The sequence below is a fragment of the Rothia sp. HMSC071C12 genome (genome assembly GCF_001813895.1).
GTDB lineage: Bacteria > Actinomycetota > Actinomycetes > Actinomycetales > Micrococcaceae > Rothia > Rothia mucilaginosa.
The window spans coordinates 359964-416889 of the sequence record NZ_KV814374.1 but is presented as its reverse complement, the minus strand read 5'-3'; the positions used below and the strand labels follow the sequence as shown (position 1 = coordinate 416889).

At 60.1% G+C, this 56926-nt stretch carries 51 protein-coding genes, 2 tRNA genes and 1 pseudogene (2 of these 54 only partly in view); 29 read left to right on the top strand and 25 right to left on the bottom strand.

Annotated features, from left to right (window positions below; translation table 11 throughout):
• Positions 1–570, top strand: partial view of a succinyldiaminopimelate transaminase gene (gene dapC, locus HMPREF2942_RS06715; RefSeq protein WP_070688699.1) — the end only. 570 nt of this gene lie to the left of the window's left edge; 570 of the gene's 1140 nt are visible here — the last part of the coding sequence; its start codon lies off the left edge, out of view; its stop codon occupies positions 568–570.
• Between the two features lie 119 nt (positions 571–689).
• On the opposite strand, the gene HMPREF2942_RS06710 is transcribed toward dapC, so the two are convergent.
• The 7 genes from HMPREF2942_RS06710 to dapD all read right to left on the bottom strand — a co-directional run bounded on the left by HMPREF2942_RS06710 (position 690) and on the right by dapD (position 7631).
• On the bottom strand, positions 690–1628 hold the full coding sequence (locus HMPREF2942_RS06710; RefSeq protein ID WP_070688698.1) for an amino acid ABC transporter permease: 939 nt from the start codon (positions 1626–1628) through the stop codon (positions 690–692).
• Positions 1625–2308 (bottom strand): amino acid ABC transporter permease, encoded by a 684-nt coding sequence (locus HMPREF2942_RS06705; RefSeq protein WP_049327621.1) that lies wholly within the window; start codon positions 2306–2308, stop codon positions 1625–1627. The genes HMPREF2942_RS06710 and HMPREF2942_RS06705 overlap by 4 nt, the downstream gene beginning before the upstream one ends.
• Positions 2309–2328: 20 nt before the next feature.
• A complete protein-coding gene (locus HMPREF2942_RS06700) occupies positions 2329–3159 on the bottom strand; it encodes a glutamate ABC transporter substrate-binding protein (protein ID WP_070688697.1) in 831 nt (276 codons plus the stop codon).
• A gap of 15 nt (positions 3160–3174) precedes the next feature.
• Positions 3175–3939, bottom strand: coding sequence for an amino acid ABC transporter ATP-binding protein (locus tag HMPREF2942_RS06695; RefSeq protein ID WP_070688696.1), 765 nt, complete (start codon positions 3937–3939; stop codon positions 3175–3177).
• A gap of 375 nt (positions 3940–4314) precedes the next feature.
• Positions 4315–5328: a UDP-glucose 4-epimerase GalE gene (gene galE / locus HMPREF2942_RS06690; protein WP_070688695.1), complete on the bottom strand. Its 1014-nt coding sequence runs from the start codon at positions 5326–5328 to the stop codon at positions 4315–4317.
• A 225-nt stretch (positions 5329–5553) separates the two neighbouring features.
• On the bottom strand, positions 5554–6438 hold the full coding sequence (locus HMPREF2942_RS06685) for a DUF4253 domain-containing protein (RefSeq protein WP_049354218.1): 885 nt from the start codon (positions 6436–6438) through the stop codon (positions 5554–5556).
• 227 nt (positions 6439–6665) lie between these two features.
• On the bottom strand, positions 6666–7631 hold the full coding sequence (gene dapD / locus HMPREF2942_RS06680) for a 2,3,4,5-tetrahydropyridine-2,6-dicarboxylate N-succinyltransferase (RefSeq protein ID WP_070688694.1): 966 nt from the start codon (positions 7629–7631) through the stop codon (positions 6666–6668).
• Positions 7632–7732: 101 nt separating this feature from the next.
• Between dapD and dapE the strand changes: the two genes are divergently transcribed.
• From dapE to HMPREF2942_RS06660, 4 genes are all read left to right on the top strand, one after another.
• Positions 7733–8914: a succinyl-diaminopimelate desuccinylase gene (gene dapE, locus HMPREF2942_RS06675; RefSeq protein WP_070688693.1), complete on the top strand. Its 1182-nt coding sequence runs from the start codon at positions 7733–7735 to the stop codon at positions 8912–8914.
• 106 nt (positions 8915–9020) lie between these two features.
• On the top strand, positions 9021–9401 hold the full coding sequence (locus HMPREF2942_RS06670) for a taurine ABC transporter substrate-binding protein (protein ID WP_070688692.1): 381 nt from the start codon (positions 9021–9023) through the stop codon (positions 9399–9401).
• A 5-nt stretch (positions 9402–9406) separates the two neighbouring features.
• Positions 9407–10765, top strand: a complete 1359-nt coding sequence (locus tag HMPREF2942_RS06665) for a hypothetical protein (protein ID WP_070688691.1) — start codon at positions 9407–9409, stop codon at positions 10763–10765.
• Between the two features lie 391 nt (positions 10766–11156).
• Positions 11157–11534: a twin-arginine translocase TatA/TatE family subunit gene (locus HMPREF2942_RS06660; protein ID WP_012903155.1), complete on the top strand. Its 378-nt coding sequence runs from the start codon at positions 11157–11159 to the stop codon at positions 11532–11534.
• 74 nt (positions 11535–11608) lie between these two features.
• Here HMPREF2942_RS06660 and HMPREF2942_RS06655 read toward each other — a convergent pair whose 3' ends face one another.
• Genes HMPREF2942_RS06655 through HMPREF2942_RS06645 form a run of 3 tightly spaced genes read right to left on the bottom strand, consistent with a single transcriptional unit; the run spans position 11609 to position 15054 of the window.
• A complete protein-coding gene (locus HMPREF2942_RS06655) occupies positions 11609–12811 on the bottom strand; it encodes a P-loop NTPase (protein WP_070688690.1) in 1203 nt (400 codons plus the stop codon).
• The gene (locus tag HMPREF2942_RS06650) at positions 12801–13733 is read right to left on the bottom strand and encodes a DUF1003 domain-containing protein (RefSeq protein ID WP_070604120.1); all 933 of its coding nucleotides are present in this window, start codon (positions 13731–13733) and stop codon (positions 12801–12803) included. The genes HMPREF2942_RS06655 and HMPREF2942_RS06650 overlap by 11 nt, the downstream gene beginning before the upstream one ends.
• Entirely contained in the window at positions 13726–15054 is a 1329-nt protein-coding gene (locus tag HMPREF2942_RS06645; protein ID WP_070688689.1) for a magnesium transporter MgtE N-terminal domain-containing protein, read from the bottom strand. The genes HMPREF2942_RS06650 and HMPREF2942_RS06645 overlap by 8 nt, the downstream gene beginning before the upstream one ends.
• A gap of 130 nt (positions 15055–15184) precedes the next feature.
• Between HMPREF2942_RS06645 and HMPREF2942_RS06640 the strand changes: the two genes are divergently transcribed.
• The gene (locus HMPREF2942_RS06640; RefSeq protein WP_070688688.1) at positions 15185–16171 is read left to right on the top strand and encodes a hypothetical protein; all 987 of its coding nucleotides are present in this window, start codon (positions 15185–15187) and stop codon (positions 16169–16171) included.
• 121 nt (positions 16172–16292) lie between these two features.
• Here HMPREF2942_RS06640 and HMPREF2942_RS06635 read toward each other — a convergent pair whose 3' ends face one another.
• Positions 16293–17153: an IS3 family transposase gene (locus HMPREF2942_RS06635; protein ID WP_070688020.1), complete on the bottom strand. Its 861-nt coding sequence runs from the start codon at positions 17151–17153 to the stop codon at positions 16293–16295.
• Complete coding sequence (locus HMPREF2942_RS06630; RefSeq protein WP_070688022.1) at positions 17153–17665, bottom strand: helix-turn-helix domain-containing protein; 513 nt, start codon at positions 17663–17665, stop codon at positions 17153–17155. Before HMPREF2942_RS06630 ends, HMPREF2942_RS06635 begins: the two co-directional genes overlap by 1 nt.
• Positions 17666–17842: 177 nt before the next feature.
• Between HMPREF2942_RS06630 and HMPREF2942_RS06625 the strand changes: the two genes are divergently transcribed.
• Together HMPREF2942_RS06625 and HMPREF2942_RS06620 are read left to right on the top strand one after the other, a co-directional pair.
• Positions 17843–18280 (top strand): hypothetical protein, encoded by a 438-nt coding sequence (locus HMPREF2942_RS06625; protein ID WP_049340393.1) that lies wholly within the window; start codon positions 17843–17845, stop codon positions 18278–18280.
• 188 nt (positions 18281–18468) lie between these two features.
• Positions 18469–18912: a hypothetical protein gene (locus HMPREF2942_RS06620; protein ID WP_049353995.1), complete on the top strand. Its 444-nt coding sequence runs from the start codon at positions 18469–18471 to the stop codon at positions 18910–18912.
• A 103-nt stretch (positions 18913–19015) separates the two neighbouring features.
• Here HMPREF2942_RS06620 and HMPREF2942_RS06615 read toward each other — a convergent pair.
• Positions 19016–19103: transfer RNA gene (locus HMPREF2942_RS06615), tRNA-Ser, on the bottom strand.
• A gap of 125 nt (positions 19104–19228) precedes the next feature.
• On the opposite strand from HMPREF2942_RS06615, the gene HMPREF2942_RS06610 reads away from it, so the two are divergent.
• From HMPREF2942_RS06610 to HMPREF2942_RS06600, 3 genes are all read left to right on the top strand, one after another.
• Positions 19229–20239, top strand: coding sequence for an NAD(P)H-quinone oxidoreductase (locus HMPREF2942_RS06610; protein WP_070685959.1), 1011 nt, complete (start codon positions 19229–19231; stop codon positions 20237–20239).
• 248 nt (positions 20240–20487) lie between these two features.
• Complete coding sequence (locus tag HMPREF2942_RS06605; RefSeq protein ID WP_049349921.1) at positions 20488–21027, top strand: hypothetical protein; 540 nt, start codon at positions 20488–20490, stop codon at positions 21025–21027.
• Between the two features lie 235 nt (positions 21028–21262).
• On the top strand, positions 21263–22138 hold the full coding sequence (locus HMPREF2942_RS06600; RefSeq protein WP_044150069.1) for an HpcH/HpaI aldolase/citrate lyase family protein: 876 nt from the start codon (positions 21263–21265) through the stop codon (positions 22136–22138).
• Positions 22139–22264: 126 nt separating this feature from the next.
• On the opposite strand, the gene HMPREF2942_RS06595 is transcribed toward HMPREF2942_RS06600, so the two are convergent.
• Entirely contained in the window at positions 22265–22531 is a 267-nt protein-coding gene (locus HMPREF2942_RS06595) for a hypothetical protein (RefSeq protein ID WP_005504446.1), read from the bottom strand.
• 105 nt (positions 22532–22636) lie between these two features.
• A tRNA-Thr gene (locus HMPREF2942_RS06590) sits at positions 22637–22711 on the bottom strand.
• A 322-nt stretch (positions 22712–23033) separates the two neighbouring features.
• Here HMPREF2942_RS06590 and HMPREF2942_RS06585 point away from each other — a divergent pair.
• Both HMPREF2942_RS06585 and HMPREF2942_RS06580 read left to right on the top strand, forming a co-directional pair.
• On the top strand, positions 23034–23798 hold the full coding sequence (locus tag HMPREF2942_RS06585) for a DsbA family protein (RefSeq protein WP_049346158.1): 765 nt from the start codon (positions 23034–23036) through the stop codon (positions 23796–23798).
• The gene (locus HMPREF2942_RS06580; RefSeq protein ID WP_049346157.1) at positions 23798–24586 is read left to right on the top strand and encodes a spermidine synthase; all 789 of its coding nucleotides are present in this window, start codon (positions 23798–23800) and stop codon (positions 24584–24586) included. The genes HMPREF2942_RS06585 and HMPREF2942_RS06580 overlap by 1 nt, the downstream gene beginning before the upstream one ends.
• A gap of 102 nt (positions 24587–24688) precedes the next feature.
• Here HMPREF2942_RS06580 and HMPREF2942_RS06575 read toward each other — a convergent pair whose 3' ends face one another.
• Both HMPREF2942_RS06575 and HMPREF2942_RS06570 read right to left on the bottom strand, forming a co-directional pair.
• On the bottom strand, positions 24689–25663 hold the full coding sequence (locus tag HMPREF2942_RS06575; RefSeq protein ID WP_070688687.1) for an EamA family transporter: 975 nt from the start codon (positions 25661–25663) through the stop codon (positions 24689–24691).
• A gap of 185 nt (positions 25664–25848) precedes the next feature.
• Positions 25849–26910, bottom strand: a complete 1062-nt coding sequence (locus HMPREF2942_RS06570) for an EamA family transporter (protein ID WP_012902817.1) — start codon at positions 26908–26910, stop codon at positions 25849–25851.
• A 272-nt stretch (positions 26911–27182) separates the two neighbouring features.
• On the opposite strand from HMPREF2942_RS06570, the gene HMPREF2942_RS06565 reads away from it, so the two are divergent.
• Positions 27183–28064 carry a di- and tripeptidase gene (locus HMPREF2942_RS06565; RefSeq protein WP_070688686.1) on the top strand — a complete coding sequence of 294 codons (882 nt, stop codon included), beginning with the start codon at positions 27183–27185 and terminating at the stop codon, positions 28062–28064.
• A 109-nt stretch (positions 28065–28173) separates the two neighbouring features.
• Here the strand turns inward: HMPREF2942_RS06565 and purB are convergent, their stop codons facing one another.
• A complete protein-coding gene (gene purB, locus HMPREF2942_RS06560) occupies positions 28174–29607 on the bottom strand; it encodes an adenylosuccinate lyase (RefSeq protein ID WP_070507255.1) in 1434 nt (477 codons plus the stop codon).
• A 291-nt stretch (positions 29608–29898) separates the two neighbouring features.
• Here purB and HMPREF2942_RS06555 point away from each other — a divergent pair, with 291 nt between their 5' ends.
• The 6 genes from HMPREF2942_RS06555 (at position 29899) to HMPREF2942_RS06530 (ending at position 38425) form a co-directional block, all read left to right on the top strand.
• Positions 29899–30492, top strand: a complete 594-nt coding sequence (locus HMPREF2942_RS06555; RefSeq protein WP_070688685.1) for an ABC transporter substrate-binding protein — start codon at positions 29899–29901, stop codon at positions 30490–30492.
• Between the two features lie 19 nt (positions 30493–30511).
• Positions 30512–32887, top strand: coding sequence for an extensin (locus HMPREF2942_RS06550; protein ID WP_070688684.1), 2376 nt, complete (start codon positions 30512–30514; stop codon positions 32885–32887).
• Between the two features lie 277 nt (positions 32888–33164).
• The gene (locus tag HMPREF2942_RS06545; protein WP_070688683.1) at positions 33165–34292 is read left to right on the top strand and encodes a histidinol-phosphate transaminase; all 1128 of its coding nucleotides are present in this window, start codon (positions 33165–33167) and stop codon (positions 34290–34292) included.
• Between the two features lie 402 nt (positions 34293–34694).
• Positions 34695–35861, top strand: coding sequence for a thiamine pyrophosphate-dependent enzyme (locus HMPREF2942_RS06540; RefSeq protein WP_070688682.1), 1167 nt, complete (start codon positions 34695–34697; stop codon positions 35859–35861).
• A gap of 2 nt (positions 35862–35863) precedes the next feature.
• Positions 35864–36850 (top strand): alpha-ketoacid dehydrogenase subunit beta, encoded by a 987-nt coding sequence (locus HMPREF2942_RS06535; RefSeq protein WP_070688681.1) that lies wholly within the window; start codon positions 35864–35866, stop codon positions 36848–36850.
• 99 nt (positions 36851–36949) lie between these two features.
• A complete protein-coding gene (locus HMPREF2942_RS06530) occupies positions 36950–38425 on the top strand; it encodes a dihydrolipoamide acetyltransferase family protein (RefSeq protein ID WP_012902826.1) in 1476 nt (491 codons plus the stop codon).
• Positions 38426–38584: 159 nt separating this feature from the next.
• Here the strand turns inward: HMPREF2942_RS06530 and HMPREF2942_RS06525 are convergent, their stop codons facing one another.
• Genes HMPREF2942_RS06525 through HMPREF2942_RS09440 form a run of 3 tightly spaced genes read right to left on the bottom strand, consistent with a single transcriptional unit; the run spans position 38585 to position 40542 of the window.
• Positions 38585–39697: a hypothetical protein gene (locus HMPREF2942_RS06525; RefSeq protein WP_070688680.1), complete on the bottom strand. Its 1113-nt coding sequence runs from the start codon at positions 39695–39697 to the stop codon at positions 38585–38587.
• Positions 39698–39730: 33 nt separating this feature from the next.
• Positions 39731–40393, bottom strand: a complete 663-nt coding sequence (locus tag HMPREF2942_RS06520) for a sugar O-acetyltransferase (RefSeq protein WP_070615318.1) — start codon at positions 40391–40393, stop codon at positions 39731–39733.
• On the bottom strand, positions 40393–40542 hold the full coding sequence (locus HMPREF2942_RS09440) for a hypothetical protein (RefSeq protein ID WP_005504480.1): 150 nt from the start codon (positions 40540–40542) through the stop codon (positions 40393–40395). The genes HMPREF2942_RS06520 and HMPREF2942_RS09440 overlap by 1 nt, the downstream gene beginning before the upstream one ends.
• A 147-nt stretch (positions 40543–40689) precedes the next feature.
• Here HMPREF2942_RS09440 and HMPREF2942_RS06515 point away from each other — a divergent pair, with 147 nt between their 5' ends.
• The 4 genes from HMPREF2942_RS06515 (at position 40690) to HMPREF2942_RS06500 (ending at position 45565) form a co-directional block, all read left to right on the top strand.
• Entirely contained in the window at positions 40690–42456 is a 1767-nt protein-coding gene (locus tag HMPREF2942_RS06515) for a long-chain-fatty-acid--CoA ligase (protein ID WP_070688679.1), read from the top strand.
• Positions 42457–42782: 326 nt separating this feature from the next.
• The gene (locus HMPREF2942_RS06510; protein WP_049338396.1) at positions 42783–43667 is read left to right on the top strand and encodes a MetQ/NlpA family ABC transporter substrate-binding protein; all 885 of its coding nucleotides are present in this window, start codon (positions 42783–42785) and stop codon (positions 43665–43667) included.
• 146 nt (positions 43668–43813) lie between these two features.
• Positions 43814–44869 carry a methionine ABC transporter ATP-binding protein gene (locus tag HMPREF2942_RS06505; RefSeq protein ID WP_070688678.1) on the top strand — a complete coding sequence of 352 codons (1056 nt, stop codon included), beginning with the start codon at positions 43814–43816 and terminating at the stop codon, positions 44867–44869.
• Positions 44870–45565, top strand: a complete 696-nt coding sequence (locus HMPREF2942_RS06500) for a methionine ABC transporter permease (protein ID WP_012902834.1) — start codon at positions 44870–44872, stop codon at positions 45563–45565. It begins immediately after the preceding gene.
• A 153-nt stretch (positions 45566–45718) separates the two neighbouring features.
• On the opposite strand, the pseudogene HMPREF2942_RS09370 reads toward HMPREF2942_RS06500, so the two are convergent.
• From HMPREF2942_RS09370 to HMPREF2942_RS06485, 4 genes and pseudogenes are all read right to left on the bottom strand, one after another.
• Positions 45719–45871, bottom strand: a pseudogene (locus tag HMPREF2942_RS09370) (HAD family phosphatase); the annotation flags it as partial.
• Positions 45872–47467: 1596 nt separating this feature from the next.
• Complete coding sequence (locus HMPREF2942_RS06495; protein WP_070688677.1) at positions 47468–48229, bottom strand: HAD family hydrolase; 762 nt, start codon at positions 48227–48229, stop codon at positions 47468–47470.
• A gap of 160 nt (positions 48230–48389) precedes the next feature.
• On the bottom strand, positions 48390–49808 hold the full coding sequence (locus tag HMPREF2942_RS06490; protein WP_049340885.1) for an FtsX-like permease family protein: 1419 nt from the start codon (positions 49806–49808) through the stop codon (positions 48390–48392).
• Positions 49808–50776: an ABC transporter ATP-binding protein gene (locus HMPREF2942_RS06485; RefSeq protein ID WP_044150924.1), complete on the bottom strand. Its 969-nt coding sequence runs from the start codon at positions 50774–50776 to the stop codon at positions 49808–49810. The genes HMPREF2942_RS06490 and HMPREF2942_RS06485 overlap by 1 nt, the downstream gene beginning before the upstream one ends.
• Positions 50777–51004: 228 nt before the next feature.
• Here HMPREF2942_RS06485 and HMPREF2942_RS06480 point away from each other — a divergent pair, with 228 nt between their 5' ends.
• From HMPREF2942_RS06480 to HMPREF2942_RS06460, 5 genes are all read left to right on the top strand, one after another.
• Entirely contained in the window at positions 51005–52294 is a 1290-nt protein-coding gene (locus HMPREF2942_RS06480) for a histidine phosphatase family protein (RefSeq protein WP_070688676.1), read from the top strand.
• The gene (locus HMPREF2942_RS06475) at positions 52284–52748 is read left to right on the top strand and encodes a VanZ family protein (RefSeq protein ID WP_070604178.1); all 465 of its coding nucleotides are present in this window, start codon (positions 52284–52286) and stop codon (positions 52746–52748) included. The genes HMPREF2942_RS06480 and HMPREF2942_RS06475 overlap by 11 nt, the downstream gene beginning before the upstream one ends.
• Before the next feature lie 400 nt (positions 52749–53148).
• A complete protein-coding gene (locus HMPREF2942_RS06470) occupies positions 53149–53940 on the top strand; it encodes a DeoR/GlpR family DNA-binding transcription regulator (protein ID WP_049353963.1) in 792 nt (263 codons plus the stop codon).
• The gene (locus HMPREF2942_RS06465; protein WP_005508167.1) at positions 53940–54890 is read left to right on the top strand and encodes a 1-phosphofructokinase family hexose kinase; all 951 of its coding nucleotides are present in this window, start codon (positions 53940–53942) and stop codon (positions 54888–54890) included. The genes HMPREF2942_RS06470 and HMPREF2942_RS06465 overlap by 1 nt, the downstream gene beginning before the upstream one ends.
• 191 nt (positions 54891–55081) lie before the next feature.
• Positions 55082–56926 carry the 5' portion of a PTS fructose transporter subunit IIABC gene (locus tag HMPREF2942_RS06460; protein ID WP_070604176.1) on the top strand. Its footprint extends 159 nt past the window's final position, so the window shows 1845 of its 2004 coding nt (coding positions 1–1845); its start codon is at positions 55082–55084; the stop codon falls past the right edge of the window.

The window sequence follows — 56926 nt, the reverse complement described above, 5'->3', positions numbered from 1 at the left end:
GAATGCTACGCGGAGCTCGGTTGGGGTGCCTGGGATGAGGCGCGCGGCGGTCAGCCGGTGCCGTCCATCCTGGATCCGCGCGTGTGTGACGGCGACTTCACCGGCCTGTTCGCGGTGTACTCGCTGTCGAAGCAGTCGAACCTCGCCGGTTACCGTGCCGCGTTCATTGCCGGTGCCCCCGAGCTGATGCCGAACCTGATTAATAGCCGCAAGCACGCCGGCATGATTGTGCCCGCACCCGTGCAGGCTGCGATGATGGTTGCGTTGGCTGATGAGGCGCACGTGGCGGCGCAGAAGGACCTGTACCGTGCCCGCCGCGAGGTGCTGGAGGAGGCGATTACCGCCGCCGGTGGCCGCATTGAGGACTCTGAGGCTGGCCTGTACCTGTGGACCACTTTCGGTGAGTCAACCTGGGATTCCATTGGTCGCCTGGCGGAGCTGGGTATTATTGCTGGCCCCGGCGTGTTCTACGGCGAGGACGGCGAAGGCTACGTGCGTATCGCTCTGACCGCTTCTGATGAGGCGGTGGCGAAGGCTGCTGAGCGTCTGAAGGCATCGGCCGCTAAGTAGCCCCGACGGGTCTAACTAGCCCGCATAGCAGAAAGCCCCCGCACCCTCCCGAAAGGGGAGTGCTGGGGCTTTGCCGTATCTGCTGATAATCGTTGGCTGAGGAGCCCGAACGAGAAGGGTTACTTGCGGTCGCCGGGCAGAACGAACATCTGAACGGTCGGCGGGTTCGGGTTATCCAGAGCGTCCGGAATCAGGTTTCGGGTCACCTTTGCGGAGGTGCGCGACGCCAGCCTGTCCGTAATGCCGGTTGCTACAGCCGTCAGCACGAAGTTCACCGTCACGAAGAGTGCCGCCGCCAGAATCAGGGTCTGCAGCACGTTGCCGTCACCGGAACCGATGCGGCGCGCCGAAGCGAGCAGCTCGGGGTAGGAGATGATGTAACCGAGGGCGGTGTCCTTCAGAATCACAACGAACTGGCTGAGCATCGAGGGCATCATCGCGGTGAACGCCTGCGGAAGCAGGATCCGAATCAGCGTCTGGGTCGGGGTCAGACCAATCGCAAGACCCGCCTCGCCCTGACCGCGAGGAAGTTGCTTCACGCCCGAACGCAGTAGCTCAGCAATCACCGAGCCGTTGTACAGGGTCAGACCAATCACCACGGCGATGAAGGGCAGCTGAGCCGGCGGAAGGCCGCTGTACTTGCCCAAGAACAGCCAGAAGAAGATCATCATGATCAGCACCGGCACGGCGCGGAAGAACTCTACCACCACGGTGCCGAACCAGCGGATAACGCGGTACTGGGAGAGTCGAGCAATACCGAAGACCACACCGAACGCAACCGAGGTAACCACCGAAACCGCTGCCGCCGACAGGGTCGAGGCAAGGCCCGGCAGGTAGTAGGAGCTCCAGGCGCGGGCAGTGAACAGGTCAGTCCACTTTTCTGCCTCCAGCTGCCCCTTCTGACCCATCACGGTCAGCACATACACCGCAAATAGTGCAAAAAGGACTACAGCAACAATGTTGAAGATGCGGATACGACGCTGCGCAATAGGACCCGGCTCGTCGAAAAGCACCGAAGAAGTGGCGCGGGTGTCATTACTGATAAAAGGGTTTTTCATCGCTTCACCGCCAGCTTACGGGATGACCAGGTGGTCAACGCACCAATGGGAACAACAATAATGACGAAGCCCATCGCAAACATGATGAAGATAGCGAGCACCATGTTCGCGTCGAACTCAATCATGGATTTCATCAGCCCGGAGGCCTCCGCCACCGACGCGACCGAGGCGACAGTGCTGTTCTTCGTCAACGCAATCAGAGTATTGCCGAGCGGGGTAATGGCGCCGCGTAGAGCCTGAGGGAAAATCACCAGGCGGGCGGTGTCGAAGAAGCCCAGGCCGATAGCGCGTGCCGCCTCAGCCTGCCCCTTCGGCACGGTGTTCACACCCGAACGAATCGCTTCGCAGATAAACGCCGAATGGTAAATCGACAGGGCAATGACCGCGTACACGAAGAAGTTCGTGTCGAAATCGTGCGAGAAGGAGAGCTGGAACTGCGTCCACACACCCAAAATGGCGAAAGTCATCATGATGGTGAGCGGAGTATTACGGACAGTATGCACATAGGCGGTGCCCACCCAGCGCAGGGACGGGACGGGGCTGATGCGCATGAGCGCCAGCACGGTACCGAGAACGAACGAGCCAAGAGCCGCCCAGAAGGTCAGCTGAATATTGGTCATGAAGGCGCCAACCACATCGTACTTGGACAGGAGGGTGCCGAGTTGGTCAAAGAATGACATTCGTGAACCTCTCTAGAGGCCTAGGCACAGGAGGTGCCCAGGTGCGGCGGGTTGGTTTCGGTGTTGTAGTGGTAGCCGGTGCCTTCGGTGTACTTGGTGATGAGCTTCTCCCAGGTACCGTCGGCAACCATCTCGTTGATGGCGTTGTTCACGGCTTCGCACTTGTCGGTGCCCTTGGGCAGACCCACGCCGTAGCGTTCGGTCGTGAAGGGGGAGCCGACCACTTTCAGCTTGCCCTTGTTCGCTTTGGTGGCTGCCAGACCGGCGAGGGTAATGTCGTCGGTGGTGACGGCGTCCACCACGCCGCCGTTGAGGGCGACCACGCAGTCGGAGTAGCTGTTCTGCTTGACCAGGTTCACGTTCTTGGCGAACTTGTCCTGCACCTTCTGGGCGCTGGTGGAGCCGGTGACGGAGCAGAGGTTCTTGCCGTTGAGGTCGTCCGGGCCGTGAATATCGGTGTTGTCGGCACGCACGAGCAGGTCCTGACCTGCGGTGTAGTAGGGGCCTGCGAAGTCCACAGTCTTCTTGCGGCTTTCAGAGATGGAGTAGGTCGCAAAAATCATGTCTACCTGACCGGTGTTGAGCATGTTTTCGCGGTTAGCGGCGGGGGATTCGACGAACTCAATCTGCTCTTCGGAGTAGCCGAGCTTGCCGGCGACGTAGCGTGCCACCTCCACGTCGAAACCGGTGTAGGTGTTGCCGTCCTGGTAACCGAGGCCGGGCTGGTCTACTTTGATGCCGATGCGGATTTTATGGTCGCTGTCTGTGCTGGAGCATCCGGCGAGGACGCCGGTCAGAGCGAGGGATACTGCTGCGGCGAGTGCCGCGAGCCTACGTGAATATTTTTGCATGTCGGTCCCTCTGCTTTAGTGGTTGATGATCTTGGAGAGGAAGTCCTTGGCGCGCTCGCTCTTCGGGTTGGTGAAGAACTCGTCCGGGTGCGCCTCTTCGATGATCTCGCCGTCGGCAAGGAAGACGATGCGGTCTGCCGCCTTGCGGGCAAAACCCATCTCGTGGGTCACCACGATCATGGTCATGCCTTCCCTCGCGAGGGAGACCATAGTGTCGAGCACTTCGTTGACCATCTCGGGGTCGAGCGCGCTGGTGGGTTCGTCGAAGAGCATGACCTTAGGTCTCATGGCGAGTGCACGGGCGATGGCGACGCGCTGCTGCTGACCGCCGGAAAGCTCTGCGGGCATCTTGTGCACCTGGGAATCCACACCGACCTTCGCGAGCAGGTTCATGGCTTCTGCTTCTGCCTCTGACTTGGACATTTTGCGGATTCGGCGGGGCCCAAGGGTTACGTTATCGAGAATGTTCTTGTGGGCGAAGAGGTTGTAGGACTGGAAGACCATGCCGACTTCGGCGCGAAGCTTGGCGAGGGCGCGGCCTTCTTCGGGTAGTTCTTGTCCGTCAATGGTGATGGATCCGCTGGTGATAGTTTCGAGACGGTTGATGGTTCGGCAGAGGGTGGATTTGCCGGAACCGGAGGGGCCGAGGAGGACGACGACCTCACCTTTTCCCACGGAAAGATTGATGTTCTTCAGAACGTGGTTGGTGCCGTAGTACTTGTTGACGTTGGCGATTTCGATGAGGTTTTTCTGCGCTTCGGGAGCTGCCTGTGCGGACATTTTGAACCCTTTCACGTGAGGTGCGTCTATGATGCGGGTTGTCTGTATGCTGAGTTTTCAGCTTACGCCTCAGGCGGTTTCCTGTCTGCAAAATATTCACTTTACTGTGTAAGCAATGTGAATTTTTAAGCATGAATGCATAGTTATAGTATTTTTGACGTAAAAATATGGGTAAAAAACACCCCATCTTCACAAAAGGCTCTGACTAGGGAATATATTCTTCCCTTTCTCTACGCACTCACGAGGTGTCAAACGCCTTTGGGGAGGTAGTCACGACTTGGTAAAAATTTCGAAAAAAGCGCAAAAAAGTGCCCGATAGGTGAGATAACACCTATCGGGCACTCTTCAACACCCCTCACAAGGGGCTAAAACAGCTTAGGCTTCGTAACCGTTGGGGTTGTTCTTCTGCCAGTTCCAGTGGTCGCGAACCATGGTCTTAATGTCGCGGCTAGCGCTCCAACCCAAATCCGCCAGAGCAGAGGAAGGATCAGCGTAAGAGACCGCAACGTCACCGGGGCGACGATCCACAATCTTGTACGGCAGCTCCTTACCGCACGCCTCCTCGAACGCGTGCAGAACCTGCAGAACCGAGTAGCCGTTACCGGTACCCAAGTTCCAGGTGTGCAGGCCGCCGTGCTGGGTAATGTAATCCAGCGCCTTCAGGTGACCGTCAGCCAGGTCAACCACGTGGATGTAGTCGCGCACGCCGGTACCGTCAACGGTCGGGTAGTCGTTACCGAAGACGTTCAGGTGATCGCGGCGACCCACAGCAACCTGCGCGATGAAGGGCACCAGGTTGTTCGGGATACCCGCCGGGTCCTCACCGATACGGCCGGACTCGTGCGCACCAACGGGGTTGAAGTAACGCAGCAGAGCAATGTTCCACTTGGGATCGGAAGCAGCCAGGTCAACCAGCATGTCCTCAATGTGCTCCTTGGTGCGGCCGTAGCAGGACTGTGCGTCCATGTTCATCTTCTCGATCAGAGGCATGGACTCGGGCTCACCGTACACGGTAGCGGAGGAGGAGAACACGATGGAGTGGCAGTCAGCCTCGTCCATTGCGTACAGCAGGTTCAGGGTGCCAGCCACGTTGGTCTGGTAGTACCACAGCGGCTTCTCAGCGGACTCGCCCACAGCCTTCAGGCCCGCAAAGTGAATCACAGCGTCGGGGCGAACCTGCTTGAAGAGAGCCTTCATACCTTCGAGGTCGAGCAGGTCAACCTTGTGGAACTCGGGGGCGCGGCCAGCGAGTTCAGCGACGCGCTTGAGGGACTCCTCGGAAGAGTTCGCGAGGTTATCCATGACGACGACGTCGTGGCCTGCCTTGAGCAGTTCAAGTACAGTGTGGGAGCCGATGTAGCCGGCGCCGCCGGTAACGAGTACCTTCATGATGTCCTTTCGGGCTTTATATATCCGGAAAAAGTGCTCCGGATGGGGGACAAAAGCTGTTGAGCTGTATCTAATGGTACAGCTGTGCATGGGATGTAAGTACTGCGGGACACTGTGCGCTTGTGCACTCTGGTGTGAGCATGTGGGAAGCGTTCTTTAGGTGTGTCGCCACTCGCCTTTGCCCAGCGCCTGAATCCGCGTATTAGCTGATTTCTGAGTCGACCTCTAATCCCACCAGAAATACCACTGGCGGCTCTGGTGAATAAACTCCGTCAGCTGCTCAAAATCCTCAAAAACCTGGAACGGAAGATCGGAACAGAACGCGAACTGCTCGACCGCCAGATTCTTCGCCTCGACCGGGTCGGTGACGGGGCATTCCACCAGAAACTCTAGGCAGTCAGCACCGTCAAGAGCCGCCGGGATGGCACCGTACTTTTCACGCCAATAGTGGGTGAACGCCAGCTGCGTTTCAGCGTCCGGGCAGTCATTCCAGCCGCCAAAGGGCAGGTACGCGGGAATATCGGCGGGGTCATCGGTCGGAATCTGCAGCAGGAGCATCTCGCCTTTCTCCTCCTCATCCGCAAGCTCGTAGCAGAGCAGAGCGGAAAGAGTCGGGGCGTCATCTTCGGGCTCCTCATCGGGCAGAAAATCGGAGCTCATAAACTCGTCAACAAGCTTGTTGAGGTCGAACTCGTCAGGGGCGTCCTCGTGAGTATCTTCGCCGTCACCGGTAACCTTGCGCAGCTGCTGGGCAATGGCGGCGCTGCCGTACTCTTCGGCGGAGGCGGCACCCCGGGCGGTACGGTAACGCTGCAGGATGGCACGAGTGTAGGCGCTCACCTGCTCGGGGGTCAGAGTCTCAACATCGTCAATGATGTCGTGCTCAAGGGACACCGCAATGACCATGCTTTCAAGCACCGTATCGTTCAGGTTCAGGAAGAAGGGGACGAACCCCTGCGCGCGCCCCAGCTTAGCCAGCTCATCGTAACGAGCCATGGCATCAGCTGCCGGGGTACCCGCCGGAATACGCTCGTGCGGGTAGGGGAAAAGGCGCGTAAAGTGCCGGTAGGTTTCGCTTATCGTCGACTCTGACTTAGTCGATTCGGGCATCTGAATTCCTCTCTGAACTGTACAAGTGGTCAGTCATGGCGGGTACGCTGTACCCGGTACTACCAGCCTAGCGAAAGCCCGAGCCGTACGCCCTGAAAACGGTCATCGTAGCCGCCACGGATTCGCGCCCAGCCTGTAAGAGCGGCGGACGAGGGAACACCGGGTGCAGAAAAGGGGCCGGGATGCTTCACACATCCCGACCCCTAAAGCTCATTGGAGAAACCGCACTAGTTCAGGTGCAGCGCCTCGTTCAGCTCCACGGTGTTCTTCGCACGCGGCAGAACCTCAATCGCACCGCTCAGCGAATTACGGCGGAACAGCAGATTCGACACGCCGGACAGCTCCGCAGCCTTCACCACACGCGCCTCCTGACCGGGCAGCAGAACACTCACGCGCGAACCTGCGGTCACGTACAGGCCAGCCTCAACCACGCAGTCATCACCCAGGGCAATACCGATACCGGACTCCGCACCCAGCAGAGAACGCTCACCAATAGACACGCGCTGAGTGCCGCCGCCGGAGAGGGTACCCATCGTGGAGGCGCCGCCACCCACATCCGAGCCGTCGCCCACCACAACACCCTGAGAAATACGGCCCTCAACCATGGAGGTGCCCAGGGTACCTGCGTTGAAGTTCACGAAGCCTTCGTGCATCACGGTCGTGCCGGACGCCAGGTGCGCGCCCAGGCGCAGGCGGTCACCGTCGCCAATGCGCACGCCGGCGGGAACCACGTAATCCACCAGGCGCGGGAACTTATCAATGTGGCTCACGCTCAGGTGGCCCAGCTTGCGCAGACCAATTGCGAGCTTCTGGAACTCGGCGGCAAGTACCGGGCCGTGGTTGGTCCACGCAACATTCGCCAGGGTGCCGAACAGGCCGTCCAGGTTCAGCTCGTTGGGGCGAACCAGAGTGTGGGAGAGCAGGTGCAGACGCAGGTACGCGTCGACCGCGTCTTCGGGTGCCTCATCCAGGTTGATGGATGCGGTACGCACCTCGGTACGGGCGTTGCGCGCCGGGTGCTCGGCGGCCAGTTCCTCCAGCTCGTCCGCGATGGACAGGTCGGGGGTCTGGGTGAGGGAGGGAGCGGGGAACCAGGCATCCAGGACGGTGCCGGCGTGCTCGCCAGAGACAACAACATTGACCAGTGCAACGCCGGAGGCGTAACGGGGAGTGTTTTCAGACATGCCTCCCATTATAGTTTTGGGGGTGAGAGCCCCTTCAAGACCGTCTCATATGCTCGATATGGAAGTTGTGGGCGCGGGTGTGTGTACCGGGGAACCTGTAAGGTGGAAGGATGAGCGTTTCCCCGAATACTTCTGATCGTCACCCGGTCCCGGCACCGCCCCTGAACTTGGACGTGTCCATGCCCGAGCTGACGCGTGCCCTGCTGGATCTTGAGTCGGTTTCTGGTAACGAGCGAACGATTGCTGATGCCGTGCACACGGCGCTGTCGTTCTGCCCGCACCTGCACCTGACCCGTGACGGGGACGCCATTATTGCCCGCACCGAATTCCCGCCTCTGCCCGGCGCTGAGGGGGAGCGCACCCGCATTATTCTTGCCGGTCACCTGGACACCGTGCCCCTGCCCACCGTCGAGGGCTCCCTGGGTACCGTGCCCGCTACGGTGCGTGAAGAAGAGGAAGGCCACAGCGTGCTCTACGGCCGCGGTGCCACCGATATGAAGGGCGGCGTGGCGGTTCAGCTAAAACTCGCCGCCGAACTCACCGCGCAGGACACCGACTACAACCTGACCTACATCTTCTACGACAATGAAGAAGTCGCCAGCGAACTCTCCGGCCTGGCGCGCCTGATCCGCAACCACGGCGAGCTCATCACCGACGCAGACTTCGGCGTGCTGCTCGAACCGACCAACGGCACTATCGAGGGCGGCTGCAACGGCACCATGCGTTTCTTCGTGCGCACCCGTGGCCTTGCCGCTCACTCGGGTCGCGCATGGCGCGGTGAGAACGCGATTCACGCCCTGGCACCGGCGTTGGCGGCGCTCGCCTCCTACGAGCCGAAGACCATCGCGGTGGAGGGCCTGGATTATCGTGAGGGCCTGAATGCGGTGCAGATTTCTGGTGGCGTTGCCGGTAACGTGATTCCCGATGCGGCGGCAATGCACGTGAACTACCGATTCGCCCCGGATAAGACCCTGGATGAGGCTATCGCCCACGTGCGTGAGGTTTTCGCCGGTTACGAGCTGGATTTTGTGGACCTGTCCCCGGCGGCTCGCCCCGGCCTGGACACTCCGCTGGCGGCATCTCTGATTGAGGCGGTGGGCGAGGAGCCCCAGCCCAAGTACGGTTGGACGGATGTGGCTCGCCTGAGCGAGATTGGTATTCCCGCCGTGAACTTTGGGCCCGGTGACGCCCTGCTGGCTCACACCGATAATGAGCATGTGAGCTTTAGCCAGCTGACCCGCTGCCACGCGGATTTGCGTGCCTGGCTGCTCAGCGACCGTGACGAGGATTAGACACAACAGGACTAGTCGCGGCGCTGATTCTGCCGGTGCTGGCGCTACTATTTGAATTTAGGTGACCGTCAGAGGGGTTGACGGTCCTGCATGATATGAGATTGACATGAACTTTCTTCTGATTCTGCTTGCCCTGCTGATTGTGGGCATCGCGGCGCTCTCCGTTGTGGCGCTCGGCGGTGAGCGTGCCGTGCCCGGTGCCGCGTTCTTTAGCGGCGTGGGCCGTGACGGTTTAGGAACTTTCGACCGTGTGGAGGATTTCGGCTTTATCGCTCCTCTCGTCGGTGCACCCGAAGATAACAAGGCACTCGAGAACGCACCCGCCGCTGAGTCTGCTGCTTCGACCGCAGAATCTGCTGATGCTAACGTGACTGCCGCTGAGCCGGTTCGCCGCGGTGCGGTTCCCCTGTCTGATGATGCGGAGAGCACCTTGAGCGCTCACGAGTTCGTGGAGAAGCGGAAGAGCCCGCAGGCTGAGGGGAACTAACGCCCGTGAGTGTTTCGCCTGAACGTAATAGTACTTCCCCCGCGCATTCCCCCGTGCAGGGTGCCGCCACCACCGCCTCCACGAAGGAGCAGGGCGAGTCTTTTGATGAGTTGCTGACCTGGGCGTACACCGCCGCCGGTGAGCGCCTGCACCGGGTGGGGGAGCGTCTGCGTGCCCTGCCCGCGTGGCTGTCGGTACTGCTGATTTACGGCCTGTCCCGCGTGTGGGGTTTCATCGTGTTTGCCGTGGTCGGCCAGCAGCAGCTGCGCAGCCCGTGGGGTCAGCACCTGGATTATTTGTCGTTCATTAGCATCTGGGATGCCGGCTGGTATGAGCAGATCGCGGTACAGGGTTACCCGAGTGAGCTGCCGGTGAATGCGGCGGGTGTGGTTCAGCAGAATCAGTGGGCTTTTTACCCGATTTTCCCGCAGCTTTCCGGTGCTATTAGCCATGCGACGGGCATCGGGTACTACCCGGTGGCGGCGACGGTTGCTCTGATTGCCGGTTTTGCGGCGGCGTGGGTGATTTACCTGCTGTTTGAGGCGTCGTTGAAGGCGACCGGTTTCAAGAGTGAGGAGTCGCCTTCTGCGCTGTCCATGTGGGCTGTGGCGTTGGTGTCGTTCTTGCCGGTGGCGCCGGTGCTTCAGGTTCCGTATGCGGAGTCGCTGAACCTGGTGTTCCTTGCCGGTGCGCTGCTGTGCCTGGTTCAGGGACGCTACGGCCTGCTGGTTCCTGTGGCGGCGTTGGCGTGCCTGTCCCGCCCGGTGGGTGTGCCCCTGGGCGCGGCTGCCGGCCTGTGGTGGTTTGCGTGCTGGGTGCGTTCGAGCCGCCAGTCGGGGATGGGCACGGCGTTTGTGCGCCATCTGGGGCAGCTGTTCAGCGCCTTGGTGGTGTGTGCGTGTGCGCTGGTGTGGCCTGCGATTGCGTGGTGGGCTACGGGCCGTGTGGATGCGTACACCGCCACGGAGACGGCGTGGCGCGGTACCCATTTGGCACCGATCCAGCCGTGGCTTTCGCAGGGGTACCTGTACTTTGGGTATGCGGCTCCGGTGCTGCTGACTCTGCTGATTTTGGGCTTTATTGCTCTGTGTTTGAGCCCCCTGGCGCGTAGGGTTTTGGCGGCTCCGCTGAACCTGTGGTGCCTGAGCTATTTTGCGTATTTGATTCTCTTTTTGAATCCGCAGTCGTCGACGTTCCGCCTGTTGTTGCCGTTGTTTCCGCTGGTGATTGTGGTGGCTGCGGCGAGCCGTTCGCGGGCGTATCGTTGGGCGCTGCTGGTGGCGGGTGCGTGTGCGCAGTGGGGCTGGGTTGGCTGGCTGTGGCATTGGAAGCAGCTCCCCGGCGGTGGAGATTATCCGCCGTAAACCGAATATCGTGACTGGAGACCGCCGGTGCGCTGCCGGCGGTCTTTTGCGTTCGGGAGGCGGGCGTGCCTGCGGCTGGAGCCGCAGCGTTTTAACCCGGCGGTGGAGATTACCCGCCGTAAACCAAATATCGTGACTGGAGACCGCCGGTGTGCTGCCGGCGGTCTTTTGTGTTCGGGAGGCGGGCATGTCTGCGGTTGGAGCCGCAGCGTTTTAACCCGGCGGTGGAGATTACCCGCCGTAAACCGCTGAAGTGGTGTTCTTAGCCGTGGGCGCAATGCCCCTCCGCGGTGCTGTAGCGTACGCCTTCTGCTTGTCCAGAGCTTAAAGACACGTCCAGAAAGCGCCGCGGGTTCGGCGGTGCTGGCTCGGAACTGATAATCTATATTCTGTGTTTGGTATTAGTGGCACCGAGTTGATTATTTTGGCCATCATCACGTTCGTGGTGATTGGCCCCGAACGCATGCCCGAATACGCCCGCCAGATTCGTGAATTCGTCAAGACCGTGCGCCGTATGGCGTTCGACGCGAAGGACGACTTCAAGGAAGCCCTGGGCGAGACGGGCCTGGAAGATATTAACTGGCGCCAGTACGACCCCCGCCAGTACGATCCGCGCGTGATTGTGAAGCAGGCGTTCGCTGAGGATGACGCCGAGCGTGAGCGTGAGGCGAGGGAACGTGAAGAGGCGCTGCTGAAGGAGAAGGAAAAGTCGGAGAGCCGTGCTCTTCCGCGAGGCGCGTACGCCCCCTTCGACGTGGACGCCACCTAAGATTTTGAAACGAAAGAACCCCGCACCGTGATGGTGCGGGGTTCTTTCTGTATCAGCTTCTAGATGCTCAATCTCTAAACGAAGAGCGGCAGGCTCTGACCCGCCCTCGACTCACCGGACTGCAGCAGCTGCGAGGCGATGGACTGAATCTCTTCGGCGGTGGCGGAGTCGGGGTGGCCCCACACGACAGGCATGCCATCGTCGCCGCCGGTACGCAGGTTCACATCCAGCGGGACAGAACCGAGTAGCGGTACCGGGTAGGAGAGCGCCTCCGAAAGACGCTCAGCGAGCACCTGACCGCCGCCAGAACCGAACATGTCGAGCACGGTACCGTCCGGCAGGGTCATGGCAGCCATGTTCTCGACCACGCCCACGACCTTCTGACCGGTCTGCAGGCTCAGGGTGCCGGCACGCTCCGCCACATCCACCGCGGCGTGTTGCGGGGTGGAAATGAGCACCAGCTCCGCATTCGGCAACAGCTGAGCCATGGAGATGGCAATATCGCCGGTGCCGGGAGGCAAATCCAGTAGCAGCACGTCCAGGGCGCCGAAGTGCACATCCATGATGAACTGCTCCAGGGCACGGTGCAGCATGGGGCCGCGCCACGCCACCGGCTCGTTGCCCTTGAGGAACATGCCGATAGAAATCACGCGAATAAAGCCGCCGCTGACCTTCTGCTCACCCCAACGCTGGGCGGGGGCGGGCACGTCCACGGTCGGCGGAAGAATCAGGTCATCCAGGCGGGTCGGGGCGTCGGTAATGCCCAACAGACCGGGGATGGAGAAGCCGTGCACATCCGCGTCAATAATGCCCACCGCAAGCCCGCGCGAAGCGAACGCGGCGGCAAGATTCGCGGTCATGGAGGACTTACCCACGCCGCCCTTACCGGACACCACACCGAACACGCGGGTCAGCGAACCGGGTGCGGTAAACGGGTTGGAACGCTCCGGCTTGAGCATCGAACGCAGGGCGGAACGCTGCTGCGGGTTCATCGCACCCACCTGCAGTTGCACACGGTCGATACCCTCAACGGTGGCGGCGGCGTCACGAACCTGCTGCTCGATGGTGTTCTTCAGCGGGCAACCCTCAATGGTGAGTAGCACCGTGACCTCAGCCCAGTGGCGGCCGGGAATCGGCTCACCGTGCTCATCCAGTTCAGGATGCACGAGTGCAGTCTCCACCATGCCCAGCTCCGTAATGGGGCGGCGCAGTTCGGGATCCTCGACGCGGGCGAGCGCCGCGTAGAGCGCATCCTGCAGGGGCGAATTAGCGGTCACGGGCGCCTCCCTCACGGGTGCGCTCTGCCTGCTGCTGTGCCTGCTGGGATTCGCGGCTCTGAGGCTGGCTCAAATCGCCTCGGTGGGAATCCTGTGGGGAGTCCTTCGCAGGGCGTTCAGCCTTGTCAGGTGCCTGCTCGGTACCGTTCTCCGTGTTATTAGAGTCCGTGCCCTCAGAGTTCTGGCTATCAGAGCCCTGCTCCTCAGCGTCCTTCTCCTCACCCTCGGAGGTATCGATATCGTCGATAGCCTCCTCCAGGTCCTCAATGTCCTCACTGATGTCCTGCAGCTGCTCGGCGTGACGCTCCTGCTCCTGCGCAATGTTCTGCAGTTCCTCAAGAATGTCACGCAGCTCGCTACGGACGAAGTCACGGGTCGCAACCTCACGCAGAGCAATACGCAGCGAAGCAATCTCGCGGGTCAGGTACTGGGTCTCCTCCAGGTTCTGCTGGTCACGCTTACGGTCCTCAGAGGCCACCACGCGGTCGCGGTCATCCTGACGGTTCTGCGCCAACAGCAGCAGGGGAGCAGCGTAAGAAGCCTGCAGGGACAGCATCAGGGTCAGCAGGGTGAAGTTCAGGCTACGCGGGTCGAACTGCATCTCCTCCGGCGCCAGGGAGTTCCACGCCAGCCACACGCCACAGAAAATGGTCATCCACATTAGGAACTGCGGGGTACCCATGTAGCGTGCAAAACCCTCGGTCATGCGGCCGAAAGCGTCCGGGTTGGGGCTCGAGAACAGCTTCGGCTTGCGGGTGCCGGGGGTGCTCAGCTGCGAGTCGCTACGTTGCGGGCGGGAGTCGCCGCGCTCGCGGTTGCGTTCAGCGTACTTCTTCTCCAGGCGGTCCTTGAGGATGCGCGCCTTATCGATGCGGGGGTTCTCTTCGGTACGGTTTGCGTCGCGGCGGTTCGATTCAGGCAAAGCGTCGTCCTACCTTTCGTACGGGAGTTCCATCATCGTAAGTGCGCCAGTCTTCGGGCAGGAGCGCATCGAGCACGTCGTCGATGGTCACTGCGCCTACCAGGCGGTGCGATTCGTTCACAATGGGAACGATGGTCAGGTCATAGGTCGCCAGCACGCGTGCCAGCTCTTCCAAACTTGCCTGGTCAGAGACAGGCTCAGTGTCGGTATCGAGGATGTGACCAATCGGCTCGCTCGGCGGCACACGCAGTAGCTTCTGCATGTGCACCAGACCCAGGTACTTGCCGGTCGGGGTTTCCAAGGGCGGGCGGGTCACCATGACGGCAGCCGCCATCGCCGGCGGGATCTCCTCGGCGCGGATATGCGCGAGCGCCTCCGCAACGGTCGCCTCCGGGGAGAGGATAATCGGCACCGGGTTCATGAGCGAACCGGCGGTACCCTCGTCGTATTCGAGCAGTCGACGCACGTCGTCTGCTTCGTCGGGTTCCATGAGTTCGAGCAGCTTTTCACGCTGGGCGTCGTCCAGTTCGATGAGCAGGTCGGCGGCGTCGTCCGGTTCCATCTCTTCGAGGACCTGCGCGGCACGCTCGTCGTCCAGGTGCGACAGAATCTGCACCTGGTCCTCGGCGGGTAGCTCCTGCAGAACGTCTGCGAGGCGTTCATCCTGCAGCTCGGCGGCGATTTCGACCATGCGCTTATCGCTCATCTCGTGGATGGCGTCCGCAAGGTCGGCGGGCTTGGAGTTCTCGTGGTTCGCCACGAACGCGGTTGCCGCCTGCGGTTCCACGTCGGTGGAGAGCACCGCCTCGTCCCAGTCGACGATGAGGGTCTCCTTGGAACGGCGGCGCCACGTGCTGGAGCCGGAGTTGACGCGGGAAACGAACAGCTCGGTCACGCCCCAGTCGCCGTTGCGGCGCTGCTCAATGGCGACGTCCTCAATGACGGCGTCGCCGCTGCCGTCGAGCAGGCGCACGCGGCGGTCAAAGAGCTCCCCGACGATGAGAGTCTCAGAGTTGCGCTGTTCAAAGCGGCGCAGGTTCACCAGGCCGGTTGAAATGATCTGTGAGGCGTCGATACTTCGCACACGGGTCATGGGCATGAACACGCGTTTCTTGCCGAGCACCTCAACGATGATGCCGACAACAATGGGTTCGGTGCCCTTGGCGGGGCGGGCGCCCGCAATGGATGCGCCCAGGCCACGTTTGAGTACGACGACGTCTCGGAGACGGCCGAGGCGGTCACCGAAGGGGTCAAAAACGTCGAGGCCCAGAAGGCGGGCAATATAAATCTTGCTGGGGGTGCTGAACTTCGAATTGCTCACCTCTCTAGGGTACGCTCCGCCGCAGGGATTCGCACTTTGAGAAGCCTAATTGAACAGGTGTTCGCTACGCCTGTAGAGGAGCTGACTGCCCACCGGGTCCAGGGTTAGGGTGGGCGGTAGAATAGGAGCCATGACTTCTAACCTGCCGAATATTCCCTCGACCCCGCCTTCTTCATATCTGGTCTCGCGCCTGGCGCAGGCTCAGGGCAAGCCCCTGCCCGCCGGTGAAGCGATCGCCTCCTTCGTCCGTCACGATGATGCGCTCGCCGCTTTTGATGTGCTCAGCGAACAGGATTACCCGGTCACGGCACTGTACCTGGTCAATGATGGTATCCGCCAGGTGGAGTACCCGGTACAGCCCGGTTACGGTCGTGCCCTGATTTCTGCGGCGATTCAGGGTGCGGTGATTGGCCTGGTATTTTCGGTGCTGATGACCCTTGCCGGTGACTCTTTTATCTCTGAAGCACTCAAGTACGTGCCGCTGTCGGTTGCCGTGTTTGTGCTGTGGCAGATGTACGTTCTGCGTCGCTCCCATGGGGGTCGCTACCCGATGCGTACCGAGGCGATTCCTTCGCGTACCGTGATGTACGCTCTGCCGGAGTACGCTCAGGATGCGCGCCGCGTGCTGGGTGCGCACCCTCGCTTCTCGGCGGCGGTTGCGGCTGCTCGTGCGGCGGCAGCCCCGGAAGCTTCGCAGGCGCGTGCCGCTCAGAGTACCGTCTCGATGAATGGCGCACCGGTTCCGACCGGCGCCCCGAAGGCACCCTCGTACCGTGCGCAGGCGGGTAGCCAGCCAGCGCCGAACCAGAACCTGCCCGAGCGTGATACTACTGCGCAGAACGCGATGGCTCAGAGCGCGGCGCAGAACATGCCCGCACAGCCCACTCAGCCCACTCAGTCTGCTCAGCCTTCCGAACAGGAACAGGCAAGTACTGACCAGGCGACCGCTCAGAAGTCAGATACGCAGAAGCGCCCGGCACAGCGGTACGGTCTGCGCGTGGACGACCCGGAAGAATACGCGAAGCTGATTCAGCCCAAGCCGCAGCGTCCGACCCCGCGCCCGCAGGGCCTGCACGATAAGTCCTCGCAGGATAAGTCCTCGAAGGACTCCGAATAACCGAACCTGCAACGGCGGTAGCCGCCCACAACGGCGGGAAACAGGCATAGAAGATACGCGAAAGCCCCTCACCGAACGAATGAACTGCGCCCCGAAACTTGGACGCTATAAATACTAGCCGCTATGCAGCTTCCTGCAGGGCCTGATCCCGGTACTCTACCGGAGTCAGGCCCTTAAGCTTCACCTGGCGTCTTGTTGTATTCCAATGCGTAATGTACGCATCGAGGTCAGCTTTGAAACTCTCAAAGGTTAGCCAGTCCTGGCCACGAAAAAACTCGTCCTTAAGATGTCCAAAGACCTGCTCAGTGGCACCATTGTCGATGCAGTTACCTTTGCGTGACATACTCTGGATAAAACCGTTATCAGCAAGCGTGCTGATGTAGAACTCGTGCTGGTACTGCCATCCCATATCTGAGTGCAAAATCGGCTTAGCTCCCTCGGGTTTGGCATCCATGAGTACCTGAAGCATCTCTTGCTGCTGGGCAAGATTAGGGCACATCGAGATCGAGTGGGCAACAATCTCTTTACTGGCAAAATCGTACACCGGAGCAAGATACGCCTTACCAAAGGAAAGCTTAAACTCGGTAACATCGGTACCCAACTTCTGCCAAGGACCGGTCGCCGTGAAGTTGCGACCGATGATGTTCTCAAAACTTTGCCCCGCCTCCCCCTTGTAGGAGTTGTACCTGTGGTAGGGCCTCTGGCGGCGTATACCGCAGCGCAGCCCCATCTGGCGCATCATCTTCAAGACCGTCTTATCGGCGATGCGCACCCCTTCCTCAGCGCGCAGGCACATGGCTATCTGCCTGTGACCGCACCCGTTGGGGGTTCGCGAAAAGATTTGCGCGACCTTGGGACGTAGCTGCACTCTGGTTGGCTGTTGGGGATGAGCCAACGCGTAGTAGTAGCTCGACCTGGCAAGGCCTGCCGCCTCAAGGAGATCGTACAGCTTGTGACCGCGCCCTGAAAGCTCAGCGACCACTAGGGCTTTGTCCCGGTTTGGGAGCGCTTCTGCGCCTTCAGGGCAATCGATTTTTTTAGGTACGCCACCTGCGCCTCAAGCTTGCGCACGCGCTCTTCGAGTTCCTCCTCACGCGTTGGTGGCACCGCCCGTACCGACCCCTTTGGCCTGCCCTTAGGTTTAGGCTTAAGCGCCTGCGCGCCGCCCTGCCGGTACAGCCTGCACCATTGCTTCAACGGTGTCGTGCTTGCAATACCGAAGCGCATCATTGCTTCAGGCTTACTCATCCCACCGTCAACCACGGCCTTCGCTGCGGCGACCTTGGTCTCGTAGTCGTATTTGGTGTGCTTTACTCCCATGGTAAGAAGCCCGTCCTTCCCGATGACGTGGTACATTTTCTGCCACTCTCTCACAGTCGCGGCGGACACACCAAGCCTGCTGGCGGTCAGACGATAGCCACATCCTTTCTCAAACATTTGCGCTGCTTGCTTTCGAAGCAAACGATCGTGTCTCATTCCCAGATTTATAGACATGAAAAGCCTCCTGTTTCTTGGACTTTAATTTTGTTGTCCAAGAAACGGGAGGCAGTTCAGTTGAGGTGCGGGGCTTTTCTGTATGTATGCCGTATGTTTGGTGAAATCGGCTCGACATACTTGTTCCCTTGGTGGGGGAAAGTCTAGGGTGGGCATAACGCCCGGTATTGAAAGGTTATGATGCCCCAAAATAATGAAGTTTTTGATTACAATCCCGAATATGCCAAGCTCTACCAGGGAAATGGCAGCCCGCAGTCTGACGCTGACAACACGGACGATTGGACGCAACATGCGAGCAAGCAACCTTCCGACGAGCAAAGGGCACAAGACGGTAAAAAGGCAGCGAACGTATCCCTGCTTTTCGGCGCCCTCGGCCTCCTATTTTTCTTTCTAGGGTGCTGGTTGTTTGTCCACGATTTTGACAGTGGTGGTCTGCAGATAGTTGTTGTTGCACCGTTGCTGAACGTCCTGGGTATTTGGCAGGGGCGAGTAGCGAAACAGCACGGTGTACCTGCCCTAGCGGGTCGTATTCTCAGCTGGGCGGGTGTAATTTTTGCCCTTCCCTTCGCCATCATCGTCGCATTGTTCTTGATTGCCGTAGCCGGCCGCATATAACGGCGCCCCCGGTAACTCAAAACGGCGTATGCAAAGAGCCCTGTTCCTCGTGTTGAGGTACGAGGCTTTGCTGTATGTATGCCGTATGTTTGGTGGAATCGGCTCGACATGCTTGTTCTCTCGGCGGGGGAGGGTCTAGGGTGAAGTTAACACCCCCCTCGTGCGGAATGTGAAAGGTTGTGGATGCGATGTCGCAGCTACCCCAAAATAACGAAGATTTTGATAACAACCCTGAATACGCCAAGCTCTACCAAGCGGATGACAGCCAACAGCCGGAGACTGACGGCACGGACGACTGGGAGCAACCTGCGAGCGAGCAACCTCCCGCTGTGCAAGGAACACAAGACGGTAAAAGGGCTGCGAACTTCTCCCTGCTTTTCGGCTTCCTCAGCCCGCTGTCTTTCGTTCTAGGGTTTTGGTTGCTTGTCCAGGGTCTTGGAGAAAGTGGTCTGCAGGTAGCTCTCGCCGCGCCGGTGCTGAACATCCTGGGTATCTGGCAGGGGTGGGTAGCGCAGAGGCACGGTGTACCTGCCCTAGCGGGTCGTATTCTCAACTGGCTGGGGCTATGCTTTTTCATCGGTATCGCCGCCCTCTTCATGTATATTGCGAATGCCTTGTCACAAATCAACTGACGACGCCCTCCGGTAACTCAAAACGGCGTATGCAAAGAGCCCCGTTCCTCAATACGAGGAACGGGGCTCTTTGCGCTCCACACGTGGAGCAGAAGCTAAAACGCGGATGGTAAGGGATTTGAACCCTTGAGACGGGGTCACCGCCTACTGGTTTTCAAGACCAGCTCCTTCGGCCGCTCGGACAACCATCCATACGCACCAGAGACCGGCATTTTATGGCAATACCGTGCCGCAGGGCACTACGAGATTATCTCATGCGATAAGCTTTCTGTAAATCGCGCACCAACGATGGTGCTTCCGGCAATGAGGAGGACTCATGAGAGCAATTATTGAGAACAGTCACGGTGGACCTGATGCTCTGACAATCAGCGAAGTACCCGCCCCCGTACCCCGCTCCCACGAAGTTCTCATCCGCGTTCACGCCGCCGGAATCAACCGCGCCGACGCCCTGCAGCGCCGCGGATTCTACCCGCCGCCCGCCGGCGCGAGCGCCATCTACGGCCTCGAAGTAGCCGGCGTCATTGAAGCGGTCGGTGAAGGCGCCTCCGTGGAGAACTGCGGCACCCCCGTCATGGCGCTCCTCGCTGGAGGCGGCTACGCCGACTACGTGACCGTACCGGTCGACCACGTGCTGCCCGTACCCGAACAGCTGAGTTTTGCCGAAGCCGCCGGTATTCCCGAAGTCGCGGCAACCGTCTACTCGAACCTGGTTCTCACCTGTGGTATGAGCATGAACCCCGCCGAAAACCTCAAGGAAGACGGTGAACCCGCGGTGGTGCTCGTGCACGGTGGTACCGGCGGTATCGGTGTGCACGCTATTCAGCTGGCGCTCGCCGTAGGTACCCGCGTGTTTGCAACCGTGGGAACCGAGGAAAAAGCAGAATATGTGCGCTTACTAGGTGCGGAACCCATTATTTATACAGAACATTCGTTCCGTGAAGTTCTGCTGGCTGAAACTGGCGGACGCGGCGCTGACTACATCCTCGACGTCGTGGGCGGAAAGTACCTGGACGACAATCTGCACACCCTCGCCGACGGCGGGCACCTGTGCATTATCGGTCTGATGGGCGGCGCCAAAGCAGAAGTGAACCTGGGGTATATGCTCTCCCGCCGCCTGTCGGTGCACGCTACGAGCCTGCGTACCCGTTCGGATCATCAGAAGGCTGAGATTCTGCGAGGTGTACGCGAACACGTGCTGCCGCTGATTGAATCCGGCAGGATTGGCGTGGGTCTGGACCGTATCTTCGACATGGAGGAGGCGGCTGCCGCCCACGAATACTTCGACTCCGGTCAGCATCGCGGCAAGATTGTGCTGCGCATGGTCTAGAAATCGCTGCGCCCCTGCGGTGCTATTTTAGGCCGGTGCCATTTTAGACTGGCGCTGCGGGGAGCGTCGCGTGAGCGGCGTGAAGAAAATCTGGGTTTGAAATAAACAGTTGACTGCTGACATCTCGTCACCAAAAGAGATTTAGGGTAACCTAAGTATAGGGAGGTTTGCGGGTCGCCGCAGAGCCCATCGCCGGCAGCCTCCACCGACCAACCAACACGGCACACACACCACGCAGAGGAGGGCACATGGGACTTAAAAGCTACCTGCAATCGCGCCGCGACGACGCCGAGCTCGGCAAAGGCATCTGGCGCCGATCCCACGACCGGTTTATTCGCGGCATTGACCGCTTCCACCAGGTCCTCGAACGCCTAGCGGCAACCGATTCGTCCACCTCCATGATTGAGCTCATCGTGCCGGACGCAAACGCGCTCGCCGACCTGATTCCGCGCGTGCGTGCAGTCGCTATGGAAGCGCACCGCCTCGCCCCCAGCGACGGCGATATTCCCGCCTCCCCGTTCGGCACCTACTCCGACCTGAACCGCGCCCTCTCCAAAGCGGGTAACGCCGTGGCACTCTGCGCCGAAGCGCTCGCCATGGCACGCTGCTTCGGCAACTGTGCCACCGGATGCGACCGCCAGGTGAGCGTGCACCGTCGCGTGGAAACCGTCATCCAGCACATTGAGGATGCCGAACGTCTGATTCAGCGCGCCCAGAAGGAAGCCGCCGGCGAGCTGACCTTCGACGACGGTATTCCGGTGGGTCGCACCCAACTAGTTGAGGCATAGCGCCGGTTGAGGCATAACACAGGGCCTAAATTGCGGTCAGCAGGCGAGCTAGTTTGATGTGCACTTCAACAGGCGATACGCTTAAAGAGGAGGTGTAGGACACTTCTTATGCGGTTCCGTCACAATGGAGGTGACGACACAATGCGATGGTACGCGCGGAAGAACCGCAGGCTTTTTCCTGCCCCTCTACGGCACAACCCAATGCATATACAATTCACGGAAGAAGTCACACACCATGTTTGAATTCCACCGCAATGAGCGTGCGCGTCAGCTGCGCCCCAGCCTCTCACGCTCCTGGCTCCTCGTGCGCGCCAACTCCTCCGAAGAAGTCTTTGAAGAGGCCTTCGAATCCGAGGCCGACTCCATCATTATCGACCTCGAAGACGGCTGCCCCGCCGAAGAGAAGGACGCCGCTCGCGAACAGGTCGTCCGTATGCTCAACTCCGGCGTCGTCGCATGGGTGCGAATCAACGCCATCACCACCGAACACTGGTGGAAGGACGTCAAGGCCCTCAAGAACGTGAAGGGCCTGCGAGGCGTCATGCTCGCTACCGCAGAGCACGCGACCGACATTGACCGCACCGCAGCCGAGCTGCCCCCCGGAACCCCCATCATCGCGCTGATCGAGTCCGCACTCGGCGTGCACCACTCCATCGAAATTGCGCGCGCAATCGGCACTTTCCGCCTCGCATTCGGCGCAGGCGACTACCGCCGCGACACCGGCTCCTCCGCAACCCCCATGGCGCTCGCCTACGTGCGTTCGCAACTGGTGATTGCCTCCACCCTGGGCGGTCTGCCCGGCCCCATCGACGGCCCGACCCTCGGCGCATACGGCGCTGACCTCTCCAAGGCATGCGGCTACGCGAACGACCACGGCATGACCGGTAAGATCACCCTCGACATTCGCCAGGCTGAGACCATCAACGCGGCATTCTCCCCGAGCGAGCTCGAAATCGAAGAAGCACACCAGATGCTCGACGTGCCCCTCGACGGCCCCCGCGACGGCTCCTACCTGCCGCGCTACCTGCGTGCAAAGAAGGTCAAGGAACTCGCCAAGGTCTACGGCCTGTGGGGCAAGACCGACAGCGACTTCCAGCGCGCATCCAAGTAAGGCGCTGGTCTAAAGTACACACGTAAAAAGCCGCGCATCCGACCCCCGAGCGGGGAACCGGATGCGCGGCTTTTGTCTGCCTGAAACCTCACGAGGCTACAGCCTGGCGGGCTGCTGGTCGGCGGTCTAGTTGCGGGGCGATTTGCCGCCCGTCAGCGCATGAGCGCACACGTACGAAGTCACCAAGGAAATCACAATCGGCACCAGGAACGAGGTGTCATCCTCATACACGGAACGGTAGAAGAACCACACCGCCAGGGAAACCACCAGCGCCAGCACGTACACCAGAGCAAAACGCATCGTGGGGCTCATCGGGCGTGCAGAGCCCGCAGCGGCGCGACCTGCCTGCGCACGGCCACTCTGGCGCTTAGCGGATGCGGATCGAGAAGACATGAGAATCTCCTAAAGTTCGACGGTGACATCTTCGAGAAAACGACAACTCTCAGATGCTAAAAACCGCCGCAACACACCGGAAACCGGCACGCGTTACGGCGGATGTGGAGCCCCCAGTGGGATTCGAACCCACGACCTTTTCTTTACGAGGGAAATGCTCTACCCCTGAGCTATAGAGGCGCATATGCTGCCGTTCTCAACTGCCCGAAAGCAACCGGTGAACAGTGCATACCCCGCAATAGTACCAAAAAGGCGGGGGAGAGGCTAATTACTTTCAACACCGGGCCCGCAGCTCAGGACAGGCGGTAGAGCGGCTATGGCGTGCACTGCATTCACCCCGCAAACCCGCCCGAAGATAGGGAAAGTTCAGGGCAGAGGCATACAATAAACCCAGTACCCACGGCGGCTGGCAGCACCTCACCGCGCCCAACAACCACTGGCACATCGACCACAGAGGTATCAACCACAGGCCAGCCCGCCACCCGTAGAGAGAGGAACCCCCATGACTTCACCCCTCAACCGTCGCACCCTGCTGCTGGGCGTAGTGCCCGCCGCCGCCCTGGGACTGAGCGCATGCGGTTCCAGCTCCTCCCAGCCTTCCGCATCGGCGTCTGCGAGCGGTTCGGCGAGCGCATCTGCAAGCACCGCCGCTACCTCGGCAAGTGCATCCGCGAGCGCTTCGGCATCCGCTGACCCTTCGGGTACTGCTTCGGCAACCGCCGATGACGGCTACGTCGGCTACCGCCTCAACCGCGAAGTACCCGGTGCAGGCACCGCAACCCTGTACACCGACTACCAGTGCCCCTACTGCGCCAAGGCAGAACCCAAGTTCGAAGAAGCCGCCAAGAAGCTTGACGGCATCATGAACGTGACTGTGCGCCACATGCCGCTGAACATGCACGCCAACGCCGTACCCGCCGCGCTCGCCGTAGAAGCCGCAGCAGCTCAGGGTAAGCACGTTGAAATGGCGAACAAGCTCTTCGCCACCCAGAACGACTGGAAGAACATCAAAGAACGCGATAAGCTGCGCACCCTCTTCAACGACTACGCCAAGGAACTGGGCCTGAACGTCGAAGAATTCGACAAGGTCCTACTCGCCTCCGACACCGTCAAGCCCATCCAACGCGACTACGAGCACGCCGTGAAGATCGGTGTGAAGGGCACCCCCACCTTCGCCGTGAACGACAAGGTCGTTGAGGGCCTGGATTCCTCCTCCTCGGTGGATGACCTGGTCAGCACCTTCAAGCGTGAAGCTGGCGTGAAGTAGTGGCACACATTCAGCTCTCCGGCGGTCAGCGCGCCGAAATTCACCCTGACGGGTTCAGCGACCACGGCTACGTCCTCGAAATCGGTGGCGCCGAGCAGTCCCACGTGGACGTGCAGAACCCCGACTACGTGTTCTACGAGTACCTGCGCCGCATCGCAAACGCTGTGGATGCGCTCGCACCCGCCGGCGAACCCATCACCGCCGCGCACCTGGGCGCCGGTGCGCTCACCCTCGTGCGTTACATTCAGGCGACCCGCCCCGGCTCCCGCCAGGTTGCCGTGGATATTGAGCCCGAGCTCATGGGCTTCGTGACGGACCGCCTGCCGCTACCCGCAGGCACCGACTGCCAGCTTGTGGTGGGGGATGCCCGCGAGCAGCTGGCGAACCTGCCCGAACTGCTGGGCGTGCCCGGTTTTGATGCGATCATTCTCGACATCTTCACCGGCATGGACGCACCCGCCCACCTGGCGAACCGCGACTTCTACCGCGAACTCAAGGACGCCCTGAGCGAGCGCGGCATGGTCGCCATCAACGTGGGCGACGACGCGGGTCTGCCCTTCTTCCAGCTGCAGGCAACCGCCATGCTGGAAGTCTTTGACCACGTGTGGTGCCTGTGTGAGAGCTCCATGCTCAGCGGGCAGAACGAAGGCAACCTCGTGCTGGTTGGCACCGCCCGCGAGCTGGACGAGGACACCCAGGACCGGCTGTACGCGATGGGTCCGCATCCGGCGGAAGTGCTCACCACCGATGAGCTCCGCGACCTGCTGGACGAGCTGGCCGAGAGCTAAAACTGAAACATAAAACCGTTGAGGCGGGTACCAACCAGGTACCCGCCTCAACGGTTTTGTATATGGGTTTTCTCTATGCCGCGCGCCGGCAGAATCTTGGTTTTATTCGGGTAGCGGCACGGGAACGGGGTCCTCACCGTCATCCTTCTGTTTGGGGGAATCGCCCTTCGTGGTGGTGAGCGTAATACCCACACTCGCCGTCATCAGCAGACAGATTGCCACCCAACGAATCGGGCCGGTCTCCTGATCCAGCAACGCCCAACCGGCAATCGCCGCAATCGCCGGTTCCATGCTCATCAGCACACTAAACACCTGCTGCGGCAGGTTACGCAGAGCCATCAGCTCCGCGCTATAGGGAATCACCGAAGCGAACATCGCGGTACCAAAAATCATGAGGAGCAGCATCGGATCCTGCGCCGCATTCCACATCGGCTGAGGAGCCGGAACAACCGCTGCCACCGGGGCAATGAATGCGGCACCAACAAGCATCGCAACCGCCAGACCGCTCGCACCCGGAACCAGGGCACCCACCTTCGCGCTCGAGCGAATATACAGCGCCCAGAACACGCCAGCAATCAGCGCGAACGTCAGACCCAGGTAGTCGGTATCCTTACCGACCGCCGCCTCATAGCCGAGCACCAGCATGCCCGCCAGAGCGCAGAGCACCCATACCGCGTCGCGGAGCCTGCGCGTCAGCATGGACGCCAACGCCAGCGGGCCCAAGAACTCCACCGCAACCGCCAAACCAATCGGGATGCGGTCAATCGCGCAATAGAAGAAGCCGTTCATCAGACCGAACGTCATACCGAAAATGATGACGGCATGCCACTGCTCCTTCGACCACGACAGCGCACCCGGCGGCATTTCGCCGCCGCGGCGGGTATGCCAACGCGCCGCCAACCACACGGCGCTACCCACCACAATGGAAGCAATCGCCAGGCGGCTGACACTAATAGCCAGAGCGCCAAACAGCGGGAAAAGAGTAATCGCGAACGCGGCACCGAACTGCAGCGATGAGCAGGACATCAGCACAAACATAATGCCCAGTGCGGGGCGTTGAGATGAAGTATGCGGCATGATTCTCCTTCCTGCGCCTCACAAGGCGGTACTTCTCCACGTGTGCATGCTGTGCCGCTACGGGGCAGAACGAACGCTCCAATAGCGCCGTTTAAAGAGCGCGCCCCCCGGGCAACACGAGATACTATCCTACTCGTTACCCGGGGGGGGGCTAGAAGCCGTTGACACGGCTACAGTTCAGTAGATTAGAGGCCCTTCGCCTCACGGTCAGCCTTAATCTGTTCAGCCGACGGAATCGTAATAGAGTTAGTCGCCATCTGCGCAATATCCACCGCGTGCGCATCCACCGCACCCGGCAGGTAATGGTCCGCATCCTCCAGCGTGCCGTCCTCCTGCGCCTTCTTCTGCGCACGAGCGTGAGAAATCGAAATACCGATACTCGCCGCCACCAGCAGAGCAATAGCAACCCAACGAACCAGGCCGGTAGCTTCACCAAGCATCACAATACCCACAGCCGCCGCAATCGCAGGCTCCAGGGACAGCACCACGCTATAAATGTGCGCGGGCAGCAGACGCAGCGAAGAAACCTCACCCAGCGCCGGCAGGGCAGAAGCCAGCAGACCCATCAGGCAGCCAATAGCCAGCAGGTGCACATCCTGGGTGACCTTCAACAGGTTATTGCCGCTTATCAGGAACGGGAACGGCAGAACCAGCAGGGTAGAGACAACGTTACCCACGACCATGCCGCCCATACCCGGAATCAGAGCGCCAACCTTCTCAGTCGCCAGAATATAGGCGGCACGAGAAATAGCGGTCAGGATTGCGAAAACCACACCCATCAACGCGAAATCTTCAGGCTTCGCCTGGGACTCAGCAGTCAGAATCGCCATGCCCGTAAATGACAGAGCAATCCACACCAGGTCCAGCTTACGGCGCGACATAACCGTCGCCAGCACCAGCGGACCCATAAACTCAATAGCCACCGCAATTGCTAGCGGAACCTGCTCAATAGCCACATAGAAGAAGGCATTCGCACCGGTCAGGGCGACACCGAGGACAATGACCGCCATCCACTGCTGACGGGTCCACGAACGAATCTGCGGGCGGAAGAACACCCACAGCAGGATAGAAGATGTCAGCAGGCGCAGAGCGACCACGCCCCAGGGGCCCAAATCGCCCATGAGCTGCTTGGCAAGAGCCGCACCGAACTGCGCCGAAATAATCGCGCCGGTCGCGTACGCAACACCCAGCCCCTGAGTCGCCAGGGGAGAACGCGCAGCATTGGGCGTATGGGTGGAAGAAGTCATAGTATTCCTTAGGATTCAGAAGAGGTATTAGCCGCTATCTGTCATCAGGCGCAACCCGAATCTCCGTGAAGCAGGTCACGCACTATGCAAACAATGAATAGTGTGTAATCTACGACAATTTTACGCGCTTTAAAATTGGGCGCAAATAAAGACCAAAACACCCTAACAAGCGATCAAAAACCTCCACGCCCTCGGTGAAATTTCACCCCCCCAAACCCCACCACAGGCCCCATATTCAGGAAAAATTCACCAAGCCGTGATTTACTGAGAGCATGCTTGACCCGAAGAAGTCTCTATTCGATGAAGACGGCAACCCCCGTCCCGCACTGACCACCACCCTCGACAACGTACTGCGCATGCAACGACCGCTCGCGCTGTCCATCGTCAAAAAACTGCGTGAAGCACACCCCGACGAAACCCCCGAACAAATCCACAAGCGCCTCGACCGCACCTACCTGCGTGACATCACCGCCATCGGCGGCGTCACCGGCGCATCCGCATTCGTGCCCGGCGTCGGCACCGTCACCTCCATGAGCCTGTCCGCGCTCGCAGTCGGCGGCTACCTCGAACGCACCGCACTCTACGCCCAGGCAGTCGCAGAACTGCACGGCGTGCACGTACACGACGCCGAAACCGCCCGTTCCATGGTCATGGCAATCATGCTCGGCGAAGAAGGCTCCCAGCTCATGAACACCGTGCTGCTGCAGACCGGTAAGGCAGGCGGCATCTCCAACAAGTGGGGCATGCTGCTCGGCAACTCCTCCAGCGGCAAGATGTTCAGCGTCGAACGTACCATCCGAAACATGTTCATCCGCCGCTTCCTCACCCGCCAGACCGGTGCACTGCTCGGCCGTGCCCTGCCCTTCGGCGTGGGCGCAGTCGTTGGCGGTGGCGCGAACCTGACCCTCGGCAAGGACGTCGTGCGCAACACCCGCCGAGCCTTCGGCGACGCGCCCGCCTACTTCCCCGCAGAGCTCATGATTACCCCGCGTGCACCGCGCGTACAGGGCGGCGAAGGTTCGGACGGCTCCTCCGGCGTGGCTGGCTCCCTGCTCAAGGGCGTCAAGGACGCAGGTAAGGCTGTAGGCAAGGTCTTCACCCGCGACAAGGGCAACGACACCGAAACCGGTCACCACCGCATGCTCGGCCGCTAAAATCCTCGCCGGTCATAAAACCGGAACATAGCGAAGACCCAACACGCTAAAGACCCCGAATCCCTGAATGCAGGGACCCGGGGTCTTTTGTTTATATCTTTGCTACGGACTAAGCGTTCTTCGCATGGTCCAGCAGCTGAGCCGCAATACCGTTATAGGTGTGCGGAGTCAGAGCCGACAGACGCGCCTCAGCCTTGGGGGAGAGGCCCAGAGTGGCCACGAACTCCTTCAGACGAGCGGCATCCACGCGGTGACCGCGAGTCAGCTCCTTCAGACGCTCGTACGGGTTCTCCATGCCGGGAACACCCGCGATAGCCTCAGCGCGCATCACCATCTGGATCGCCTCAGCCAGAACCTCCCAGTTCGCATCCAGATCAGCGGAAATAACCTCGGTCGCAATATCCAGACGCTCAAGGCCCTTCACCACATTGGAGATAGCCAGCACCGAGTGACCAAACGCCACACCAATATTGCGCTGCGCCGAGGAGTCAGTCAGGTCACGCTGCCAACGAGAAGTCACCAGGGTCGAACCCAGCGAATCCAGCAGAGCGTTAGAGAGCTCCAGGTTAGCCTCCGCATTCTCAAAGCGAATCGGGTTCACCTTGTGCGGCATAGTCGACGAACCGGTCGCACCAGCCACCGGAATCTGACGGAAGAAACCAATCGAAATGTAGCTCCACACATCGGTGCAGAGGTTGTGCAGCACACGGTTGAAGTGCGCGATATCCGAGTACAGCTCGGCCTGCCAGTCGTGCGACTCAATCTGGGTGGTCAGCGGGTTCCAGGTCAGGCCCAGGTGCTCCACAAAACCACGAGAAACAGCCTGCCAATCAGCGTCAGGAACCGACGCATAGTGAGCAGCGTAAGTGCCGGTCGCACCATTAATCTTGCCGAGGAACTCGGTAGCAGCAGCGTGCTTCACCTGACGCTTCAGACGGTAGGCGAGAACACCCAACTCCTTACCCAGGGTGGAGGGAGTTGCAGGCTGACCGTGAGTGCGGCACAGCATCGGCACGTCGCGGCCTTCCTCAGCCAGCTTCAGCAGAACCTCAATCAGGTTCTCAGCAGCCGGAACCCACACGTTCTCAACAGCATCCTTGATGCCCAACGCGTAGGCGAGGTTGTTAATGTCCTCAGAAGTGCAGCCGAAGTGAACCAGCGGCACCAGGTGACCCAGGCCCAGGCCCTCCAGGCGGCGGCCAATGTAGTACTCGACCGCCTTCACATCGTGAACGGTGACTGCCTCAATCTCAGCCAGCTCCGCCACAGAATCAGCGTTGAAATCGGTCACGATGGCGCGCAGGCCCTTCTTCTGCTCCTCGCTCAGCGGGGACAGACCCGGCAGCACCTCGTGCTCGCACAGGTAAATGAACCACTCAACCTCAACGTGGATGCGGTCGCGGTTCAGCGCCGCCTCAGAGAGGTAGTTGGTCAGGGGCGCGGTCACGGAAGCGTAGCGTCCGTCCAGGGGGCCCAGCGCAAGTTCGCCGGTGCCCAGGTCAATACGGCCAGAAGGCAAGAAGGTGTTATTGGTGTGAGACATAGCTCTATTTTTGCATGAATTCGCTGAAAAAAAGAGGCGGGAAGAGCATATGGACGTGGCGGGCGGCTTGGTTAGTTACAGAAATATGACAAAACGAGGTGCTGCGGAAGGGGTATTTTTCGGGTCTTGAGGGGTCAAAACGTGCGAATTTTTCGAAGCAAGCCTGAGTTATCCACAGGTTGGCGTACTCAGCCTGCACGGTCACCGCGGCAGATTTAGCCTAAAACAAACCCAAACACAGGACAGAAACAGGCGCACAAACAACCAGTCCAACCACCGAAAGGACGCCCCGTGAACACAATCGTCGACACCGCACCACCTCACGCACCCCAACTGCCCAGAATCGAACCAACCGATATCCTCCGCGCAGCAGGACACATGGGCATCGGCACCGCCGCCGGCCACGCCCTCGCCGAACAGCTCATGGCGGCTGCCACCCTCGCCCGCGCCAAAGGGGCAGAACTCGCCCACAGGATGCGCACCGAAGCCCAAGAAATCCGCACCGCACACCAACGCGCCAACGAACTCAACGGCGACCGCTGGGCATCCGAAGCCGGACGCGCCTATCGGCGACAACTCGAAGAACATCGCGAAAAAATCCGCAACCAAGCCGAACAAGCCGAAGGCACCGCCGCCATGATCGCCGCCGCCGGTGAAGAACTCGCCAACGACCTCACCGCCAAAGCACAGGTAATCAAAGCCGCCGCCTCCGCCGTAGATAACCTACTCGGCAAACTCGCCGACGGCGCCGCCGACGCCCTCGAAAAACTCAACCCCGGCGAAATCATCGCCCGCTCAGGCGTGCAAAAAGCCCAGTCAACGCTCGATTCACTCATGCACGTGAATCTGCCCGACGGGCTGAGCTCGCTCATCCGAACCCACTAACCTCACCCTAGGAGACACCATGATTACCGGCCCCACCGTTGCACCCATCGGTGACCTCGCCGGGCCCGTAGACCCCACTGGGCCTGGAGTGCTTACTGGGGGTACCATCAGCGTTACCCTCGAAGAAATGCCCGCCATCGCCGACGGCCTCGACACCGTCAGCCGCACCTGCGCCGACCGCACCATGCCCATTCTCGGCATCGCCACCGAGACTCGGCTCTTCCTCGGCATCAACGGACGCGCCCAGCAGGCTGCCGCTATTTGCGCCGTCCTTGCCGCAGACCTCGGTATGAGTGCCGCAAAGTTCGGCGCCACCGCAGCCGCCGTCCGCGCCGCCCACAGCTCCTACCTGCAGACCGAAAACACCGTCGCAGGCTGGTTTGAGTTCGCAGGTAAGACACACGGTGGAAAGCTACCCGACGGGCGCAGTAGCCAAGACTATATCCGCGGACTTATCGCAAGAGGATACGGAAATGTCACCTATTTTGTGAAGCTCACCATTCCCGAGCTTGGGTATTTCGCGGCCTCTCGGACATTGCCTTTTTCGCCTCTAACCGCTCTCGCCCTCTTCGGCGCAGCCGCCTACTTTGATGCCAAATGGAACCCCGAGATTGCGCGCCCGCGTATTGCTAGCAGATTCTCCGCTATGACGGGACTGCCCCAGGAATTCATTGAGAAAGTACTGGAAAAGAATGGAGTTGGCATTGTAGGTCCTCTTCATGGCCCGGAGGCCGATAAGAGGGCGTATAGCGTGTCTACCACCTCAGCTGAAAAATACGGTGTTGCTGCACATCGTGGCGAGAAAAGCCAGCTCTCTGTAGGCGCCAGTTCGGATCGCTTGCAGGCAGCTGCCAAAGCACAGGACCAGGAGTTCGAACGTTCCCAGCAAGATGCGAGTAGGGGCGAGCGCGGTGCCGTGCTCGTCACCGTCATGTACGAAGCAGGACACGAAGGCGACCCAGCCCATGCACTGTATGTGGTGAGTATTCCGGGTACTAACTTTAATTCCTGGGGTGGTTCTCCCATTGATCCGGCAGGCGCTATGCGTGAAACGTTAGGTGAAGATACCACGAGGAACCCGGCCTACCAGATGGTTCTGCAAGCTCTACGTGATGCCGGAGCACCTCAGGGTGCACGCGTGTACATGGAGGGTTTCAGCCAGGGAGCCATGATTGCCTACAACATGGCTAATAGCCTCGAGGTTGCCAAGGAAATTAATATTGTGGGCATCTACGCTCAAGGTACTCCGCTGCGAGGCTTGCCTGCCAAACGCCGTGGTTTCGCCGTGGACTATGTAGAAGGTGAAGGCGATATTGTTCCGGATAGTGCACTGAGGGATGAGGGAGGCTGGCGTCCTGACGGCCGTGATACAGCAATCACCGTCCAGAATCCTGAACATGATGGTGGAAAATACCGAGAAGCTCTAGAACGCGAAGGATATAGTGGAGCGGTATTTGGCGGTATGCGTGCGGCAATGGACGGCAAAGAGTATGTGCTGGGGGAGCAGAAGGTTACCTCGGGCTCTGCCATGCCAGACGGATACAGCTCAGCTGAGCGAAAGGGCGTAACGCTCGCGCGTCTCGGAACTTACATAGACCGAGCCCATAAATCTGGAGTTAAGTTTGACGAGAAGGGCATAGACGAAGCGATTGAGCAAGGAACGGGCGGTAAGGTTAAAGGCCTTCAAGATATTAGAAATCGGGTGGAACGGGTACAACAAACAGCAGAATATGCAGGGGAGAAGTTCAACAAGACATTTCCCGCCGTCATCGAGGGCGTCCAAAAGACCATCCCTCACCCCGAGCCGACTCCGCAGGAATCTCAGAACCCGCAGCCTGCATGGCCCGAAACCCCCATGCCGCAGATGCCCAAGGTGCCCCTCCTGCAGGGATACAACCCGCAGAATATTCCGCCCGCCATCAATATGCCGAGCGACCTGAGCCGCCCCGAGCCTGCCCCCATCAAGATGCCCGGGGACCTGAGTCGTCCGGAGCCTGCCCCCATCAAGATGCCCGCCCGAATCGAGGCAGAAGGGCAGCTGCCCCCTGCAAGTCTGATTCCGCCGGACATTCTGCCCAAACCTGCAGATCTGCATACGCACATCGAAAAGGTTGTTACTCAGCCAATCATCGATCAGCTGCAACTCCCTAACGCGGGTTCTGTGCTCAAGAATCCTCCAATCTTCGGAGCCGGGCAAGGCGGAGACTACGACGGCGTTGAGTCGCTCATTCCCGCCTTGCCGAATCTGAAGCCGGCGCCTATGCTCCCGCCCAAGAGCATTGACCCCGGGTTCCTCGCACCAACTCCACCCGAGAACATCGACCCTGGGTTCCGCGCCCCAGGCCCTCCCGAGGACCTGAACCCCCTCGAAGAGCGTGAACCCCTGATGGCCTAAACACCGAGTCTAAAAGCACCAATCTCAAGGACTCGGTATCTCAAAGACTCGGTGGAGGGTGGAGGGGCGAGTAGAGTAGAGAAGAGAAAAGGAGGGGCGCCACCGGGAACAACCCCGGCGGCGCCCCTCCATCTTTGCGTACAGTTTTTACATGCAGCCTTTGCGTACAGCGCTCGCGGTCAGTATCTGTTGCCTGCACAGTTACAGCTTGCTCGCGACCTGCTCTCCAGGTGAGAAGCGTTAGCCTCCGAGCCGCCCGCAGGCACATACTGGAACCATGAGCCAGTCAGCTGAACACGCCAACATCCCGGTCCGCCCCGTCTTCAACACTCTGCCCAGCTACGCGGCAGGCAAGCCGCCCGCACCCGTTGAAGGCCTCACCCAGTACAAGCTCTCCTCAAACGAGAACCCGCTAGGCCCCGTACCCGAGGTTGCGCGCGTCCTCGCAGAATTTGCGACCGCACACCGCTACCCCGACCCACTCTCCACCGCCCTGCGCCACAAGCTTTCCGCACGACTGGGCGTGGACGCTGACGACATCGTCACCGGTGCCGGAAGCCTCGGCGCGCTCAACCAAATCCTCAAAACCTTCGCCGGCGTAAATGCCGACGGCGTGCAGGACGAAGTCATCTACGCCTGGCGCTCCTTCGAGGCATACCCGATCCTCGTCGGCATTATGGGCGCTCGCAGTGTGCAGGTGCCGAACCTGCCCGACGGCTCACACGACCTGGACGCTATGGTGGCAGCCATCACCGACCGCACCCGCCTAATCCTGGTCTGCACCCCCAACAACCCGACCGGCCCCGCCGTCACCGAAAGTCAGATCCGTGCGTTCCTGGAGAAGGTGCCCGCCCACATCCCCGTGGTCATTGATGAGGCGTACTTCGAGTTCTGCGCCGCCTCCACCGTGCCGGACAGTGAAGAAGCCCCGCTGAACGGCATGGATATCTACCGCGACTACGAGAACGTCATCATTCTGCGCACCTTCTCCAAGGCGCAGGGCCTGGCGGGTCTGCGCGTGGGCTACTCGATTTCGCATCCGCAGATTACGCAGCACCTGCGCGTGGCGGCAACCCCGTTCGCCGTGACGGCGCTGGCTGAGGCGGCGGCTATCGCCTCCATCGAGCATGAGGGTGCGGTGATGGAGCGTGTGAGCCACCTGGTCGCTGAGCGTGAGCGCGTGACCGCTCGACTGCGGGAGCTGGGCTACGATTTCCCGAGCACTTACGCGAACTTTGTGTGGCTGCCCCTGGGGGAGCGCACGGGTGAGTTTGTGCAGCTGATGGCTGAGCATGCCCTGTCGGTGCGTGCGTTCGGTACCGAGGGTGTTCGCGTGAGCATTGGCGAGGTGGAGGCGAATGACCGTTTCCTCTCGCTCTGTGAGGTCTTCGCGAAGGGGCTCTAGAGCATCTTGTGAAGGGGTGGGGGTACCCGCTCGGCCCTAATTGAACAATGTACTATTTTCCCTTGTCGAGGTTCGTTTGGGCTTTTCAACTGGTTCTCGCGTGGGAAAAATGATGGCTCAAAAAAGCTCCCAAGAGCTAAAATAAACCTCCCGTATATTCTCAAAAAAGAATATACGGGAGGTTTAATTTAATGATGTTCAAATAGTGAATGACAGGGCACAATACACTGCGTTATCAGCGTAACTGCCGCGAGATAAAGCCGAAAAGAGTAGACTGGTAACTATATATGCCCAGACCCTCACAGGCTTGCCGGAACACCTCAAACCCTGCACCATCAGGTGAAAGTTGAGACTAAAACCCAAGCCGCTGAGGGCCAAGCCCTCGTCACGTGTGGAGGTTAGATGCACGAGAACGACAAGTACCCCGGAGTGCCCGAACGCATCCAGCTCATGGATGAAAACGGCACCGTACACGAACACCCCACCTACAGCCGGTACATCGAAGACGTCAACGCAGACACCCTGCGCGAGGCATACCGCCTCATGTACACCACCCGCCGATTCGACGACGAGGCAACCGCCCTGCAGCGCCAGGGTCAGCTCGCCCTCTGGGTGCCCAGCCGAGGCCAGGAAGCCGCACAGGTCGGCTCCGCACTCGCCTACGCACCCAACGACTACATCTTTCCCTCCTATCGTGAGCACGCCGTCGCCCTGACGCGTGGCGTGGACTTCCGCGACCTGATCACCATCTTCCGCGGCTCCACCACCCACGGCTGGGACATGAAGGCACACAACTTCCACACCTACACCAAGGTGCTTGCCGCCCAGACCCTGCACGCAGTCGGCTACGCCATGGGTCTGAACTTCGACGCCGACATCGAGGCTGAAACCGGCACCCGCCGCACCGGTCAGGGCCAGGCAACCGACCCCGCCGAGGACACCCAGAAGCCCGCCGTGGCGGTCTACTTCGGTGACGGCTCCTCCACCGAGGGTGATGCGCACGAGTCCATGGTTTTTGCCGCCTCCTATAACGCGCCGGTGCTCTTCTTCGTGCAGAACAACCGCTGGGCTATCTCGGTGCCCTTCGAGGTGCAGTCCCGCGTTCCGGTGTCCACCCGCGCCGCAGGCTACGGCTTCGAGGGTATTCGCGTGGACGGCAACGACGTTCTCGCCGTGCTCGCCGCAACCCGCTACGCCATGGAGAAGATCCGCGCCGGTGAAGGCCCCGTGCTGATTGAAGCTGAAACCTACCGCCTCGGCCCGCACACCACCGCGGATGACCCCACCAAGTACCGCACCGATGCCGACCTGGAAGGTCCCCTGCGCCGCGACCCCATGCTGCGTCTTGAGAAGTACCTGCGCGAGCAGGGCTACGCCGACGATGCTTTCTTTGAAGAGGTTGCAGAATCCGCACAGCAGGTCGCGAACGGCGTGCGTGAGGCAGTGCTGAACTCCGAGGTTGCCGACTTTGAGTATTTCTTCGACCGCGTCTACGTGCAGGAACACCAGCAGGTGGAAGACGACCGCGAGTTCTACCGTAACTACGTTGCAGGCTTTGAAGAGGAGTAAGCATGAGCGAGAAAATTGAACGTTTGACCCTCGCCAAGGCGATTACCCGCGGCCTGGAAGACGCCATGGAAGCCGACCGCACCGTCGTCATGCTCGGTGAGGATATCGGCAAGCTCGGCGGCGTGTACCGTGTGACCGAGGGCCTGCAGTCGCGCTTCGGCAACCGCCGCGTCATGGATGCGCCCCTGGGTGAGTCCGGCATTATCGGCACCTCCATCGGTATGGCGCTGCGTGGCTACCGACCCGTGCCGGAGATTCAGTTCGACGGCTTCGTGTTCCCCGCCTACAACCAAATCACGAGCCAGCTGGCGAAGATCCACAACCGCACCGATAAGCAGTACACGGTGCCGGTGACCATCCGCATTCCGTACGGTGGCGTGATTGGTTCGGTGGAGCACCACTCCGAGTCCCCGGAGGCGCTGTTCGCCCACACCGCGGGTCTGCGTATTGTGACCCCCTCGACCCCGCACGAGGCGTACTGGATGACCCGAAAGGCGATTGAGTGCCCCGACCCGGTCATTATTTTTGAGCCGAAGCGCCGCTACTGGCTCAAGGGTGAAGTGGACTTTAGCGACACTTCCTTTGATCCGTTTAGCGCCCAGGTGGTGCGTGAGGGTACGGACGCGACCATCGTTGCGTACGGTCCGCTGGTGCCGGTTGCTCTGGCTGCGGCAGAGGCTGCCGTGGAGGATGGCCGCTCGATTGAGGTCATTGACCTGCGCTCGATTTCACCGCTGGACGTGCCGACCGTTGCTGCTTCGGTGGCAAAGACTGGCCGCCTGATTGTCGCGCACGAGGCGCCGACCTTCGGCGGTATGGGTGGTGAGCTGGCTGCGGCGATTACGGAGCGTTGCTTCTACAGCCTGCAGGCGCCGGTGATTCGCGTTGGCGGCTACTACATGCCGTACCCGGTGTCCCGCGTTGAGGAAGAGTACGTGCCCGATATTGACCGTATTCTTGAGGCGGTTGACCGCGCTTTTGACTACTAGGCATTCCCTGATCTGACGTATCAGCGTGTTGCGCTATGGCGGGTTGCAAACCCGCACAGAATATTCCATATAGGGTATATGCCCTAGTGAGAGGTAAAAATGTCCCAGATTTTCCCGCTCCCTGACGTGGGCGAAGGCCTGACCGAAGCAGAAATCCTCAGCTGGAAGGTGGCAGTCGGCACCGAGGTCGCCATCAACGACGTCCTCGTCGAAATTGAAACCGCGAAGAGCGTCGTGGAACTACCCTCGCCCTTCGCCGGCACCGTCGAGGCGCTGCTCGTTGCCGAAGGCGAAACCGTTGAGGTGGGCACCCCGATCATCAGCATCTCCGGCGGCGACAACGCACCCGCAACCCCGGCGGCACCCGCCGCGGCAGAGGCTGAGTCCGGCACCGCACTGGTCGGCTCCGGCCCCAAGGCGGACGCTGTGAAGCGCCGCGCCCGCAAACGCCCCGCCTCCGCGGCCCAGCCCGCACAGGCTGTTGCGGCACCGGTCGCACCGGCTGTTCAGGCACCCGTGGCGCACACCCCCGCCGACTCGGCGAACCGCAACCAGGGCCTGCTGAGCGAGCTGGCTGAGCGCGCCTCCCGCTTTGTGGAGAACACCCCGCTGAACTCGGTGGTGCAGCGTCTGGCACCCGAGCCCGCAGCGGCTCCCGCGCCGACTTTGGCTCCTGAGCAGGTTCCGCACCGCCCGACCCTCGCGCCGCCTCCGGTGCGTCTTGCCGCAAAGGAGCTGGGTGTTGACCTGGCGAACGTGACCGCTACCGGTGCGCGCGGCCAGGTGACCAAGCAGGACCTCATGAACTATGTGGCGCACCTGAGCGATGTGCAGCATAGCGGCGCCCGCCAGCCGTTCTGGCAGCCCGCAGCCACCCCCGGTGACCGCATTGAGCGCATCCCGGTGCGTGGCGTGCGTAAGGCTACCGCGAAGGCTATGGTTGCTTCGGCGTTTAGCGCCCCGCACGTGTCCATCTTCGTGGATGTTGATGCCTCCCGCACCATGGAGTTCGTGAAGCGTTTGAAGAAGTCCCGCCACTTTGAGGGTGTGAAGGTCACCCCGCTGCTGGTGCTTGCCGCCGCGGTCATTTGGGCTGCTGAGCGTAACCCGCAGGTCAACGCGACCTGGACCGATAGCGAAATCCAGATTAAGCACTTCATGAACCTGGGTATTGCTGCGGCGACCCCGCGCGGCCTGATGGTTCCGAACATTAAGGACGCTCAGGAGCTGTCCCTGCGTGAGCTGGCTATCGCGCTGAACAACCTGACCACTCGCGCCCGTGAGGGTAAGACTCAGCCCGCTGAGATGGCGAACGGCACCCTGACCATTACGAACATCGGTTCGCTGGGTATTGATACGGGTACCCCGATTATTAACCCCGGTGAGGTGGCGATTGTTGCCTTCGGTACGATCAAGCAGAAGCCGTGGGTGGTTGATGGTGAGGTCATTCCTCGCTGGGTGACGACCCTGGGTGGCTCCTTCGATCACCGTGTGGTGGATGGCGACCTGTCAGCTCGTTTCATGGCTGATGTGGCTGCGATTCTTGAGGAGCCTGCACTGCTGCTGGACCACTAAGCGGAACATTTTGGCTAGTCAGCGCCGTATTGCTGGGTAGCTAAGGCCGTTTAGGATACAGATACTTAGATACAGAAAACCTCCGGTACCTTTCGTAAGGTACCGGAGGTTTTCTGCACGTTTTATCCCTATCGCAACGAGGCGCGGGTGCTTAGAAGACTAGGCGTCCTCGCGTGCCACCTGGTCGCTCGGGTACTTGTCCACGCGGCGGTGGTACAGGCGTCCCAATAGGCCGCCGAGGATAGCGCCGAGGAAGCTCAACGCCAGAACCAGCAGAACCGCGAGCAGGCCGTTCGCGAAATCGCCCGCAATCAGCTTCTGCAACGACAGGGACGCGACACTATTCTGGAACAGCTGAGGCATGAGGAAGGTCGCCAGGGATCCGAGGATGAGCGCCATAATCTGCCAGAGCCACACGGCAATGCCCTGCTTCGCGCCGGCGAATCGTGCCATGCGTCCCGCCGCGTAACCGCCCACCAGGTAAGCGAAGAAAATGAGCACACTCAACGCCACCGCGACCGGCACGGCGTTCGACGCGCCGCTGAAGAGTCGGGAGACCACCGAGGCGTATTCGATGGACTCGCTCTGACCGGTCAGGGTCAGCCACGACTGGATAGCCCACAGGCCACCGTCCATGAGGGAGATGGTGATCAGCCAGCCGAGCAGGCCGGGCAGTAGGTGCATGCGGGAGTAGCGGCTCTTCTGCATGGACAGTGCGGTTGCGGCGGTGAGGATGGGTTCCGAGCCAGCGGCATCACCTGCGGGGGTGGGGATGACGAAGTGGTCATCTGCCGCGGGGGCAGCCTGCGGGGCGCTGGGTGCCGCATGGGCGTTGCCGGGTGCGGGCACCTCGTAGCTTGCCGCTGCGGTCGGTGCGGTAGGGGGTGCGCTAGCTACGCCGCCGCGCACGTTGTCCGTGCTGGGGGCTGCAGGCTTGTCGAGCCAGCTGAGGTTGTCGGTAGCGGGTTCGCCCAAGTCAGCGCCGGAGTCTGCACTTTGAGCGGTGCTGTTTGCGGAGAGGAGCGGCTGCGTTGCGGTAGCCGCCTCGGTGAGGGGGCGGGTCGCATCCTGCGAGGACTGCGCGGAGGACTGAGCCGAAGAGGCCGCCTCACGCGCCTTTTCGTGGGCGCGGCGTGCCGCGTTCAGCTCCTCATCGGTCAGAATCACGGTGGGGTCGTCGGAGGAGAATGCCGCCTCCCACAGGTCACTTTCGGTGGGGGAGGACGCCGCGGCGGCCGGATGCTGCTGCGGGGTGTTGTTCTGTGCGTTCATTAAATCCTTTGGATTCTAGTCCTGGGTGCTGATTTAGCGGTTGCGGTCAGCGTAGAAGGCGCGTGCTTCTTCCAGGGCTTCTGCGGAGTAGGTGTGCGGGTATGCCGGGCGTTCGTTCTCGTCCAGGGTACGGACCACGCGGCCGGGGTTGCCCACCACGAGGGAGTTAGCCGGGACGTCCTTGGTGACGACGGTGCCCGCGCCAATCACGGAGTTCTTGCCGATGGTCACACCGCCCAGGATGATGGCGCCGCCACCGATCCAGACGTTGTCTTCAACGGTGATGGGCTCGCCACCTTCCCAGTATGCGGCGCGGTCGATCGGGTTGAGCGGGTGGGTGGGGGTGAGGAACTGTACGTTGTTGCCGACGAGCACGGTGGAGCCGATGCGGATCGGGCAGACGTCCAGGAAGACGCAGCCAAAGTTGAAGAAGGAGCCGTCACCAATATAGGTGTTCACGCCGTAGTCGAAGCGTGCGCCGGGGCGGATGTGCGAGTGCTCGCCCAGGTGGCCGAGGTGTTCACGGTAGACGTGCATTGCCTGTGCCTGCTCGCCGCGTGCGTAGTGTTCTTCGGCGAGGACGGTTGCAGCGTGGATGCGCTTAGTCTGCGCGGCGCATTCGGCGTCGGGCATGTAGGCGGCGCCGGAGACCATGCGGTTGAAGATGTCGCCGTTGGGGCGCTGCGGGGTGTGCATTAGTGGGCTCCTCCCAGAAGGTAAGCAAGTGCGATGATGGCCATTCCGAACAGGATGACGACTCCTCCGGCGATAGCGAATCGTTTGGAAATTTCGCGGAGGAGCTTCTTGAACTGCTCGTCAGTGATGTCTTGCTGTCGTTTACTCATGCTTTAAGTATCCCAGAGTTGCGGGGTTCTGCCTTAGTGTTTCGGTGTTTATTGCGGTATCTGGGGTGGGTGTACCGTGTGATTTTCAGCGTGGGAAGAAGCGCTACTGAGTTGAAGCGTGAGGGTGTGGGAAGGCACAATCAATGCATGACTGAGGCTCAGAAGAACACGAACCTGCAGGATGCGGCGGCACCTGCATCCCCCGCTGGCGTATCGGCTGGTGCGCATCCGTTGGCGCATCGTCCCTGGTTGAAGAATTATTCTTCGTGGACTGCCCGCGATATTGAGCTGCCCGAAACCTCGCTGAGCCACCTCATTGACGAGGCGGTCCGCACCGTACCCCACAAGGTGGCGCTGGAGTTCTTTGGCGCGACCACGACTTACGCTGAGTTGGGGGATCAGATTGAGCGTGCTGCGGAGGGCCTGCGCGTGGCGGGTGTGCAGGCGGGTGACCGTGTGGCGCTGATTTTGCCGAACTGCCCTCAGCATATTGCGGCGTTCTACGCGATTTTGCGCCTGGGCGCAATTGTGGTGGAGCATAACCCTCTGTACACGGGCGCGGAGTTGCGCCACATGTTTGAGGATCACGGCGCGAAGGTCGCGATTGTGTGGGATAAGATCGCTTCGCATATTACGGGTCTTCCTGCGGATATCCGCCCGAACCATATTTATTCGGTGAACATGATTTCGGCGATGCCCGCGCTGATGCGTACCGCGCTGAAGCTGCCGTTGAAGAGCGCGCGTGCTTCGCGTGAGAAGCTGACCGGTTCTGCGCCGGGTACGGTGCCGTGGACTCAGCTGGTGAAGAGCGAGCGTATTGACCCGTCGCATCGCCGCCCGACCGCGCACGATATTGCGCTGCTGCAGTACACCTCGGGTACGACCGGCCTGCCAAAGGGCGTGATGCTCACGCACCGCAACCTGGAGTCTAACGGCCGCATGGGTGAGGCATGGATCAACCCGGGCGATGACGAGGTGATTTACTCGGTTCTGCCGCTGTTCCACGCGTACGGTATGACCCTGGGCGTGACGATTGCGTCGCTGTGCCGTGCCCGCCTGGTGCTGTTCCCGACCGTGGACATGGACCTGATTTTGAAGGCGATGAAGAAGACCCGCCCGACCATTCTTCCTGCGGTTCCGCCGGTGTATCGCCGCCTCATGGATGAGGCGAAGAAGCGCGGCGTGTCCCTGGAGGGTATCCGTTACGCGGTTTCTGGTGCGATGAACCTGCCGCCTGAGCTGGTTGCCGAGTGGGAGGAAGCGTCCGGCGGTTTCATGGTGGAAGGCTACGGCCTGACCGAGTGCGCGCCGCTGGTGTCCTGCAACCCGCTTAATGACACTCGCCGTGCCGGTTTTATTGGTGTTCCGTTCCCCTCCACCGATATTCGTGTGGTGGACCCGGAAACTGGCGAGGATGTGCCCGATGGTGAAGAGGGCGAGCTGTGGGTGAAGGGCCCTCAGCGTTTTGCCGGTTACTGGAAGCGTGAGGACGAGACGGCGAAGACCATCACTCCCGAGGGTTGGCTGCGTACCGGCGATATTGTGCGCCTGGATGAGGACTACTTCATTCAGATTGTCGACCGTATTAAGGAAGTCATTATTACCGGCGGTTTCAACGTCTCCCCGACGGAGGTTGAGGTCGCCCTCAAGCAGCACGACATGGTCGCGGATGCGGCGGTAGTCGGTATTCCGCTGCCCGCCGGTGGCGAGATGGTGGTCGCCGCTGTGGTTCCCGCCCCGGGCCGGGTGGTGCAGGAGCATACTCTGCGTGAGCACTGCTATTCGAAGGTGACCCGTTATAAGGTTCCGCGCCGCATCGTGGTGGTGGATGATCTGCCCCGTTCGATGCTGGGTAAGGTTCTGCGCCGTAAGGTGCGTGAGCAGCTGATTGCTTCGGGCGAGTTCGATCAGTAGTACTGGTTGATTCCCTGCCGCCTGTAACGGGTGGCACTATGGACGCCGGCTTGGGTTTTCGTGCCCGAGCCGGCGTTTTGTGTGTGCCTGAATACACTGGCAATGACACCGTCAATGACGCTTTGTGACCTGGAAATAATCAGCGTGTGACGAATTGTGACAAAATATGACGACCTTGACGTTCTGTGTCTCATGAATAGCCATTAACTTCCACACCCGCCCTTGTGCGTGCTGTAATTGTCCCATCATCATTCCCATCGGATGTGCTAGTACCAACGTGAGCACCCGGTGGAACGCATCATCATTCAACAGAAAGATTCATAGCCGTGAAGAAGTTTGCTGCTGCACTCGCAGTTGTCCCCATGGTCTTTGGCCTGGCAGCCTGCGGTTCCACCAACTCCTCCTCTTCCTCCTCTTCCGCATCCAAGAAGGTCACCATCGGTGTGGTTGGCTCTGAGAAGTTCAACAAGACCCTGAAGGAAGAAGCTAAGAAGCAGGGTATCGACATTGAGTTCAAGGAGTTCAGCGCTTACACCGAGCCGAACCCCGCACTGGACGCCGGTGACATCGACATGAACCGCTTCCAGCACATCGCGTACCTGTCCAACTACAACGTGAGCGCTAAGAAGGACCTGCAGATTGTCGGCCCGACCGTTATCTACCCGATGGCTCTGTTCTCCAAGAAGCACTCCAAGTTGGCTGACATCCCCCAGGGCGGCGAGATCGTTATCCCGAACGACACCGTGAACGAAGCCCGCGCTCTGAAGCTGCTGAAGACCAACGGCCTGGTTACCTTCAAGAACGCTGATGTTGACGCACCCACCATCGACGACGTGGACACCGCTAACTCCAAGGTGAAGGTCACTCCCGTCGACGCAACCCAGACCGTGGTTGGCATGGAGTCCGCTGACGGCGCAGTCGTCAACAACGACTTCCTCAAGGATGCAGGCCTGAAGCCCGCAGACGCCCTGGCTCAGGACGACCCCAAGACCGACCCCTCGGCTGTCAAGTACGTGAACCTCTTCGTTGCTCAGAAGGACAAGGCTGACGACGAGACCTACAAGAAGATTGTTGAAATCTTCCACACCAAGCCCGTCATGGATGTTGTTCAGGAAGAGACCCGCGGTACCGCTGTTGAGGTCAACGTGAGCACCGACGAGCTGCGTCAGTCCCTGGCTAACGAAGAAGCCAAGCTGCGCGCCAAGAAGTAATCTTCTAAATACACGCCTCCTCTAGGCATACGCAAAGGCGGTAAGTCTAAGCACCCGATGCGGGTCACGACAGGCTTACCGTCCTTTGCGTACCGGCGTTAATGCCCTTTAGCGCCCCAACCACGACATACAACGGATACAAACTTATGAGTGAACTGGTACAGAGCTTCGGTGACAGCACCGAGCCCATGGTGGTTCTGGACGGAGTCTCCAAGGTCTTCGGCAACGGCCCCAAGGCAGTAGTTGCTGTCGACAACGTCTCCCTCACCATTAACCGCGGTGAAATCTTTGCAATCATCGGCTACTCCGGCGCCGGTAAGTCTACCCTGGTCCGCCTCATCAACGGCCTGGAAACCACCACCAGCGGCACCCTGACCGTCGGTGGCTTCCAGATTTCCGGTAAGCGCGACTCCGAACTGCGTGAAGCACGCACCAACATCGGTATGATCTTCCAGCAGTTCAACCTGATGAACTCCCGCACCGTGCTCGGTAACGTCGAGTTCCCGCTGAAGATTGCCGGCTGGTCTAAGAAGGACCGCCGCGAACGCGCCCTGGAAATGCTTGAGTTCGTGGGTCTTGCCGACCGTGCAGGTCATTACCCGAACCAGCTTTCGGGTGGTCAGAAGCAGCGTGTGGGCATTGCTCGTGCGCTCGCGACCAGCCCCGCCCTGCTGCTGGCGGATGAGTCCACCAGCGCGCTGGACCCGGAAACCACTCATGAAGTTCTTGCGCTCCTTAAGCGTGTGAACCGTGAACTGGGTGTGACCGTCGTGGTGATTACCCACGAGATGGACGTGGTCTCCAGCATCGCTGACCGTGTGGCCGTCATGGAGTCCGGCCGCGTGGTGGAGCAGGGCAACGTCTACGACGTCTTCTCCAACCCGCAGACCGACGTGGCAAAGCTGTTTGTTGCGACCACCGTCAAGCTCGCCCCCACCGGCAAGGAAGCGGCTGAGCTGCGCGCAAACCACAAGGGTTACCTCATCAACGTTGAAATCGTGGAGGGTAACCAGGAGCTCGGTAAGGTGCTGTCCTACCTGGGCGTCCGTAACGTCCGCTTCAACATTGTGGGCGGCGGTATTGAGACCCTGCAGGGTAAGGCGTACGGTACCCTCACCCTGGAACTCCTTGGCGAAATCACCAGCATTGATGCCGCCGTTGCCGAACTGAAGACCGTTGCCCGCGTGCAGGAGGTGCGCTAAATGTTTGCTACTACTCTTCCGCTGGCTGCGTCTAAGACGGACTGGTCCGAGTTCCTGCCCGAGAAGCTGCTCCCGGCTATCGGCGATACGTTCTACATGGTGTCTATCACCATGCTGTGCGCCGGTCTGGTCGGCCTGATTGTGGGTGCTCTGCTGTACACCACCCGTGAGGGCAACATCTTCCAGAACCGTTTCGTGTACACGATCCTGAATATTCTGGTGAACGTGATTCGCCCGATTCCGTTCATTATTTTGATTGCGGCTTTGGGCCCGCTGACGAGCGCCGTGGTGGGTACCCGCCTGGGCGTGAATGCGGCGGTCTTCGCAATGAGCTTCGGTGCTGCATTCGCTATTGCCCGTATCGTGGAGCAGAACATGGTCTCCATTGACCCGGGCGTGATTGAGGCGGCGCGTGCGATGGGCGCTTCAAAGCTGACCATCCTCTTCACCGTGATGATTCCGGAGGCGCTTGGCCCGCTGATCCTCGGTTACACCTTCCTCGTCATTGGCGTGGTGGATATGTCCGCTATGGCCGGTTACGTGGGTGCTGGCGGTCTGGGTAAGATCGCGATTGTGGACGGCTACCAGCGCTTCAACGATGAGATCACCTGGGCTGTTGTGGCGATTATTATCGTCCTGGTTCAGCTGGTTCAGTTCATCGGTAACTTCCTGGCGAAGAAGGTTATGCGCCGATAAGCTCGTGCCCCTTGTAGGCCTTGTAGGTACTGTAGGTACGGCTGATACAGCATAGAAGACCCCCGGTCTGCTCCTTGAGGAGCGGGCCGGGGGTCTTTCCTCGTACCGGGTCTTTCTTGATGCTGCTACGAGGGCGGCGGGTGCAGCTTAGCCCTGCGCCGCCTCCAGGTACATATCCGGGGCGGGCTTACCGGTGGGAACGTCGTTGCTGCTGACCCAGGTGCGCACCAGCGGGGCGTAACCGTAGCTTTCCATTTTCAGGGTCAGAATGTTCGCGGTGGAGTTCGACGCCACCGCAACCGGCATGTCTATGACCTACACATCAACAACACCGCCAGATCACAGGGCGAATGCCCTCCGCGCGGAAGATTAGAGCCTTCCGCCATCTATGCGAAGAGCGAGCCGTTTGTGCTTCTTATGCTTCGCCAATCGACCGACCGAGCCGACCGACTGGCCTGTGTTGTTTGTTGTGATGCCCCTTGTGCTTTTCATTCAAATACCTTTGTGTATTTTGTTTGGAAAGTACAAGGGCATTCGCTTCTCTCTCTCCCCTCACCTCTCTCAGCCTGAGCTGTGAGGTTGAGTCTTGGAACAGAAGGAGAGAAGCCAGAGAGAAAAAGAGCCTGAGCGTTAGCGAAGTCCGCTTAATCGGACGTAAAATAAAAGTTCCTAGACCGTAGAACTGAAGTGAGAGAGTTGTGAGGACAAGACCAGAGTTATCTCCTGCTCGTAAGAGAAGAAAAGCATACGCACGTAGGAAAGAAGAAGAGAGGTGGGTGAAAGCAGCAGGGGAAGTGAAGACTGTTTACCGCTGTATCTGCGATAAGAACCTAGAAATGTGTAAGGCAGAGGAGCATCCGAAGCGCAATAAGACGACTTAGGATGTAAGTTTGCTGAGGAGAGAGAACGGGCTGGGAGCTTTAGCAGCTAAATACTATAGTGTGCAGTGGCGCAAATTGTTATTGAATCATTACTAAAATAATTTTGACTCCCATTTTGCTGATTGATATCATAAAAGTGTTCTGTTTCACATCAAACTAGAGATATTATCAACAGCTAGAGAGGGACAGCCAATGAAAAATGTTAGTAAGTCAATTGCAAGTTGTATTTCTGTAACTGTAGCGATAGGTATATCTGGGCTGGTGAGCTATCCTGCTCACGCAGAATCCACTGCTCCACAAAGCGTCTCATCTGTTTCACCTACTTTAGGTAGCTTTTCTACAAACTCAAACGAAACGGGGTATGCCACCGCTGACAGCAAAAATTGAATAAATATCTGAGGTGATTAAGTTGGTCGACACTAGATACATACCGATACCTGAATTATGGTTCGCAGGTTATTCTTGCTATTATTTTACATCTTCGCATGATATAATGGTTTATAATGTTCTCAGTATTTTAACTCTTTGTGGAGTTTTTGGGTACTCTGCATATCGTGCAAATAAGAACTACGTACAACCTGCGGCATCCTTCATAAAATCCGTATTTTTTATGTTGTCTGTGGTAATTTTACAAGTGTATTGGCTTGACCCTTTGGCTCAGGTTGTAGTTCTACTTATGAGTATCCTGTACGCTTTTGTTTTCTATAAGCAACAGCCGAAATAAGCATCCTTGGAGTTCTAAAACACCTAGCATCACGAGAACCTGCCAATGTTCAGGTTCTCGTGATGTTTTGTATTGGTACCGTTTAGTGAGACTTTGGAAAAGTAGCGCTCCGCGAGAGTGCTGATGAGGTCAAAGGGCTACAAGAGCAGGTGCTAGAGAGGCAGCTGATAAGCATAGAAGACCCCCGGTCTGATCCTTGAGGAGCGGGCCGGGGGTCTTTCTTGATGCTGCCTGCCAGGTGAGGCGGTGGCGCGGTGAGGCGTCTGCGGTACGTGCTTAGTTCTGCGCTGCCTCAGACTATTGAGCTGCCTCAGACTGCTGTGCCGCCTCAAGCTTGGCGATCCAGGTGCGTGCCGCCTCCCAGAGCTGCGGGTCATTGAACGAATCGAAGCGCCCAAAACCGGCCGGTGCCTTTGCCGGGTCGGTGCCTTCCGGAACGTAAATCATGACCTTTGTACCGGCGTCACGTGCCGCCTGCGCGCCCGCGGGGGAGTCCTCGAACGCCAGCGCCTCGTGACCTTCAAAGCCGAGGCGATGTGCCGCCTCCAGGTACATGTCCGGGGCGGGCTTACCGGCCGGAACGTCGTTGCTGCTGACCCAGGTGCGCACCAGCGGGGCGTAACCGTAGCTTTCCATTTTCAGGGTCAGAATGTTCGCGGTGGAGTTCGACGCCACCGCAACCGGCATGTGCTCGCTCAGGAAGCCCAGGAACTTCTGCGCACCCTCAATCAGGTCCACGCCGGAGCTGATGACCTCGTGCTCGGTGGTGAGCAGGTCCTTCATCACGCGTTCATGGTGTTCGGCGTACTCTGCGGAGGCAACATTCGGCTTCTGGCCGTTCTGCGCCTCGTAGGAGAGCAGGGCAAGCTCCTCGGCGACGTCGGCTGCCGCCAGGCCGGTGAGGCGGTGCTCGACCTCTTCGGTGAAGGGAACAGACCAGCGGGCGAAAAGCTCACGCTGCACATCGTTCCAGACGGTCTCGGAGTCGAGGAGGATGCCGTCGCAGTCGAAGATTGCGCAGCGGGGGAACCAATCGGAGGGTACTGTGTGTTCAAACATAATGTCAGTCTCTCACAGGGCTTGAGGCTATGGAAGCGGTGGCCCGGTGCGTGAGAAAACATGCAGGGTTGTGCCTCGCCCGCAGAACGGAAAACCAGATGAAGAAACCCTCCCGCCGCATCCAGAACGGATGCAACGGGAGGGCAGAAGCTAAAACAGCTTAGAGAGCGGACACCGGCTTGTGAGTCACCTGACGCATAAACGGAATGGTCGCCAACAGGCCCACATAGACCAGCGCCAGACCCAGTGCAATAGCGCCGAAGGTCATACCGAACATCTTCGTCAGAATCTCACCGGAAAGACCCTGCGCCGCAATCAACGCCGTCAGCGGCAGACCCAGCAGCGCAGAAACCACGCTAATGAGCACCAGCGGACCGAAAACCACGGTAAGGCGCGAAGCCTGCAACATCCTCGTGGGGGTACCCATCATATTCAGCGAAGAGTACAGCGAACCACGCTCGTAAATGGCGGCGCTCTGGTTCAACACTGCGGAGAGAGTGATCAGCAGGTACGAGAAGAACAGCATGAGCAGCATGCCCTGGAACATGTCCGACATGATGGTCATGAAGGGGCCGGCGGCGGGGCCTACCTCCTTCGCCGTTTTGTTCATCTCACCCGCCAGAATCAGGATGGGGCCGAAGAAGGTCACCAAGAAGGTCGACAGTGCCACACCCGAAACCTGACGCCACGCCCCGCGCGGGGACTCCAGCACCGCACGGTACCCCAGCAGAACCGACGCCTTCTGGGTCATGCGCACACGAATCTTTGCGTACGCCCACACCAGGAAGGTACCAATCAGGTCGATAGCAACCATCATCAGCAGACCCGGCAGAGCAATGAAAATCGCTAGGTTCTTAATCGCGCTATCGGCACCGCCGTCCTGGAAGGGTGAGAACATGCTAAAACCCTTCGAGGTCGAAGCCAGAATCATCACGGCAATGACCAGAACAACACCGATACCCAGAGCAATGTAACCGGCGGAGCCAGCCTTCGCGCGGGTACGCACGCCCAGCGGGCTGATGCTGACCTTCGCCAGACCGAAGAGGGAGCTGAGAGCCGCCAAAACCATACAACCCAGGAAGCAGTAGAAAATCACGCTCACCGGCAGGAGCATATTCTCAGCACCCAGCGGAACGTTCATGAAGTGTAAAGCGCCAAAGGGGAAAATCAGCACCAGGTAGAGCAACAGACCGATGACGAAACCCACAAGAGAGTACACCAGCGCGTCCGCAACGGACAGACCCACAATCAGGGTTGTGGAGGCACCAATCAGGCGCAGGGACGCCAGACGCTCATCACGGCGGCGGGCACTCAAACGAGCAGCCGAAGCGCCCAGGGTAAAGAGCGGAACAATCAGCACCAGAGCGGCAACCCACGCCAAACCCATGTAGAGCTTCTGAATGCCCATCAGGTTGATCATTTCGTGGTCAACGTTGGCGTGCTCAAGCCAAGTACTCAGCGCCTGAACACCACCGGCAACCGTCAAAAACAGTGCCGAGGAGGCGGCAAAAGCCAGCACGGGAAGAATCGCCTGCGAACTCCATAGGGTTCGCTTGGCGAGTAGAGCATAGATTTGCATTATGCACCTGCCTGAGACTGAGCGCCGAAGCTCTGAGCGTGGTTCTGGGAAGCGGGAACACCGCCCTGGTTATTGCGCTGATCGCTCACAATCTGACCGTCCTGCAGGTACACCACGCGGGAGCACGCCGCCGCCACGTTCGGGTCGTGAGTAACCACCAGCAGAGTCTTACCCTGCTGCGGAATCATGGTCAGCAGCAGAGCCATCACCTCACGCGCGGTCTTCGAATCCAGCGCGCCGGTCGGCTCATCCGCGAAAGTCACGGGGGCACCGTTCACCTGGGAGCGGGCAATCGCCACACGCTGAGCCTGACCACCGGACATCTCGCCCATACGGCGGTCCAGCATCTGACCCAAACCCAGGCGGTTCAGCAGATCAGCCGAAATGGAACGCGCCTGCTGGCGGGGAACACCGGCAATCATCGCGGCGAGGGAGACATTCTCCTCTGCGGTCAGCTCGGGAACCAGTAGACCCTGCTGGAACACGAAACCAAACGAGTTAGCGCGCAGGGAGGTGCGCTCACGCTCACTGAGGGACTCCACCGCCACCTGACCGGTCGGGCCATTGAACAGCACAGAACCGGCATCGAGCTTGATAATGCCCGAGAGCGCGTGCAACAGGGTGGTCTTACCGGAACCGGAAGGACCCATAATCGCCACGGACTCGCCGGGGAAAATATCCAGGCTCACGTTACGCAGCACCGGGTTATTGCCGTACGACTTGTGCAGGTTACGGGCAGAAATAATCGCGCCGCGCGCGAAGGGCGCCTGCTGCATCTGCTGAGGTGCCTGAGCCGGGTAGCCCTGCGGCTGACTCTGATAGTAGCCCGCCTGGCTCTGCTGAGCCTGCTGGGGCTGACCCTGCTGAGCGGAATACTGACCGGCAGGCTGCGCCGCCTGCGGAGGGGTCATTGAGTACGGGTTCTGAGCCTGGAACTGCGGGTTCTGAGATTGAGGATTCTGCGTCATGACAACCTTCATTGGGTATGAACTAACGGAAGTACTCTTCTATCATCTCAGCTTCTCGGCGGCTCACCCCTCCGTCTGGGGGCTGAAAAATATGGGAAAACCCTGAAAAAATTTGCCCGACCGGGTACTCAACCGCCCCGCAGCTCATACCGCGGTATGAGTGCGCTTCATGAGAGAATACGCCTCTTGCCCCCTTGAACTGCGCGGGGGCAATGCCATACTAGAAGGATGACCGACGCACAGAACACCCCTATCATCACTCCGGTAGCCGACCCCGAGGCAGGAACCCGCATCATCTTCCTGCGCCACGGCCAGACCGACTGGAACATCGACCACCGCTTCCAGGGCGGCACCGACATCCCCCTCAACGACACCGGCAGAGAGCAGGTCCGCACCGCTATCGGCGCCCTGCAACAGGCAGCAGCTGAGGGCACCAGGGTGGACGCTATCGTCTCCTCGCCCCTTTCCCGCGCCGTAGAAAGCGCCGAAATCGTAGCCGAAGGCCTGGGCGTACCCTACCGCGGTGCCATTGACGGCTTCCAGGAACGTTCCTTTGGTGACCTGGAAGGCCAGATCGCTACCCGCGAGCTGATTCTCGCCTCCCGCCAGTCCAACAATGCTTTCAACGTGGAACCGAAGAAGGACTTCCTCGCCCGCTCCCTCGCGGCGCTGAACCGCGTCCGCCGCGAATATGAGGGTCAGACTGTTGTGGTTGCCGCGCACGGCATGCTGATCGCGATGACCATGACCGCCCTGCTGGCTGACCGCCACCCCGAACTGCTCAACGAGGACGGTATCTACCCGATCCCCGTGAACGCCTCCCTGACCGAGGTGCCCCTGCAGTACCTGGACGACGCGATCGACCGCCTGGTTGTACAGCACCTCGAGCCCGAGCTGGGCCCCGAGCAGATTCCGGCGGGCGCCCAGAACACGACCCTCACCCTGATTCGTCACGGCCAGACCGACTGGAACAAGGCGAACCTGATGCAGGGCATCACCGACATTCCGCTCAACGACACCGGCCGCGAGCAGGCACGCACCACCGGCAAGAAGCTCGCCGACATGGGCCTGGAGTTCACCGTGCTGGTGTCCTCGCCGCTCTCCCGCGCCCACGAGACCGCGCAGCTGGTCGGTGAGCACTTCGACCTGCAGGTGCACAAGACCTACCCCGAGCTGGTGGAACGCGCCTACGGTGCCGGTGAGGGCCTGGACATTCCCGCCCCCGAACGCCGCGCCCCCGAACGCTACTACCCGAATGTGGAATCCGAACGTGACGTGTACATTCGTGCGGTGCGTACCCTGCGCAATATCGTGCGTGAACTCTCTGAAGCCTCGGGCGACCAGAAGATTATTGCTGTCAGCCACGGCAGCTTTATCCGCCGCGCCCTCTCCGCCGCAGCTGGTGAAGAATGGACCGTGACCGTGCCGAACGCCGAACCGCTCACGATTGACGTACCGGGCCTGTTCGCGTGGGATTCGACCAAGCAGTTCGACGAGGTGGGTCGCCTTGTCTGGTAAAGAATGGTCTGGCGCTCGCGTGTGGCGGCTGATTCTCTGGCCCGTCACGGCGCTGTACTGCGCGGTGGTGGCGAGTATCGTGTTCGCCCCCGTGCACGTGGACGATAACGAGATGGGCGGCCGCCTGGCGCAGCTACTGGATACCGGCCACGCCGAGGGGTGGCTGCCTGCGTTCATCACCTATTCGAGCATTGAGCAGCTTTCGAACGTCATCATGTTCATTCCGGGCGGTTTTCTTTTCGCCCTGCTACTCAAACCGAAGGCTCGCCCGCACGTGCTGTACTCGGGATTTTTGGTCAGCGCCTGCATTGAGACAATCCAGAGTTTCATGCCTGATCGTACCGGCGATCCGGTGGATGTGCTGATGAACGGTTCGGGTGCACTGCTGGGTGCGGCGGGTGCTTTGGGTGTACATCGTTGGCGTCGCGTGCGTCGTGAACGTCAAGGTAAATAAGGTTCTGTGCCCGGTGGAGGCGCTGGTTTCGAGGGTTCTCGGCGAGGGTTCTCGGGGCCGGCGCCTCCACTTTTTGCCGTGTTAGGGCGCTGTGTAGGTGTTTGACACTGTGCGGATGGTGGGGGAGTGGGAAAACCCAACAGTTCATTAGGTCAAACAGACATAAACAGGCAGTGACCTCCGATATGGTGTGGTTTCGGTAGGGAACATTCGGGTAATATTCCGGCAAATACAGCGTTTTATATTGACTTGCCCACAAAAACCCACATAAAATCAAGTATTACCCTAAAGCGTTCTGTCGGTTCGCTGAAACCATGTCTCTCACGGTCCTGAAAGCCGAGCAGAACGCAGAAAAGAACGCACAGATTTCCTCCCACTAGCCCAAAGGAACACCAGATTTATGTTCGCAGAAGAACGCCGTGCCGAAATTGCAAAGCTTGTTGCCTCCGCACGTCGTGTCAACGGCGCTGACCTTGCGCGCCGTTACGATGTGACCATGGAGACCGTGCGTCGTGACCTCGCCGCACTGGAAGAGGCAGGTAAGCTCCGCCGTGTTCACGGTGGTGCTGTCACCATTGAGCAGTCCACCTCCCTGGAGTCCTCCATCTCCTCCCGACAGGGCATGAACACCCCCGAGAAGCGCCGTATCGCCACCAAGGCATACCAGATGCTGCGCGACTCCGAGGCGGGCTCCATCGTCCTGGACGCAGGCTCCACCATCGAAATTCTCGCCGACCACATCGGCGCTGAGAACTTCAGCCTCAAGACCGGCAATGACCGCATCGTCATCACCCATGCACTGCACATTGCAGTCAAGCTCGCCGAAGCCGAAGGCGTCACCCTCGAGCTGGTCGGTGGCCAGCTGCGCAAGATGACCTGGGCTGCTGTTGGTGCACGCGCCGCAGAGCACTTCGGCACCATGCGCCCCGACATTGCGTTCATCGGTGCCAATGGCATTGAAGCGCATTTCGGCATCTCCACCCCCGGCATGAACGAAGCCATTGTCAAGACCGCGATCTGCAAGTCTGCTCGTCGCGTGGTCTTGCTCTGTGACTCTGCGAAGTTCGGTCAGGAATCTCTGGTCCGCTTCGCTGGATTCGAGGATATTGACACCCTCATTACCGATCGCGAGCCCGAAGGTGCCCTCCGTCAGGCACTTGAGGCCGCAAACGTTGAGATTGTGATTGCCTAATGATTATTACTCTGACTGCAAACCCCAGCCTGGACCGCACCATTGAACTGGGTGCGCCTTTGGCTCACGGTGCCGTGCAGCGTGCTGTCGGTGCCGTACAGGATCCCGGCGGCAAGGGCGTGAATATTTCGCGTGCCCTGCAGGTTTCCGGTGTGCCGACCCTCGCCATTGTGCCCGGTGAAGCAACCGACCCGGTGCTGACCGCACTGCAGGCTGTGGACGTCGAGTTCGCTAACCTGCCCACCGGCGAGCCGATTCGTTCGAACATCACCGTGGTTGACCCGGACGGCACCACCACCAAGCTGAACGCCCCCGGCACCGTTTTTGATGCTGAACTACGTCAGAAGCTGGACGAGCTGGTGGTTGAGCGTTCCAAGGGTGCCGACTGGGTGGTTTTGGCTGGTTCGCTGCCTCCGGGTCTGGAACCGACCTACTACTCCGAGCTGGTGGCGGCACTGCGCGCCTCCGGCTACGAGGGCAAGATTGCTATTGATACCTCTGAGGCGCCGCTGATTGCGACCGTCGCCGGTGAGCACAAGCCCACCCTGATTAAGCCCAACTCGGAGGAGCTGGCTCAGCTGACCGGTAGCGATAACTGGGAGGAGCTGGAGGCTAGCCCCGAGCTGACCGCCCGCACCGCCCAGAAGCTGCTCGGCGACGGCATCGAGTACGTGCTTGCCACCCTCGGCGGCGGCGGTGCAGTGCTGGTCACTGAGCAGGGTATCTGGCATGCTGTGCATGAGCCGATTCAGGTTCGTAGCACTGTGGGTGCCGGTGACTCGTCGCTGTCTGGTTTCTTGATTGCTCACACCCGTGGTGAGGATGCCCCCGGTTGCCTGGTTCAGGCGGTAGCTCACGGTTCGGCTGCTGCTGCTCTGCCCGGTACTCGCATGCCTTCGCTGGAGCAGACCACTCCTGAGAAGGTCACTGTTCGTCAGCTGCAGCTCTAATTCGGGCTGTTTTCGCACCTCCAGCTTTTATTCTCAGAAGGGAATATAAGCTGGGGTGCTGTGCGCATATGTCACACATATACGCACGCTGCACATACAAACACACACTGCGCACACTTTGAACTCATATAGGGGAGAAGCCCGGCACCGCTGAGCGAATCCCCGCCCCAACACATACCCGAGGAGGGAATATGTCTGATCTGATCACCGCAGATCTCGTCCTGCTGGACGAGAACCTCGGCGAGACCCGATTCGACGTAATTGCCAAGCTCGCCCAGACAGTCGTAAATGCTGGACGCGCTACCGACTTCGAGCAGCTCTACGCGGCTGCCGAGGCACGCGAATCCAAGACCGACACCGGTATCCCCGGCGGTATTGCGATTCCGCACTGCCGTAGCGCCGCCGTCACCGAGCCGACCCTGGCAATGGCACGCCCCAACCCGGCAGTTTCCTTCGGTGCAAAGGACGGCCCCGCCGACCTGATTTTCTTCATCGCTGCACCCGATGGTGCTGACCAGGCTCACCTGAAGCTGCTGTCCACTCTGGCACGCTCCCTGATGAAGAAGAGCTTCACCGCGTCCCTGCGCGAAGCCTCCTCGGCTGAAGAGATCGTTGAGCTGGTCAACGGTGCGCTCGGCGTGGGCGAGAAGAAGGCAGAGGCCAAGCCCGCCGAGGCTGCGCCCGCCGCACCTGCCGCTGAGAAGGAAGCACCCGCCGCTTCGGTTCCGGTGAAGAAGATTGTTGCTGTGACCGCATGCCCCACCGGTATCGCTCACACCTACATGGCTGCGGACGCCCTCAAGTACGCTGCTGAAGAGCTCGGCTACGACCTGAAGGTTGAAACCCAGGGCTCCTCGGGTAACGAGAAGCTGACTCAGGCTGATATTGACGCCGCAGACGCCGTGATTTTCGCGGTGTCCGTGAACGTGCGTGAGCGTAACCGCTTCGCAGGTAAGCCCTTTATTGAGTCTCCCGTCAAGCGCGGTATTGACGAGCCTAAGGAAATGATTGCGGAGGCTCTGGCTGAGGCCGAGAACCCCAACGGTGCACGCGTTGCCGCTGCCGCATCCAGCGGTGAGGACAGCGCAGGCGCTACCGAAGGCGCTTGGGGCTCGCGCATCTACAAGGCTGTGATGACCGGTATCTCCTACATGATTCCGTTCGTTGCCGCCGGCGGTATTCTGGTCGCTCTGGGCTTCGTTTTCGAGGCAATTACGGTGCCGAACCTTGGCGATGTGAACACCAAGGCGATTCTCGACTCGGCAACCCTGTTCAATCTCGGTGACGTGCACTGGACCCTGTACCTGGGTGCTGTTCTGCAGACCATCGGTGGTTTCGGTCTGAGCCTGATGGTTCCGGCTCTTGCCGCGTACATTGCGTACGGTTTGGCTCAGCGTCCCGGTATTGCTCCGGGCTTCATCGCCGGTTCGGTGGCTCTTGCGGTAAACGCGGGCTTCCTTGGCGGTATTGTTGGCGGTATTCTCGCCGGTCTGATTGCGTACGCTCTGGGTACCCTGAAGCTGCCCCGCTGGCTTGGCTCGATGATGCCCGTGGTCATCACCCCGCTGGTGACTTCTCTGGTTGCCGGCCTGGCAATGTACCTGCTGCTCGGTGCGCCCCTGGCTTGGGTTATGACCACCCTGCAGGATTGGCTGACCTCCATGTCTGGCGGTTCCGCTCTGCTGCTGGGTCTGATCCTGGGCGCCATGATGGCTTCTGACCTGGGTGGCCCCATCAACAAGGCTGCTTACCTCTTCGCAACTGCTGGCCTGTCCTCGGGTGCGACCGTGAACCAGGAAATCATGGCTGCCGTCATTATTTCCGGTATGGTTCCGCCGCTGGCTATGGCTCTGGCAACCACCCTGCGTCCCAAGCTGTTCAACGAGAACGAGCGTGAGAACGGTAAGGCTGCGTGGCTGCTGGGTGCATCCTTCATCTCTGAGGGTGCTATTCCCTTCGCTTCGGCTGACCCGGCTCGCGTGATTCCTTCGACCATTGTTGGTGGCGCTATTGCCGGTGCAATCTCCATGGGTGCG

Bases quoted from the DNA above. Each gene is read 5' to 3' on its own strand.
- HMPREF2942_RS06640 (WP_070688688.1), top strand. From the start codon at position 15,185: ATGACTTCTAACCTGCCGAATATTCCCTCGACCCCGCCTTCTTCATAT.
- HMPREF2942_RS06570 (WP_012902817.1), bottom strand. From the start codon at position 26,910: ATGACTTCTTCCACCCATACGCCCAATGCTGCGCGTTCTCCCCTGGCG.
- HMPREF2942_RS06540 (WP_070688682.1), top strand. From the start codon at position 34,695: ATGCACGAGAACGACAAGTACCCCGGAGTGCCCGAACGCATCCAGCTC.
- HMPREF2942_RS06525 (WP_070688680.1), bottom strand. From the start codon at position 39,697: ATGAACGCACAGAACAACACCCCGCAGCAGCATCCGGCCGCCGCGGCG.
- HMPREF2942_RS06500 (WP_012902834.1), top strand. From the start codon at position 44,870: ATGTTTGCTACTACTCTTCCGCTGGCTGCGTCTAAGACGGACTGGTCC.
- HMPREF2942_RS06535 (WP_070688681.1), top strand. From the start codon at position 35,864: ATGAGCGAGAAAATTGAACGTTTGACCCTCGCCAAGGCGATTACCCGC.
- dapD (WP_070688694.1), bottom strand. From the start codon at position 7,631: ATGGGAGGCATGTCTGAAAACACTCCCCGTTACGCCTCCGGCGTTGCA.
- galE (WP_070688695.1), bottom strand. From the start codon at position 5,328: ATGAAGGTACTCGTTACCGGCGGCGCCGGCTACATCGGCTCCCACACT.
- HMPREF2942_RS06600 (WP_044150069.1), top strand. From the start codon at position 21,263: ATGTTTGAATTCCACCGCAATGAGCGTGCGCGTCAGCTGCGCCCCAGC.
- HMPREF2942_RS06595 (WP_005504446.1), bottom strand. From the start codon at position 22,531: ATGTCTTCTCGATCCGCATCCGCTAAGCGCCAGAGTGGCCGTGCGCAG.
- HMPREF2942_RS06620 (WP_049353995.1), top strand. From the start codon at position 18,469: ATGTCGCAGCTACCCCAAAATAACGAAGATTTTGATAACAACCCTGAA.
- HMPREF2942_RS06470 (WP_049353963.1), top strand. From the start codon at position 53,149: ATGTTCGCAGAAGAACGCCGTGCCGAAATTGCAAAGCTTGTTGCCTCC.
- purB (WP_070507255.1), bottom strand. From the start codon at position 29,607: ATGTCTCACACCAATAACACCTTCTTGCCTTCTGGCCGTATTGACCTG.
- HMPREF2942_RS06670 (WP_070688692.1), top strand. From the start codon at position 9,021: ATGAACTTTCTTCTGATTCTGCTTGCCCTGCTGATTGTGGGCATCGCG.
- HMPREF2942_RS06480 (WP_070688676.1), top strand. From the start codon at position 51,005: ATGACCGACGCACAGAACACCCCTATCATCACTCCGGTAGCCGACCCC.
- HMPREF2942_RS06710 (WP_070688698.1), bottom strand. From the start codon at position 1,628: ATGAAAAACCCTTTTATCAGTAATGACACCCGCGCCACTTCTTCGGTG.
- HMPREF2942_RS06520 (WP_070615318.1), bottom strand. From the start codon at position 40,393: ATGCACACCCCGCAGCGCCCCAACGGCGACATCTTCAACCGCATGGTC.
- HMPREF2942_RS06605 (WP_049349921.1), top strand. From the start codon at position 20,488: ATGGGACTTAAAAGCTACCTGCAATCGCGCCGCGACGACGCCGAGCTC.
- HMPREF2942_RS06585 (WP_049346158.1), top strand. From the start codon at position 23,034: ATGACTTCACCCCTCAACCGTCGCACCCTGCTGCTGGGCGTAGTGCCC.
- HMPREF2942_RS06495 (WP_070688677.1), bottom strand. From the start codon at position 48,229: ATGTTTGAACACACAGTACCCTCCGATTGGTTCCCCCGCTGCGCAATC.
- HMPREF2942_RS06565 (WP_070688686.1), top strand. From the start codon at position 27,183: ATGCTTGACCCGAAGAAGTCTCTATTCGATGAAGACGGCAACCCCCGT.
- HMPREF2942_RS06575 (WP_070688687.1), bottom strand. From the start codon at position 25,663: ATGCCGCATACTTCATCTCAACGCCCCGCACTGGGCATTATGTTTGTG.
- HMPREF2942_RS06630 (WP_070688022.1), bottom strand. From the start codon at position 17,665: ATGTCTATAAATCTGGGAATGAGACACGATCGTTTGCTTCGAAAGCAA.
- dapE (WP_070688693.1), top strand. From the start codon at position 7,733: ATGAGCGTTTCCCCGAATACTTCTGATCGTCACCCGGTCCCGGCACCG.
- HMPREF2942_RS06505 (WP_070688678.1), top strand. From the start codon at position 43,814: ATGAGTGAACTGGTACAGAGCTTCGGTGACAGCACCGAGCCCATGGTG.
- HMPREF2942_RS06530 (WP_012902826.1), top strand. From the start codon at position 36,950: ATGTCCCAGATTTTCCCGCTCCCTGACGTGGGCGAAGGCCTGACCGAA.
- HMPREF2942_RS06545 (WP_070688683.1), top strand. From the start codon at position 33,165: ATGAGCCAGTCAGCTGAACACGCCAACATCCCGGTCCGCCCCGTCTTC.
- HMPREF2942_RS06685 (WP_049354218.1), bottom strand. From the start codon at position 6,438: ATGCCCGAATCGACTAAGTCAGAGTCGACGATAAGCGAAACCTACCGG.
- HMPREF2942_RS06465 (WP_005508167.1), top strand. From the start codon at position 53,940: ATGATTATTACTCTGACTGCAAACCCCAGCCTGGACCGCACCATTGAA.
- HMPREF2942_RS06695 (WP_070688696.1), bottom strand. From the start codon at position 3,939: ATGTCCGCACAGGCAGCTCCCGAAGCGCAGAAAAACCTCATCGAAATC.
- HMPREF2942_RS06700 (WP_070688697.1), bottom strand. From the start codon at position 3,159: ATGCAAAAATATTCACGTAGGCTCGCGGCACTCGCCGCAGCAGTATCC.
- HMPREF2942_RS06515 (WP_070688679.1), top strand. From the start codon at position 40,690: ATGACTGAGGCTCAGAAGAACACGAACCTGCAGGATGCGGCGGCACCT.
- HMPREF2942_RS06705 (WP_049327621.1), bottom strand. From the start codon at position 2,308: ATGTCATTCTTTGACCAACTCGGCACCCTCCTGTCCAAGTACGATGTG.
- HMPREF2942_RS06485 (WP_044150924.1), bottom strand. From the start codon at position 50,776: ATGACGCAGAATCCTCAATCTCAGAACCCGCAGTTCCAGGCTCAGAAC.
- HMPREF2942_RS06625 (WP_049340393.1), top strand. From the start codon at position 17,843: ATGATGCCCCAAAATAATGAAGTTTTTGATTACAATCCCGAATATGCC.
- HMPREF2942_RS06550 (WP_070688684.1), top strand. From the start codon at position 30,512: ATGATTACCGGCCCCACCGTTGCACCCATCGGTGACCTCGCCGGGCCC.
- HMPREF2942_RS09440 (WP_005504480.1), bottom strand. From the start codon at position 40,542: ATGAGTAAACGACAGCAAGACATCACTGACGAGCAGTTCAAGAAGCTC.
- HMPREF2942_RS06610 (WP_070685959.1), top strand. From the start codon at position 19,229: ATGAGAGCAATTATTGAGAACAGTCACGGTGGACCTGATGCTCTGACA.
- HMPREF2942_RS06490 (WP_049340885.1), bottom strand. From the start codon at position 49,808: ATGCAAATCTATGCTCTACTCGCCAAGCGAACCCTATGGAGTTCGCAG.